56 protein-coding genes and 3 pseudogenes (2 of these 59 cut by a window edge) are annotated in these 55,243 nt (G+C 70.1%); 33 read left to right on the forward strand and 26 right to left on the reverse strand.

What is annotated here, in order from left to right; translation table 11 throughout:
* A protein-coding gene (locus ACH4RG_RS02625; RefSeq protein WP_397918385.1) for a TetR family transcriptional regulator crosses the window boundary here: on the forward strand, positions 1–219 show its end. It extends 423 nt beyond the left edge of the window; only the last 219 of its 642 coding nucleotides appear in the window; its start codon lies off the left edge, out of view; its stop codon occupies positions 217–219.
* A 58-nt stretch (positions 220–277) separates the two neighbouring features.
* On the opposite strand, the gene ACH4RG_RS02630 is transcribed toward ACH4RG_RS02625, so the two are convergent.
* From ACH4RG_RS02630 to ACH4RG_RS02645, 4 genes are all read right to left on the reverse strand, one after another.
* Entirely contained in the window at positions 278–1,552 is a 1,275-nt protein-coding gene (locus tag ACH4RG_RS02630; RefSeq protein ID WP_397918384.1) for a serine hydrolase domain-containing protein, read from the reverse strand.
* 66 nt (positions 1,553–1,618) lie between these two features.
* The gene (locus ACH4RG_RS02635) at positions 1,619–2,572 is read right to left on the reverse strand and encodes an aldo/keto reductase (protein WP_397918383.1); all 954 of its coding nucleotides are present in this window, start codon (positions 2,570–2,572) and stop codon (positions 1,619–1,621) included.
* Between the two features lie 241 nt (positions 2,573–2,813).
* Positions 2,814–3,392: a TetR/AcrR family transcriptional regulator gene (locus tag ACH4RG_RS02640; protein ID WP_397918382.1), complete on the reverse strand. Its 579-nt coding sequence runs from the start codon at positions 3,390–3,392 to the stop codon at positions 2,814–2,816.
* 70 nt (positions 3,393–3,462) lie between these two features.
* Positions 3,463–3,780 carry a hypothetical protein gene (locus ACH4RG_RS02645; RefSeq protein ID WP_398539409.1) on the reverse strand — a complete coding sequence of 106 codons (318 nt, stop codon included), beginning with the start codon at positions 3,778–3,780 and terminating at the stop codon, positions 3,463–3,465.
* Between ACH4RG_RS02645 and ACH4RG_RS02650 the strand changes: the two genes are divergently transcribed.
* Entirely contained in the window at positions 3,696–5,096 is a 1,401-nt protein-coding gene (locus ACH4RG_RS02650; protein ID WP_398538999.1) for an MFS transporter, read from the forward strand. The two genes, ACH4RG_RS02645 and ACH4RG_RS02650, sit on opposite strands and share 85 nt — an antisense overlap.
* On the opposite strand, the gene ACH4RG_RS02655 is transcribed toward ACH4RG_RS02650, so the two are convergent.
* The 3 genes from ACH4RG_RS02655 to ACH4RG_RS02665 all read right to left on the reverse strand — a co-directional run bounded on the left by ACH4RG_RS02655 (position 5,078) and on the right by ACH4RG_RS02665 (position 8,338).
* Complete coding sequence (locus ACH4RG_RS02655) at positions 5,078–6,868, reverse strand: serine/threonine-protein kinase (RefSeq protein ID WP_398539000.1); 1,791 nt, start codon at positions 6,866–6,868, stop codon at positions 5,078–5,080. The two genes, ACH4RG_RS02650 and ACH4RG_RS02655, sit on opposite strands and share 19 nt — an antisense overlap.
* A gap of 347 nt (positions 6,869–7,215) precedes the next feature.
* The gene (locus ACH4RG_RS02660; RefSeq protein ID WP_397918378.1) at positions 7,216–7,740 is read right to left on the reverse strand and encodes a MarR family winged helix-turn-helix transcriptional regulator; all 525 of its coding nucleotides are present in this window, start codon (positions 7,738–7,740) and stop codon (positions 7,216–7,218) included.
* Positions 7,733–8,338: a type 1 glutamine amidotransferase family protein gene (locus tag ACH4RG_RS02665; protein WP_397927482.1), complete on the reverse strand. Its 606-nt coding sequence runs from the start codon at positions 8,336–8,338 to the stop codon at positions 7,733–7,735. Before ACH4RG_RS02665 ends, ACH4RG_RS02660 begins: the two co-directional genes overlap by 8 nt.
* 190 nt (positions 8,339–8,528) lie before the next feature.
* Between ACH4RG_RS02665 and ACH4RG_RS02670 the strand changes: the two genes are divergently transcribed.
* The 3 genes and pseudogenes from ACH4RG_RS02670 (at position 8,529) to ACH4RG_RS02680 (ending at position 11,700) form a co-directional block, all read left to right on the forward strand.
* Positions 8,529–9,911 (forward strand): aspartate aminotransferase family protein, encoded by a 1,383-nt coding sequence (locus ACH4RG_RS02670; RefSeq protein ID WP_398161903.1) that lies wholly within the window; start codon positions 8,529–8,531, stop codon positions 9,909–9,911.
* A gap of 214 nt (positions 9,912–10,125) precedes the next feature.
* Positions 10,126–10,857 (forward strand): annotated as a pseudogene (locus tag ACH4RG_RS02675) (GntR family transcriptional regulator); the annotation flags it as partial.
* 192 nt (positions 10,858–11,049) lie between these two features.
* Positions 11,050–11,700, forward strand: coding sequence for a hypothetical protein (locus tag ACH4RG_RS02680; RefSeq protein WP_397918374.1), 651 nt, complete (start codon positions 11,050–11,052; stop codon positions 11,698–11,700).
* A 180-nt stretch (positions 11,701–11,880) separates the two neighbouring features.
* On the opposite strand, the gene ACH4RG_RS02685 is transcribed toward ACH4RG_RS02680, so the two are convergent.
* The gene (locus tag ACH4RG_RS02685) at positions 11,881–12,681 is read right to left on the reverse strand and encodes an SLATT domain-containing protein (protein WP_397918373.1); all 801 of its coding nucleotides are present in this window, start codon (positions 12,679–12,681) and stop codon (positions 11,881–11,883) included.
* Positions 12,682–13,048: 367 nt separating this feature from the next.
* Here ACH4RG_RS02685 and ACH4RG_RS02690 point away from each other — a divergent pair, with 367 nt between their 5' ends.
* From ACH4RG_RS02690 to ACH4RG_RS02700, 3 genes are all read left to right on the forward strand, one after another.
* Positions 13,049–13,393 (forward strand): YbaB/EbfC family nucleoid-associated protein, encoded by a 345-nt coding sequence (locus ACH4RG_RS02690; RefSeq protein ID WP_397919256.1) that lies wholly within the window; start codon positions 13,049–13,051, stop codon positions 13,391–13,393.
* A 131-nt stretch (positions 13,394–13,524) separates the two neighbouring features.
* A complete protein-coding gene (gene recR / locus ACH4RG_RS02695) occupies positions 13,525–14,124 on the forward strand; it encodes a recombination mediator RecR (protein ID WP_018961762.1) in 600 nt (199 codons plus the stop codon).
* 131 nt (positions 14,125–14,255) lie between these two features.
* Complete coding sequence (locus ACH4RG_RS02700; RefSeq protein WP_397918372.1) at positions 14,256–14,915, forward strand: DUF5063 domain-containing protein; 660 nt, start codon at positions 14,256–14,258, stop codon at positions 14,913–14,915.
* A 33-nt stretch (positions 14,916–14,948) separates the two neighbouring features.
* Here the strand turns inward: ACH4RG_RS02700 and ACH4RG_RS02705 are convergent, their stop codons facing one another.
* The gene (locus ACH4RG_RS02705) at positions 14,949–15,791 is read right to left on the reverse strand and encodes an NAD(P)H-binding protein (protein ID WP_398539001.1); all 843 of its coding nucleotides are present in this window, start codon (positions 15,789–15,791) and stop codon (positions 14,949–14,951) included.
* Positions 15,792–15,971: 180 nt separating this feature from the next.
* On the opposite strand from ACH4RG_RS02705, the gene ACH4RG_RS02710 reads away from it, so the two are divergent.
* A complete protein-coding gene (locus ACH4RG_RS02710) occupies positions 15,972–16,493 on the forward strand; it encodes an SgcJ/EcaC family oxidoreductase (RefSeq protein ID WP_398161895.1) in 522 nt (173 codons plus the stop codon).
* Positions 16,494–16,564: 71 nt separating this feature from the next.
* On the opposite strand, the gene ACH4RG_RS02715 is transcribed toward ACH4RG_RS02710, so the two are convergent.
* Both ACH4RG_RS02715 and ACH4RG_RS02720 read right to left on the reverse strand, forming a co-directional pair.
* Positions 16,565–16,774: a DUF397 domain-containing protein gene (locus ACH4RG_RS02715; protein ID WP_398539002.1), complete on the reverse strand. Its 210-nt coding sequence runs from the start codon at positions 16,772–16,774 to the stop codon at positions 16,565–16,567.
* The gene (locus ACH4RG_RS02720; RefSeq protein WP_398539003.1) at positions 16,771–17,601 is read right to left on the reverse strand and encodes a helix-turn-helix domain-containing protein; all 831 of its coding nucleotides are present in this window, start codon (positions 17,599–17,601) and stop codon (positions 16,771–16,773) included. Before ACH4RG_RS02720 ends, ACH4RG_RS02715 begins: the two co-directional genes overlap by 4 nt.
* Positions 17,602–17,705: 104 nt before the next feature.
* Here ACH4RG_RS02720 and ACH4RG_RS02725 point away from each other — a divergent pair, with 104 nt between their 5' ends.
* From ACH4RG_RS02725 to ACH4RG_RS02740, 4 genes are all read left to right on the forward strand, one after another.
* Positions 17,706–17,966, forward strand: coding sequence for a hypothetical protein (locus ACH4RG_RS02725; protein WP_398161891.1), 261 nt, complete (start codon positions 17,706–17,708; stop codon positions 17,964–17,966).
* Entirely contained in the window at positions 17,963–18,388 is a 426-nt protein-coding gene (locus ACH4RG_RS02730) for a hypothetical protein (protein ID WP_397927488.1), read from the forward strand. Before ACH4RG_RS02725 ends, ACH4RG_RS02730 begins: the two co-directional genes overlap by 4 nt.
* 5 nt (positions 18,389–18,393) lie before the next feature.
* Positions 18,394–18,831: a hypothetical protein gene (locus tag ACH4RG_RS02735; RefSeq protein ID WP_397927489.1), complete on the forward strand. Its 438-nt coding sequence runs from the start codon at positions 18,394–18,396 to the stop codon at positions 18,829–18,831.
* A gap of 86 nt (positions 18,832–18,917) precedes the next feature.
* Positions 18,918–19,355, forward strand: a complete 438-nt coding sequence (locus tag ACH4RG_RS02740; RefSeq protein ID WP_397927490.1) for a GNAT family N-acetyltransferase — start codon at positions 18,918–18,920, stop codon at positions 19,353–19,355.
* A gap of 750 nt (positions 19,356–20,105) precedes the next feature.
* Here ACH4RG_RS02740 and ACH4RG_RS02745 read toward each other — a convergent pair.
* Entirely contained in the window at positions 20,106–20,411 is a 306-nt protein-coding gene (locus ACH4RG_RS02745; protein ID WP_397918363.1) for a DUF6342 family protein, read from the reverse strand.
* 801 nt (positions 20,412–21,212) lie between these two features.
* On the opposite strand from ACH4RG_RS02745, the gene ACH4RG_RS02750 reads away from it, so the two are divergent.
* The 7 genes from ACH4RG_RS02750 to ACH4RG_RS02780 all read left to right on the forward strand — a co-directional run bounded on the left by ACH4RG_RS02750 (position 21,213) and on the right by ACH4RG_RS02780 (position 30,140).
* A complete protein-coding gene (locus ACH4RG_RS02750; RefSeq protein ID WP_398539004.1) occupies positions 21,213–22,211 on the forward strand; it encodes a hypothetical protein in 999 nt (332 codons plus the stop codon).
* A 26-nt stretch (positions 22,212–22,237) separates the two neighbouring features.
* Positions 22,238–22,786 (forward strand): Uma2 family endonuclease, encoded by a 549-nt coding sequence (locus ACH4RG_RS02755; RefSeq protein WP_398539384.1) that lies wholly within the window; start codon positions 22,238–22,240, stop codon positions 22,784–22,786.
* Between the two features lie 174 nt (positions 22,787–22,960).
* Positions 22,961–25,078 carry a LamG-like jellyroll fold domain-containing protein gene (locus ACH4RG_RS02760; protein WP_398539005.1) on the forward strand — a complete coding sequence of 706 codons (2,118 nt, stop codon included), beginning with the start codon at positions 22,961–22,963 and terminating at the stop codon, positions 25,076–25,078.
* 274 nt (positions 25,079–25,352) lie between these two features.
* Positions 25,353–26,624, forward strand: a complete 1,272-nt coding sequence (locus tag ACH4RG_RS02765; RefSeq protein WP_397918360.1) for an aspartate kinase — start codon at positions 25,353–25,355, stop codon at positions 26,622–26,624.
* The gene (locus tag ACH4RG_RS02770; RefSeq protein WP_397918359.1) at positions 26,621–27,694 is read left to right on the forward strand and encodes an aspartate-semialdehyde dehydrogenase; all 1,074 of its coding nucleotides are present in this window, start codon (positions 26,621–26,623) and stop codon (positions 27,692–27,694) included. The genes ACH4RG_RS02765 and ACH4RG_RS02770 overlap by 4 nt, the downstream gene beginning before the upstream one ends.
* Before the next feature lie 362 nt (positions 27,695–28,056).
* A complete protein-coding gene (locus ACH4RG_RS02775; protein ID WP_361874097.1) occupies positions 28,057–28,632 on the forward strand; it encodes a SigE family RNA polymerase sigma factor in 576 nt (191 codons plus the stop codon).
* Complete coding sequence (locus ACH4RG_RS02780; RefSeq protein WP_398539006.1) at positions 28,629–30,140, forward strand: hypothetical protein; 1,512 nt, start codon at positions 28,629–28,631, stop codon at positions 30,138–30,140. The genes ACH4RG_RS02775 and ACH4RG_RS02780 overlap by 4 nt, the downstream gene beginning before the upstream one ends.
* Before the next feature lie 42 nt (positions 30,141–30,182).
* On the opposite strand, the gene ACH4RG_RS02785 is transcribed toward ACH4RG_RS02780, so the two are convergent.
* Positions 30,183–31,040 carry an SURF1 family protein gene (locus ACH4RG_RS02785; RefSeq protein ID WP_398539007.1) on the reverse strand — a complete coding sequence of 286 codons (858 nt, stop codon included), beginning with the start codon at positions 31,038–31,040 and terminating at the stop codon, positions 30,183–30,185.
* A 62-nt stretch (positions 31,041–31,102) separates the two neighbouring features.
* Positions 31,103–32,935 carry a prolyl oligopeptidase family serine peptidase gene (locus tag ACH4RG_RS02790; RefSeq protein ID WP_397918356.1) on the reverse strand — a complete coding sequence of 611 codons (1,833 nt, stop codon included), beginning with the start codon at positions 32,933–32,935 and terminating at the stop codon, positions 31,103–31,105.
* Between the two features lie 465 nt (positions 32,936–33,400).
* Between ACH4RG_RS02790 and ACH4RG_RS02795 the strand changes: the two genes are divergently transcribed.
* The 6 genes from ACH4RG_RS02795 (at position 33,401) to ACH4RG_RS02820 (ending at position 37,946) form a co-directional block, all read left to right on the forward strand.
* Positions 33,401–33,814 (forward strand): hypothetical protein, encoded by a 414-nt coding sequence (locus ACH4RG_RS02795; RefSeq protein ID WP_398539008.1) that lies wholly within the window; start codon positions 33,401–33,403, stop codon positions 33,812–33,814.
* A 62-nt stretch (positions 33,815–33,876) separates the two neighbouring features.
* On the forward strand, positions 33,877–35,166 hold the full coding sequence (locus ACH4RG_RS02800; protein ID WP_398161875.1) for a magnesium transporter: 1,290 nt from the start codon (positions 33,877–33,879) through the stop codon (positions 35,164–35,166).
* Positions 35,163–35,750, forward strand: a complete 588-nt coding sequence (locus ACH4RG_RS02805) for a hypothetical protein (RefSeq protein ID WP_398539009.1) — start codon at positions 35,163–35,165, stop codon at positions 35,748–35,750. Before ACH4RG_RS02800 ends, ACH4RG_RS02805 begins: the two co-directional genes overlap by 4 nt.
* The gene (locus ACH4RG_RS02810; protein WP_397918352.1) at positions 35,747–36,496 is read left to right on the forward strand and encodes an ATP-binding cassette domain-containing protein; all 750 of its coding nucleotides are present in this window, start codon (positions 35,747–35,749) and stop codon (positions 36,494–36,496) included. The genes ACH4RG_RS02805 and ACH4RG_RS02810 overlap by 4 nt, the downstream gene beginning before the upstream one ends.
* A 40-nt stretch (positions 36,497–36,536) precedes the next feature.
* Complete coding sequence (locus ACH4RG_RS02815) at positions 36,537–37,376, forward strand: class I SAM-dependent methyltransferase (RefSeq protein ID WP_397918351.1); 840 nt, start codon at positions 36,537–36,539, stop codon at positions 37,374–37,376.
* A gap of 186 nt (positions 37,377–37,562) precedes the next feature.
* Positions 37,563–37,946, forward strand: a complete 384-nt coding sequence (locus ACH4RG_RS02820) for a nuclear transport factor 2 family protein (protein WP_397919252.1) — start codon at positions 37,563–37,565, stop codon at positions 37,944–37,946.
* 136 nt (positions 37,947–38,082) lie between these two features.
* Here ACH4RG_RS02820 and ACH4RG_RS02825 read toward each other — a convergent pair whose 3' ends face one another.
* Complete coding sequence (locus ACH4RG_RS02825) at positions 38,083–38,889, reverse strand: SGNH/GDSL hydrolase family protein (RefSeq protein ID WP_397918350.1); 807 nt, start codon at positions 38,887–38,889, stop codon at positions 38,083–38,085.
* 417 nt (positions 38,890–39,306) lie between these two features.
* Here ACH4RG_RS02825 and ACH4RG_RS02830 point away from each other — a divergent pair, with 417 nt between their 5' ends.
* Together ACH4RG_RS02830 and ACH4RG_RS02835 are read left to right on the forward strand one after the other, a co-directional pair.
* The gene (locus ACH4RG_RS02830) at positions 39,307–39,471 is read left to right on the forward strand and encodes a hypothetical protein (RefSeq protein WP_397927501.1); all 165 of its coding nucleotides are present in this window, start codon (positions 39,307–39,309) and stop codon (positions 39,469–39,471) included.
* A gap of 26 nt (positions 39,472–39,497) precedes the next feature.
* Positions 39,498–40,727: a damage-control phosphatase ARMT1 family protein gene (locus ACH4RG_RS02835; RefSeq protein WP_398539010.1), complete on the forward strand. Its 1,230-nt coding sequence runs from the start codon at positions 39,498–39,500 to the stop codon at positions 40,725–40,727.
* 121 nt (positions 40,728–40,848) lie between these two features.
* On the opposite strand, the gene ACH4RG_RS02840 is transcribed toward ACH4RG_RS02835, so the two are convergent.
* Positions 40,849–41,010, reverse strand: a complete 162-nt coding sequence (locus tag ACH4RG_RS02840; protein ID WP_397918348.1) for a hypothetical protein — start codon at positions 41,008–41,010, stop codon at positions 40,849–40,851.
* An 18-nt stretch (positions 41,011–41,028) separates the two neighbouring features.
* Between ACH4RG_RS02840 and ACH4RG_RS02845 the strand changes: the two genes are divergently transcribed.
* The 3 genes from ACH4RG_RS02845 to metG all read left to right on the forward strand — a co-directional run bounded on the left by ACH4RG_RS02845 (position 41,029) and on the right by metG (position 44,851).
* Positions 41,029–41,295: a hypothetical protein gene (locus ACH4RG_RS02845; RefSeq protein ID WP_397918347.1), complete on the forward strand. Its 267-nt coding sequence runs from the start codon at positions 41,029–41,031 to the stop codon at positions 41,293–41,295.
* A gap of 211 nt (positions 41,296–41,506) precedes the next feature.
* Positions 41,507–42,580, forward strand: a complete 1,074-nt coding sequence (locus tag ACH4RG_RS02850; protein WP_397918346.1) for a hypothetical protein — start codon at positions 41,507–41,509, stop codon at positions 42,578–42,580.
* Positions 42,581–43,129: 549 nt separating this feature from the next.
* Positions 43,130–44,851, forward strand: a complete 1,722-nt coding sequence (metG, locus tag ACH4RG_RS02855) for a methionine--tRNA ligase (RefSeq protein ID WP_398539011.1) — start codon at positions 43,130–43,132, stop codon at positions 44,849–44,851.
* Positions 44,852–44,893: 42 nt separating this feature from the next.
* Here metG and ACH4RG_RS02860 read toward each other — a convergent pair whose 3' ends face one another.
* From ACH4RG_RS02860 to ACH4RG_RS02870, 3 genes and pseudogenes are all read right to left on the reverse strand, one after another.
* Complete coding sequence (locus ACH4RG_RS02860; RefSeq protein ID WP_398539012.1) at positions 44,894–46,294, reverse strand: DNA-binding protein; 1,401 nt, start codon at positions 46,292–46,294, stop codon at positions 44,894–44,896.
* A 319-nt stretch (positions 46,295–46,613) separates the two neighbouring features.
* Positions 46,614–46,970, reverse strand: a complete 357-nt coding sequence (locus ACH4RG_RS02865) for a hypothetical protein (protein WP_398539013.1) — start codon at positions 46,968–46,970, stop codon at positions 46,614–46,616.
* A gap of 18 nt (positions 46,971–46,988) precedes the next feature.
* Positions 46,989–47,277 (reverse strand): annotated as a pseudogene (locus ACH4RG_RS02870) (IS5/IS1182 family transposase); the annotation flags it as partial.
* A gap of 197 nt (positions 47,278–47,474) precedes the next feature.
* Between ACH4RG_RS02870 and ACH4RG_RS02875 the strand changes: the two are divergent.
* Positions 47,475–48,710 carry an STAS-like domain-containing protein gene (locus ACH4RG_RS02875; RefSeq protein ID WP_398539014.1) on the forward strand — a complete coding sequence of 412 codons (1,236 nt, stop codon included), beginning with the start codon at positions 47,475–47,477 and terminating at the stop codon, positions 48,708–48,710.
* A gap of 115 nt (positions 48,711–48,825) precedes the next feature.
* Positions 48,826–49,023 (forward strand): annotated as a pseudogene (locus ACH4RG_RS02880) (IS5/IS1182 family transposase); the annotation flags it as partial.
* Between the two features lie 225 nt (positions 49,024–49,248).
* Here ACH4RG_RS02880 and ACH4RG_RS02885 read toward each other — a convergent pair.
* The 7 genes from ACH4RG_RS02885 to ACH4RG_RS02915 all read right to left on the reverse strand — a co-directional run.
* Positions 49,249–50,832, reverse strand: coding sequence for a restriction endonuclease (locus ACH4RG_RS02885; protein ID WP_398539015.1), 1,584 nt, complete (start codon positions 50,830–50,832; stop codon positions 49,249–49,251).
* A gap of 403 nt (positions 50,833–51,235) precedes the next feature.
* On the reverse strand, positions 51,236–52,096 hold the full coding sequence (locus ACH4RG_RS02890; RefSeq protein ID WP_398539016.1) for an abortive infection family protein: 861 nt from the start codon (positions 52,094–52,096) through the stop codon (positions 51,236–51,238).
* 96 nt (positions 52,097–52,192) lie between these two features.
* Positions 52,193–52,996: an aminoglycoside phosphotransferase gene (locus ACH4RG_RS02895; RefSeq protein WP_398539017.1), complete on the reverse strand. Its 804-nt coding sequence runs from the start codon at positions 52,994–52,996 to the stop codon at positions 52,193–52,195.
* A 117-nt stretch (positions 52,997–53,113) separates the two neighbouring features.
* Complete coding sequence (locus tag ACH4RG_RS02900; RefSeq protein ID WP_069735528.1) at positions 53,114–53,326, reverse strand: hypothetical protein; 213 nt, start codon at positions 53,324–53,326, stop codon at positions 53,114–53,116.
* Positions 53,323–54,228, reverse strand: a complete 906-nt coding sequence (locus ACH4RG_RS02905) for a radical SAM protein (protein ID WP_398539018.1) — start codon at positions 54,226–54,228, stop codon at positions 53,323–53,325. The genes ACH4RG_RS02900 and ACH4RG_RS02905 overlap by 4 nt, the downstream gene beginning before the upstream one ends.
* A gap of 251 nt (positions 54,229–54,479) precedes the next feature.
* Positions 54,480–54,932, reverse strand: coding sequence for an ATP-binding protein (locus ACH4RG_RS02910; RefSeq protein WP_398539019.1), 453 nt, complete (start codon positions 54,930–54,932; stop codon positions 54,480–54,482).
* Positions 54,933–54,940: 8 nt separating this feature from the next.
* Positions 54,941–55,243, reverse strand: the 3' portion of a protein-coding gene (locus tag ACH4RG_RS02915) for a hypothetical protein (RefSeq protein ID WP_398539020.1). Its footprint extends 123 nt past the window's final position; only the last 303 of its 426 coding nucleotides appear in the window; the start codon falls outside the window, past its right edge; its stop codon occupies positions 54,941–54,943.

The following is a 55,243-nucleotide window of genomic DNA, read 5'->3' on the forward strand; positions in this document are numbered from 1 at the left end:
GTGTCCCCGGAGGACGCGGTGGCCCTGCTGGCGCATCTCGCGGAGGGCGCGATGGCCGCACACGGCGCGACCCGGGACCCGGCGGCCTGGGACTCGGTCTGGGATTCCGTCTGGAACGTCGTCCTGCACGGCCTCGCCGCCGAGCGGGCCGGTCAGGCGGGGAGCACGGGGCAGACGGGCCGGATGGACCTGACGGGCGTGCCGACGTCGCGGACCTGACGGGAACGAGGGCCGGAACCAGCCGTCAGGCGGGATCCGGCCCCCGTGCCGTCAGGTCTCAGGCGGTCGTCCGCAGCGACCTCGCCACCGCGTCCGCCACCTCGTCCAGGACCTGCCCGCCGGGGCCCGCCGTCAGCCGGTTGCGGACCAGGGCGGCGCCGACGCCCGCCCCCGGCCAGGCCTGGTAGGCGACTCCGCCGGGACCCTGGTGGCCGAAGGCGCCGGAGCGGACGTCCGGGTGGAGGCCCTCGTCGAGGAGTTGGAGGCCGCCCTCGCCGTACGCGCTGACCCCGCCGAGCAGCGGATCCAGGCCCTCGGCCCAGAAGCTCCGTGCCTGGTCCAGTGTGCGGCGCGACAACAGCAGCGGCTCCTCGCCCGGGGCCCGTACGGCGTCCGCCGCCAGGATGCCCTGGAGCCGGGCGAGCCCGCGGGCCGATGCGTACGCCCCCAGCGAGGGGATGACCGCGTACCGCCGTCGGCTCTCGTTCCACACCCCGGCGTCCGCGGGGAACGGTGCCGGGTTGTTCCACACCCGCCCGGAGAGGTCCGTCCCGCAGTCGCCCGCCGCGCCGCGCCGCGTCCCTCCGTGCCTTCCGCCCTCCGGCACCGGGAAGCGGGCGCGGAAACCGGCGTCGTACGAGATCCGGGCGGCGAAAGGCAGTTGGTCGGGCACGAGCCCGAAATGGATGTCGAGACCGAGCGGCCCCGCGATCTCCTCCAGGAAGAACAGGTCGAGATCGCGGCCGTCGACCCGGCGGATCACCTCGGCGGCGATCCACCCGGCGGTCCACGGCCCGTGCAGCACACCGCCCGCCCGCGGGTCCCCCTCCGGGCTGTCCTGTTCGAGCAGCGCGGCCATCATCTGCGGGTTCTCGACATCGCGCTGGTCGAGGTCGGCCGCCACGCCCGGCAGCCGGGCGGTGAACGTCAGCACGTCCCGCAGCGTCACCGCGCCCTTGCCGCGCATCGCGAACTCGGGCCAGTAGTCGGCGACGGGCCGGTCCAGCGCGAGTGCGCCCATGTCGGCGAGCAGCAGGACCGCCGTGGCCAGGATCCCGTGGGAACCCGTCAGCACCGGCTGGAGGGTGTCGCCGGTCCACGGAGTCCCGCTGACCGGGTCCCCGGTCCCGTGCCACAGGTCGACGACCGTTTCACCGTCCCGTACGACCGCCAGCGCGGCCCCCTGGGAACCGGCCGGCCCCGCGTCCCGGCAGGCGCGTTCGAAGGAATGGCGCACGGAGGCGAACCCGGGCGCCGTGGTTCCGTGGACGGCGGCCGTCGTCGGACGGGGTCTGGATCGCGGGAGGACCTGCCGTACCAGAGAGGTCGTCATGTCAAGAACTCCAGAAGTGGTGGGGAGCCAGGGGCGGGGGCGGGCGGTGCGGGGGCCGGACTCGGCTCACACCTCGGGGGCGCCCGCCGGGTAGGGCAGGAACTCCAGGTCGGTCAGGTCCTGTTCGGTCAGCCGGATCCGGTCGCCGCCGAGGTTCTCCGCGAGGTGGTACGGCACCGTCGTGCCGGGCAGCGCCACCACGTGCTCGCCGAGCCGGAGCAGCCACGCCAGGGCGACCTGCGCGGAGGTGGCCTCGTGCCGGGCGGCCACCTGGGCGACCGCTCGCGTGAGGGCGTAGTTGTGGCGGATGGCGCGCGGGGCGAAGCGGGGCTGGGTCCGCCGCCAGTCGTCCGGGGCCAGGTCGTCGGAGCGTGACAGCGCGCCGGTCAGCAGACCGCGGCCGAGCGGGGCGCCGGCCAGCAGCGCGATCCGGCGCTCCACCGCGTACGGCACGACGTCGTCGAGACCGCAGCGGGTGAAGAGCGACACCTCGGCGGCCATCGCCGCCGCCTCGTGCACGGTTTCGGCGGCGCGGGCCTCCTGGACGGTGACGACGGGCAGCCCCAGCATGCGGATCTTCCCCGCCCAGACCTGCTCGGCCAGCGCACCCCAGCTCTCCTCCAGCGGCACGACCGGATCGACGCGGCGCAGCAGGTAGAGGTCGATGTGGTCCACGTGCAGCCGGCGCAGGCTCTCGTCGACCGCGTCCCGCAGCGCCTGCGGGCCGCCATCGGGTCGCAGCGCACCGTCGGCGTCGCCGAGCAGGCCGCCGCCGGTGCACAGCACCACCTCGTCCCGGCGCCCGCGGATGGCCTCACCGATCAGCCGCTCGTTGTCCCCGGCCGCGTAGGCGCCGGCCGTCTCGACGAGGTTGACCCCGAGGTCCACCGCCTCCTGGACCAGCGACACGGCCTTGCTCCGGTCCCTGAGGGCCGGGGCGTAGCGGTACGAGAGTCCCATCGCGCCCAGTCCCAGCCGTCCGACGACCGGCCCGTCCCGGCCCAGTGTTGTGGTTCGCATCCTGCGAGAACCCCCTTCTCCAGAGAGGAAAGCGACCACCTCATAGCAACAGCCCGCGCTGTCGAAGCACAGCATCCCGTTCCTACTTGCCGACCTCTGGACGACTTCGGGATGTTCACCACCGACCGGGCGCGGCAGAGTCGGCCCGGAAGCCGGGCGTCGTCCGCGGAAGCCGGGCGTCGTCCGCGGTAACCGAGCGTCGTATGGTGCCGCACGACGTGCCACGAACCACGAACGGAGCTCAGTCGCGTTTCCCGGGCCCCTGGTCGCCGGCGTGGCCCGGCGCCGTGATGCGCGCGATCGCCTCGACCGTCAGGGCGCGCTCGTGGGGCTCGGTCTCCAGGGCGCGGTGGATCGACAGGCCCTCGATGAGCGCGTCGAGCTGGCGGGCGGTGGCCGGGTCGAAGTGCCATTCCAGGGCGCGGCGGCTGCGGCCCATCCAGGCGCGGGTGAGCTCGCGGTAGGCGGGCCGGCGTGCGGCGAGGGTGTAGAGCTCGTGGGTGAGGATCAGCTCGCGCTGGTTGCCGCCGGAGAGGTGGTGGACGAGATCGGCGACGGCCCCGCGTGCCTCGTCGGGGGTGCTCGCGGCGCCGAGGCGTTCCTCGAAGACGGCGACGATCGTGCCGGAGAAACGCGTGAACGCCTCGTGCAGCAGCTCGTCCATGCCGGAGAAGTGGTACGTCATCGAGCCCAGCGGAACGCCCGCGCGGGCGGCCACCTTACGGTGCGAGACACCCGCGACGCCCTCGTCGACGATGAGGTCCAGCACGGCGTCGATGATGCGGTCCCGCCGGTCGGGGTCGGTGCGCCCTGTCGCCACGCGGGGCCTCCTCGGTGGGCTCGGTCCTCCTCGCAGCATAGAGCGCGGGGGCGGGGAGCCTGTCGGCCGATCAGTTCGCCCGACGAGGCGGCAGCTGCTCCTCGCCGTTGACCTGGCGGTGGCGGACCGGCCGGGCGGTCCGCCACCCGGCCGGCGTCGCGCCACGCCTGCTGCCAGGCGGCTGACGCCAGTCAGCGAGCGGCTTCGCGGTGTCGAGGGTGTCGGGGCGCACCCGTCCCAGGACGCGCCGTTGATCGGCCAGTACCTCTTCGAGCGAGGCGACGGCCCCGGCCCCCACGGGCGGTGGAACGGCGAAATCGGGGATGGAGGACGGCTGTCCCCTCCCCTCGGGCCGCGCACCGATGGGAGTGTACGGTCGTACGCTCATGCACCCGCACGTCCGACGCTTCCCGTAACCCACCGATCTGCCGAGGCCCGACTCCCATGAAGAACACGCCGGTCATGGACGCCACCACCCGCCGCTGGCGCGCGGCGCTCTTCCTCTTCATGCTCGCCACCGGGGTGAGCATGGCGTCCTGGGTCGCCCGCACCCCGGCGGTCCGGGACGCGCTGGACGTGACGACCGGATCGATGGGTCTCGTGCTGTTCGGGCTCTCCGTCGGGTCGATGGCCGGGGTGCTGGTCTCCGGCGGGCTGGTGCGCGGACACGGCGGGCGGCTGGTGATCGCCGTCGGGGCGGGGCTGCTCGTGGCCGGGCTGCTGGTGATCGCCGGGGGTGCGGCGCTGGAGGCGTCGGCTGGGGTGTTCTGCGGACTCGCGCTGTTCGGGGCCGGTTTGGGCCTGGCGGAGGTGGCGTTCAACATCGAGGGCGCGGCCGTCGAACGGACCCTGGGCCGCCCCGTCCTGCCGGTGCTGCACGGCTGCTTCAGCCTGGGGACCGTGGTCGGCGCGCTGGTCGGGATGGGGCTGACGGCGGTCCGGTTCCCGGTCGGCTGGCACCTGGCGGCGATAGCCGTCGCCGTCGCGGCGGCCGGGGCGTGGACCGTACGGGCGGTGCCTGCGGGCACGGGGCAGGAGGAGGCGGAGGCCGGTGACGGGCAGCGGACCGGAGGGGTGCGCGCGCAGCTGGTGGTCTGGCGGGACCGGCGGCTGGTGCTGATCGGTTTGATCGTGCTGGCCATGGCCTTCGCCGAGGGTTCCGCCAACGACTGGCTGCCGCTGCTGATGGTGGACGGTCACGGGACGAGTGCGACGGCCGGTTCGTTGACGTTCATGCTGTTCGCCGTCGCGATGACGACGGGCCGGTTCACGGGCGGGCCCCTGCTGGTGCGCTACGGCCCGGCGGCCGTGGTCCGGGCGAGCGCCGTGGTGGCGGCGGTCGGCGTGGCCCTGGTGATCTTCTCCGACGACGCGCTGCTCGCCGGGGCGGCGGTGGTGCTGTGGGGCCTCGGCGCGTCGCTGGGGTTCCCGGTCACGATCTCGGCGGCGGGCGAGGGCGTGCGGAACGCTTCGGCCCGGGTCGCGGCGGTCTCGACGGCGGGCTACGCGGCGTTTCTGGTCGGCCCGCCCTCGCTGGGCTTCCTGGCCGACCACGTGGGGCTGCGGAACGCGATGGTGGTGGTGCTCGTGCTGCTGGGCGGTGCGGCGCTGATCACCCGGGCGCTGCGGACACCGTCCTCCGGGGCGGGCGTGGAGCCGCCCGGTGCGCGGGTCCCCGGAGCCTCTCAGTCCGACCTGGTGTAGATCAGGCTCTCGCCCGTCCCGGCCGTGGACCGGCGCAGGTCCCCGTCCGGGAGCAGGGTCAGTTCGGTGGGCTTGCCGGGCGTGCAGGAGGAGGCCGGACGGCCGGAGGACACCGTGGACGGCCCGATACGGACCGGGCCGTCCCCGGTGGGCCGGTCGGCGAGGGGGGCGGCGAACTCGCAGCGGTACGAGGATCCGGAGGCGAGGGGCCCCTCAGCGGTCAGGACGAGGACCTGGTCGCCCACGTTCCCCTGCCGGATGGTCAACGTCCGTGAGGAAGCGCCCTGTTCGCCGGGTATGGAGCCGGTCCAGGTCCCCAGGAAGTCCTCCGGGACGGCACCCCTCTGGCTTCCCTGCTGCCCGCCCCCGGTTTCGGCGGAGCCCGAGGGGCCGGGGGACGCGGTCGTCCCCGGGGCGGCGCCGTTCATGAACGCGTACACCGATCCGCCCGCCCCGATCGCCACGACCACGGCGACGGCGACCAGCGCGGCGGTGGCCCCGGCGGAGCGGCGCTCCCGGGCGGGCGGGGGAGCCGTGGGCGCGAAGTAGGCCGGGGGGAGGGACTGTTCGGCGGTACGGCCGGGGGCCGGCCACGGGGCGGCGGGGGTGCCGTACGGCGGGTGGTGGGGAGCGTACGGGTGGGGCCCGGGCGGTATCGGGGCGACGGGCGGCCGTGCGGGGCTCCCGGCCGTCTCCGGGCTCGCCGGGGCGGCCTGGGGGTGCTGGGGGGTGCGGGGGTGCTGCGGATGCTGGACGCCCAGGGCGCCTGGAGGGCTGTGCGGAGCTTGCCGACCGCGTGGGTCGTCCGGCCGGTCCGGCCCGTCCGGGCCCTCCGGGTCCTCCGCGTCGAGCAACCCCACGGCATGGCGGCCGAGCTGGGCGATCAGGGTGGCGGGCAGCCAGGGTTCGTCCGCCTGCGCCTCCGCCTCGCCGAGGCGGGCCAGGATCTCGCCGGTGCCGGGGCGGGCCGCCGGGTCCTTCGCCAGGCAGTCGCGGATGATGCCGGCCAGGTCCTCCGGAACCCCGGTCAGTTCCGGTTCCTCCTGGGCTATCCGGAACATCAGGGCGTGGACCCCGCCGCTCTCCGTCGTCCCGAACGGCAGTCGGCCCGAAGCGGCGTACGCGAGGACGGACCCGAGACAGAACACGTCGCACGCGGTGGTCACGCGCTCGCCGCGCACCTGTTCGGGGGCCATGAAGCCGGGGGAGCCGACCAGAGCCCCGGTGCGGGTCAGTTCGCCGTCGGGCACGGACTCCAGGGCACGGGCGATCCCGAAGTCGATGACCCGGGGGCCGTCGATGGTCATCAGGACGTTGGAGGGCTTCAGGTCCCGGTGGATGAGCCCGGCCTCATGGATGTGCTGGAGCGCGTGGGCGAGCCCGGAGCCGAGGAAGCGTACGGAACGCGACGGCAGCGGCCCGTACGCCCCCGAATCCGTGACCGGGGCGCCGGGGCGGCCCGAGACGATGCGATGGAGGGAGGGCCCGGCGACGTAACCGGTGGCGACCCAGGGGACGGGGGCCTCGGTGTCGGAGTCCAGCACCGGTGCCGTCCAGGCCCCGCCGACGCGGTGTGCGGCACGGACCTCCTGGCGGAAGCGGGCCCGGAATTCGGGCTGCTCGGCGAGCTCGCGGCGGACGAGCTTGAGGGCGACGGTGCGGCCTCGGTCGGAGCGGGCGAGGAAGACCTGGCCCATGCCGCCCTCGCCCAGGCGGCCCAGGAGGCGGTACGCACCGACGCGGTGCGGGTCGTCGAACCCGAGCTTGTCCATGGTGCGCTTCCTCCCCCGTGCGGCCCGCACGAGATTATCGCCGTCCCCGATGCGCCTCCTGCCTCCCGCCTAGGACACGGCACCCCGTCTCTCTGGTTCCCCCCGCCCCCAGGACGGGCCGGCACGCTCCAGCCTCGGCCCAGCACACTTCAGCCCGTCCGGCGCTTTGAGGAGGGACGCGTGGCCCGGGACGGGGGCCCCGCGCTCTTCAGCCCGTCCGGCGCTCGAGGACAGAGACGGAACCCTTGATCGGCCAGGGGCGACGCACGCAACAACGCCGGTGCCCGCAGGAACCCACCCGGCGGCGCCGAGGTCCGACCGAGGTCCGATACGGCACGGTTCCGTCCTCAAGCGCCGGACGGACTCGGGGCGACTGGCCCCGGACCGGATTGCCCGGGCCCGGCCGGCTCCGCAGCGGTCAGGTTCTCCACCGCCCCCGACAACCGCTCCAGCACCCGCACCGTCTCCGCCAGCCCCTCCACCCCCAGCTCCCCCGCGAGCCGCGCGGCGAACTCCGCGTGCGGCGGGTTGATCCGGGACACCGCCTCCCGCCCCGCCTCCGTCACCCGCAACAGCTTCGCCCGACGATGGGCCGGGTTCTCCGCGTACTCCGCGAGCCCCCGCCCGACCAGCAGATCCGCGATCCGCTGCACACTCTGCCGGGTGATCCCCATCGCCCGCGCGATCCCCGCCACCGGCAACGGCTCCACCAGCACCGCCCCCAGCACCTGCCACCACGCCGCCGTGAGACCGCCCGGCCGCGCCAACTCGTCGGCCACCGACAGGAACTGCCCGTTCAGCCGGAACACCGTCAGCGCCGCACGGCTCAGCAACTCCTGCTCGGACGGGACGCGCCCCGCCCCCTCACTCACCCTGCAACACCTCGTACGCGCTCGCGTCCGAGTCGTGGAACAGCCGGTACCACGCGTCCAGCTTCTCCGGCCCGTACACCCCGAGCAGCGCGAAGACCTCGCGCGCGAACGCCACCGGCTCCGTCGGCCCGGCCGTGATCAGCCCGCCGTCCGTGACCGCGTCCGCTTCCACGTACCGCGAGCCGCCCGCGTACCCCGTCGCCGCCAGGTAGAAGGAGACCGCACTCGTGTGCGCGCGGCTGTCCAGCAGCCCCTCCCGGGCCAGCCCGGCCGTCGCCCCGCAGATCGCCGCGACCGGGACCCCCGCGTCCAGGAAACCCCGGGCGGCCCGCGCGAACGGGGCCAGCCCGTCGCCCGAGTCCCACGTGTCCGCACCGGTCAGGATGAGCAACGCGCTGTCCTGCGACCGCAGTTCGTCCAGCGACAGGTCGGGCTGGACGCGTAGGCCGCCCATGGTCGTCACCGGCTCCGGGGAAGGCCCCACGGTCCGCACGATGTAGCCGTTCCGCGCGAGATGGGCGGTGGTGTACCCGGTCTCCCAGTCGGCGAAGGTGTCGTAGACGGCGAGATGCACGGTTCCGGTGCTGCTGCTGGGCATGATGGCCTCCTAGGCTCAATGACAGAAGGCTGTCATGTTGGCAGCATGCTGTCAATGCGGCAGGGGTGGACTCGCGCGGAGACCCTGACCCGGGCCGGACCGGCCGGACCCGACACCCTGCCGACCCATCCGCCCCAGGCCGTACAAGGTGGCCATGGAGGCGGCCCCCACCAGCGCCTACGCTCGCCGCATGACCCCTCATGCCCCTCATGCCCCGTCCGCCGACCCCGCGGCCGGTGCGGCCGTGAAGGCCGCGGACCGCGCGCACGTGTTCCACTCCTGGTCCGCCCAGGGCCTCATCGACCCGCTCGCCGTCGCCGGCGCCGAGGGGTCCTACTTCTGGGACTACGACGGCAACCGCTACCTGGACTTCACCAGCGGGCTCGTCTACACCAACATCGGCTACCAGCACCCCACCGTGATCGCCGCGATCCAGGAGCAGGCGGGCAAGCTCGCCACCTTCGCGCCCGCGTTCGCGATCGAGGCACGCTCCGAGGCCGCACGCCTCATCGCCGAGCGCACCCCGGGCGACCTGGACAAGATCTTCTTCACCAACGGCGGGGCCGAGGCCGTCGAGAACGCCATCCGCATGGCCCGGCTGCACACCGGCCGCACGAAGGTGCTGTCCGCCTACCGCTCGTACCACGGGGCCACCTCCACCGCGATCAACCTCACCGGGGACCCGCGCCGCTGGCCCTCCGACAACGGCTCGGCGGGCGTCGTCCGCTTCTGGGCCCCGTTCCTCTACCGCTCCCCGTTCCACGCGGCGAACGAGGCCGAGGAGTGCGCCCGCGCCCTCCAACACCTGGAGGACACCCTCGCCTTCGAGGGCCCGGCCACCATCGCCGCGATCATCCTGGAGACCATCCCGGGCACGGCGGGCATCATGACCCCGCCGCCGGGCTATCTGGCGGGCGTCCGCGAGATCTGCGACCGGTACGGGATCGTCTTCGTGCTCGACGAGGTGATGGCCGGATTCGGCCGCACCGGCGCCTGGTTCGCCGCCGACCACTTCGACGTCGTGCCGGACCTGCTGACCTTCGCCAAGGGCGTCAACTCCGGTTACGTACCGCTGGGCGGCGTCGCCATCAACGCCGAGATCGCCGCGACCTTCGAGACCCGCCCCTACCCCGGCGGCCTCACCTACTCCGGGCACCCGCTGGCCTGCGCCGCCGCCGTCGCCACCATCGGCGTGATGGAGGACGAGAAGGTGGTCGAGCACGCGGCCCGGATCGGCGAGCGGGTCCTCGGCCCCGGCCTGCGCGAACTCGCCGAGCGCCACCCCTCGGTGGGCGAGGTGCGCGGCCTCGGCGCGTTCTGGGCGCTGGAACTGGTCCGCGACCGGGAGACCCGCGAGCCGCTCGTCCCGTACAACGCCTCGGGCGAGGCCAACGCCCCCATGGCGGCCTTCGGCGCCGCGGCGAAGAAGCAGGGGCTGTGGCCGTTCATCAACATGAACCGGACCCATGCCGTCCCCGCCTGCAACGTCTCCGAGGCCGAGGCCAAGGAAGGGCTGGCGGCCCTGGACGTCGCTCTCTCCGTCGCCGACGCGTACACGGTGCAGGGGGCGTAACGCCCCCGGACCGCACGCCGGGTAACCGGACTGCACGGTTCTGTACGTGATCGACCTTGCGCCCATCCCGCCGTGCCCGGAATCGGGCACGGCGGTGCCCTGGCTTAAGGTGACCCGAACCAGAATGACCCCCGCCGGAAACGGTCGGCGCCGAAAACGGTCGGTGTACGGGGGTCGAGGGCGGGCAGGGGCAGATGGACGGATGGGGGCCGGTATGAGTCCGAGCGGAGGTGTGACGCGCAACACCCTGCGCCAGCAGATCGCCGACGCGCTGCGTGACGAGGTGCTGGCAGGGCGTCTTCCGCCGGGCCGGGAGTTCACCGTCAAGCAGATCGCCGAGCAGTACGGGGTCTCCGCGACGCCCGTCCGTGAGGCGCTCTTCGACCTCTCCGCACAGGGGCTCCTCGCCTCGGACCAGCACCGGGGCTTCCAGGTGCGTGAGTTCACCGTCTCCGACTACCGCGCGATGGCCGAGGCCCGCGCCCTCGTCGTCGAGGGCCTCTTCCGCAACCCCGCCGAGCGGGTCGCGGTCCGGCCCGAGGGGCTCGCCTCCATCCGCCGTCGGGCGGCGGAGGCGGTCCGCGCGGCGAAGGGCGGCGACCTCGACGTGCTGATCGGGTACGACCTGCGGTTCTGGCGGGAGCTGGGGCAGTTCGTCCTCAACCCGTACGTCTCCGACTTCCTCACCCGGCTCCGCGTCCAGGCCTGGGTGTTCGCCGTACACCGGCTGCGCCGTGACGGCATGGACGAGGGCGTGCTCTGGTTCGGTCACGAGGACCTGGTCGAGGCCATCGCCCGGGGCGGCCACGAGCAGGTCCACGCCGCCCTGCACTCCTACTACGCGCACGCGCTCGCCTGGGCGGACCGGCTGGAGGCGCGGGCAGCCGGGGGAGACGCCCCCGGACCGTCGGCCCCTGCGGAGTCCCGGGAGTCCCGGGAGTCCCGGGAGTCCGGGGAGTCCCGGGAGTCCGGGGAGTCCCGGGAGTCCGGGGAGTCCGGGAAGTCCCGGGAGTCCGGGAAGTCCCGGGAGTTCCCGGGCACTCCGAGGACCTCGAAGACCCTGGGGCACTGTGCGTGAGGTTCGCCCCGCATTACGCTGTCCCGACGATCGCCCGCACCCGTTGGAGAGCGAGACTTCGTGGCCTGTGACCTGTGGCTGGTCCCCCTCGTCGACGTGCTGTGCCACAGCGCCGACAATCCGTTCGCCGAAGAGATCGCCGTCTACGACAAGGCGCTGAACGACGCCGGGCTGCCGCCCGTCCCCGTCTACGCCTACATGCCGGGCCTCAACGGGGAAGTCGCCCCCGTGGCCGGCTTCGACTACGACGCCCTGCACTTCCTGCGCCGCGCCTATCTGCTCCAGCTGAGCGGCTTGGCCGTCACGCCCGTCGCGGGTCTCGACGGCGACTACGAGCAGCTCCTCGAAATGTTCGAGCAGGCCGCGCAGCAGTCTCATCTGGTGTGGCACTACGACCACGCCGGGGCGTACGTCCCGGTGGACTTCCCGGCCCCCCTGGCCGACGACGCGCTCCTGGCGGGCGGCGGCCCGCTGGGCTCCGCGCACGGTCTGCTGCGCGAGCTGCAGTTCGTCGCCCCGTCCATCGGCATCGACCCGGCCAACCCGCCGGCCGCCCCGCGACCGCCCTCCGGCCCCACGGCCCTGGAGGAACCGGCGGACCCGATCCCCTACGACGACAGCCCGTTCGCCCGGGAACGCCATGTCTGGCTCGGCCTCCACGCGGCGGCGACCCGCAGCCTGGCCCAGGGCTCAATGATCATCTTCAGCTAGGCCCTGTCCAGCACCCACGGACGGGGGACGCCGCGTTCCAGTCCCCTCCGCTTCCGTCGGCGGACCGGACGCCCCATTCAGCTCGTCCGGCGATCGAGGACCGGGGGTCCGGGGGCAGCGCCCCGAAGCCTGCACCGCGCCCCGGCCCCGGCCCCAGCCCCGGCCCTCGCCGCGGACTCGTCACCGCGGCGGCGACTCCGGCGGCCGCTGCCGCGGCATGTTCGGCCGCGCCGCCACCGAAGGCATGGAGAACCGCCCCGGCGCCGCCCCCGACTCGCCGCGCCCCCCGGCGCTGCCCGTAGCCAGGGCCTGCATGCCCATCGGCGCGGGCCCCGCCCGGAACTCCACCATCCAGTCCGCCGTCTCCGACCGCACCAGCTCGGTGACGTCCTCGGAGAACCTCCGCAGCACCCCCAGGCACCGGTCGGCCGCCTCGCTGGCCGTGCCCTCGGTCGGCCCGAGCATCTCCCGTACGCACTCCGAGGCCCAGTCGTACTGGAGCACCTGGAGCCGCCGCTGTACGGCCTGGGCCGTGGCGAGGTTCCTTATCCACCCGGAGGTGAGACCGAAGTACCGGTCGCAGGCCATGCAGGCGGTCCCCAGCAGCAGGGACAGATAGCCCCAGCCCGCCGAGCCGCTCAGGGCGCCGGTCAGGTCGAGCAGTGGCAGGGCGGCCCCGGCGACCACCCCGGCGGCGGTGCCCATCCGCAGGGCCCTGGCGGCCCGGCGCTTCCGGATCCGGTCGTTGAGATACCACTCGGCGGTGTCCAGCGCCCCGGCCTCGACCCAGCGGTAGAGCTCGTCGAGCCGCTCGGCCGGCTCGCCCCAGTCGCCGAGGGGGAAGGGGCGCCCGGTCAGATCACGCCCGGCGGGGCGTCCCCTGCCCGGACCGGAAGCGGAATGCTCTGCTCCGTTTTCACCGGATCCCGCATCGGACTCCTTGCGGGGCGGCCCCTCGGGCTGCATCTCCGGCTGACTCACCGGGGCACTCCTCTGCACTCTGACGGACGGGACGGACGCGTAGGGCTTCCCGGCACCGGACCCGACCGGCCCGGAGAGGGCGGGGCGGCCCGCGCGACCGACGACCCCCGCGAGGTAACTCTGCGTCACCGCACATGCACGCTCGTGTGTCGATGTGCATGCCCTTCCTACCGCCGAATGGTGGGCCGTGGGGTCGAAATCGCGGGATTCCCGCCTGTGCGCGGCCGCTGGTCAGGTATAGGAGCGCTTACGCCGCTTCCTGAATCTCACCCGAAAGAGTTGGTCCCTGGCGGGTGGAGCGCGGTGACCGGGGAGCACGTAGGCTCGGCGTACCGAAACATTTGTCGTCGAAATGCCAGGAGTGACCGTGATTCCCGGTGGTGGTCAGCCCAATATGCAGCAGTTGCTCCAGCAGGCCCAGCAGATGCAGCAGGATCTCGCAGCGGCCCAGGAGGAACTGGCCAGGACCGAGGTCGACGGACAGGCGGGCGGTGGTCTCGTGAAGGCCACCGTGACCGGCTCCGGCGAGCTCCGCGCCCTGGTGATCGACCCGAAGGCGGTGGACCCGGAGGACACCGAGACGCTCGCCGACCTCGTCGTCGCGGCCGTCCAGGCGGCCAACGAGAACGCGCAGACGCTCCAGCAGGAGAAGCTCGGCCCGCTGGCCCAGGGCCTGGGCGGCGGGGGCGGCATCCCCGGCCTGCCGTTCTGACCGGGCCGGGCCGACCGGGCCAACCGCTCTGACCGTTCTGACCGGACCGGACGGAGCCGGGCCCGCGAGGCCTACTGGTACCGACCCGTACCCACTACGGTACGGAGCAGAAAGCAAAGAAAGGCGTTCCGTTGTACGAAGGCGTTGTTCAGGACCTCATCGACGAACTGGGCAGGCTGCCCGGCGTCGGTCCCAAGAGCGCGCAGCGGATCGCCTTCCACATCCTCCAGGCCGAGCCCACGGACGTACGACGGCTCGCGCACTCCCTCCTGGAGGTCAAGGACAAGGTCCGGTTCTGCGAGGTGTGCGGCAATGTCGCGCAGCAGGAGCAGTGCGGCATCTGCCGGGACGCGCGCCGCGACCGGAGCGTCATCTGTGTGGTCGAGGAGCCCAAGGACGTCGTGGCGATCGAGCGGACGCGTGAGTTCCGGGGCCGCTACCACGTCCTGGGCGGGGCGATCAGCCCCATCGAGGGCGTCGGCCCGGACGACCTGCGTATCCGCGAGCTGCTGGCGCGGCTCGCGGACGGCTCCATCACGGAGCTGATCCTCGCGACCGACCCCAACCTGGAGGGCGAGGCCACCGCGACGTACCTGGCGCGGATGGTCAAGCCGATGGGCCTCAGGGTGACCCGGCTGGCCAGCGGCCTGCCGGTCGGTGGCGACCTGGAGTACGCCGACGAGGTCACCCTGGGCCGTGCCTTCGAGGGGAGGCGGCTGCTGGATGTCTGACACCACCGGCGTACGCCCTCGTCACGCACCGCAGTCCGCTCCGCTGCCCGCTTCGTTTTCGTTCTCCACTTCCTTGTCCCCTTCGTCGTCCGCTTCACCGTCTGTGACCGCGCCCACGGGAGGTCCCCTCGATGTCTGACGCCACGCTGAACTCCGTCACGCAGGACCCGGGCGACTTCGCCGTCCAGATCGCGGACCAGATCAAGACGTTCATCGTCGCGGTCACCGAGGTGTCCAAGGTCGACGAGCCGGAAGAGGCCGTACCGGTTCTGCTCCTCCAGGTCTCGCAGCTCCTGCTCGCGGGCGGCCGGCTCGGCGCGTACGAGGACGTCCTGCCCGACGAGAGGTACGAACCGGACCTCGGCCCCGAGCCGGACGCGGACGGCCTGCGCGAGCGGTTCGCGGCGCTGCTGGAGCCGATCGACGTCTACTCCGAGGTCTTCGACCCGTACGAGCCCCGCAAGGCCCCGGTCCCGCACCGGATCTCCGACGACCTGGCCGACCTGGTCACCGACCTCGGCCACGGCCTCGCGCACTACGACGCCGAGCGCACCGCCGAGGCGCTGTGGTGGTGGCAGTTCTCGTACTTCTCCAACTGGGGCTCCACCGCCTCCGCCACCCTCCGCGCCCTCCAGTCCCTGGTCGCCCACATCCGCCTCGGCCAGCCCCTGGAGGAGCTGGACGGCCTGGACACCGACCAGGACCCGGGCGAGGAGGACCTCGCCGAGGAGGCGGGCCGCGTGATGCTGGAGGAGATCGCGGGACCGCTGGGCCTGCGCCCGGTGAAGTAGCCGAAGCCGGCGGGCCCCCGGACGCGCGGGCCCTCACCGGAACGCGTCGGCGTTCTCCTCGGCCCAGCGGCGGTAGGGGCGGGCGGGCGAGCCGGTGACCCGGGCCACGGTGTCGTGGACGGCCAGCAGCGCGTCGTTGACGTCGCCGCCCATCAGGTCGAGGACGCTGTCCGCGACCTCGGTCCCCATCATCGCGGCCATCGGCGGGTAGGCCTCCTCCCGGGCGATTCCGACGCAGGCCACCTTCCGGCCCAGGGCCCGCCCCAGCTCGTCGGCCTGCCGCCGCGGGCTGATCAGCTCCGGCCCGGTGAGCGGGTAGGTCCGCCCCCGGTGACCCGGTCCGGTCAGTGCCGCACGGGCCACCGAGGCGATGTCGGCGGGGTGGACGGTCGGCAGCCCGACGTCCGCGTACGGCACGCGCACCACGGACTCGTCGCGTACGGACCGCGCCCACCAGAGGGTGTTGGAGGCGAACTGCGTCGGCCGCAGGACGGTCCACTCCATCCCGCTCTCCCGCAGCCGGCGTTCGACGGTGAGATTCGCCCGCGCCGGGCCGAGGTGCGGATGGGTCATGACGGTGATGGAGGAGACCAGCACCACGTGCTCCACCCCCGCGTCCCGGGCGGCGTCGAGCACTCCGGCGTCGTCGCCGACGCCCGAGATCAGGAACAGGGAACGCACGCCTCCCAGAGCGGACTCCAGCGACTCGGCCCGCCCCAGGTCGCCCTCCGCGACCTCGACCCCGTCGGGCATCGAGGCCCCGGCCCGCGCCGCGTCCCGGGTCAGCGCCCGGACGCCGGTCCTGTGCCCGTCCACGGACAACTGCCGCACCAGCTCGCTGCCGACGTTCCCGGTCGCACCGGTCACCAAAATCATCGCTGAGCGCTCCTCTGTCCGGTCATGGCCTGCTCGATGACGGAAACGCTAGAACCTCAACCAGCCTTGATATCAAGCCGGTTGGCGGGTCCCTCCGCCACTTGACCTCAACCGCGCTCGAGGGCCGAGGCTTCTGCTGAACGGCCGACACGACGGCCACGCCCCGCAAGGAGATTCCTCATGAGCGCCAAGGCCCCCGCCAGCACGCCCACCGTCATCGGAGTGCCCGCCCCGCAGGAGGACGTGGACGCCATCGTCGCGTTCGTCGCCGGCGTGCAGCACGCCCAGCAGAACGCGCTGCCCGACGCCTTCCTCGACGGCTTCCGCGAGGACGCCGTCTGGACCACGGCCCACGGCAAGCGGCTGACCGGACTGCCGGAGATCAGCGCCTTCACCCGCAAGGTGCTGCCCCCGCAGGCGGACTCCCCGGTGACCGCCACGTACACGGTCGACCTGATCCTCTTCATCCGCCCCGACATCGCCGCCGTCAAGATCCGCCAGCGCCCGGCCACCCGGGACGGAGGCCGGTTCCTGGACGAGGTATTCCACGGCCAGGAGGACCCCTCGGAGCTGATGGCCGCCCACCCGGAGGCCGTCCCGGGCACCCCGACGTACGTACTCGCCAAGGACGACGGGATCTGGCGTATCGCCGCCGCGCAGAACACCCAGGTCCTCGACGTGGAGACGCTGACGGCGGGCTGAACGGCACCCGGTGCGTGCATGGCGAAGCCCCACCGTGCTGCGGGCACGGTGGGGCTGTCTGCTCGGGTGGCTCAGGCGGTGCCGAAGTCCCCGGCCCGGACGCCCGCGACGAACGCGGTGAACGCGGTGGCGGGGATGGTCAGGGCCGGGCCGCCGGCGTTCTTGGAGTCGCGGACGGGGACGATGCCGTGCGGGGTGGCGAGGTTGGTGGCGACCTCGACGCACTGGCCGCCGTTGCCGCTGTACGAGGACGTGAACCAACGGGGGGTTTCGGTCGTCACTGGATGCCCTTTCGTAACTTTCTGATCATGGCTACGGAAGCCGCTTGCGACAGCGCCTCTGCCTGGAGTTGATGGTAGGCCGTCAACAGGGGGAGGACGAGTGCGTTGTTGCGTTCCAGATACCCGTGCTGGGCGGACTCGGCGTACGACATCAGCGAGCGGTCGGGCATGGTCAGGATGGTGATCGGCAGGGTGAACGGCCGACGCTCCCCCATCTGGAACGGGGCGACCTGGAGCACGGTGTTCGGCTGCTCGGCGAAGGCCAGCAGCCGGTCGAGTTGAGCTGCTATGACTGCCGGGCCGCCCATCGGCCGGAGAAGGCATCCCTCGTCCAGGACCGCGAACAGCAAGGGGGCCGGGGTACGTACGAGCGCGGCCTGTCGCTGCGCCACCAACGCCACCCGTTCGTCGGCCTGTTCCGGCGTGATGGCTTCCCGGCGTACGGCGTCCGCCTCCAGCGTCGCCGCGTACGCCGGTGTCTGGAGAAGTCCCGGGATGACGCCGACTTCGTACAGCCTGATCTCCGCCGCGCGCTCCTCGTGCTTCACGTACGCCGGGAATCCCTCCAGCAGTGCCGTGTACCTGACGGCCCGGCTCTGACGCTGTAGGCGGTCGCCTGTGCCGAGCGCCCTGTCAGCCTTTGCCGCAAAGGCGTCGGTTGGAGACCGTCTGCCAGTTTCCACGGCGGAAATATGCGCCCCCGAGCACCTCATGAGGGCGCCGAGCTCGTCCTGTGTCAAGCCGCGCTCGTCCCGCAAGCTGCGGAGAAGTGCTCCGAACGCGGCATTCGCCGACCGCTCGGGATCCAGTTCCTTCCGGTTCACCATGCGACACCTAACTTGCCTGTCAGTTTGCGTAAGTTGAAGACATCTCGACCGTAGGCCACGCTGAATCGCCCCGGTAGTCAATTGGCTACGGAGAGGAGCGATAGGTGTATGGCGAGAACGCTTGTCCGAATGCGCAGGAGCCTCCCGACCTTCCGGCCCTCGGAACGCTTGTGGTGGACTCCGGTCGTGGTGACCGGGTGGGGGAGTTCCGTGGGGTGGCCGGCCCTTACTGGTCGTTGCGGCCGGTGGGTGGCGGGGCGGAGTGGGAGGCGGAGCCTCACCGGGTCCGGCCGGCGCTCCTGATGGAGCAGCTTCGGGTCAGGACGGCGCGGCTGAATGCCCGCAGCCGGGGCGAGGTGCTGTGAACGCGTTCCAGGCGCGCGGGTGTTGGTATGTCGCCGAGAGTCGCGGCGGTGACGCGGCGAGGAGTGTCCGGCTGGGCGGGGTTCTTGCGCCGACGCGGCGGCTGGCGCTGCGTTGGCTGGTGCGGCAGGCCCGGCGTTTCGCGGACGCGCTCGATCCGGACCCGTACGCGCCCTGGGTCCCGGCCCGTGCGCTGTACCCGGTCCCGGCCGGGGGTCGGCGTGACGCGCCGGCCGAACTCCGGTCCTGGGCGGGCAGTTTCCGTGAGCACGACTATGCGCTGGGGCGGCTTGCGGAGGGGCTGCCGTACGAGTTCGTCGCCCGGGACGCGGCTGCCTGGTACGGGCTCGTCATGCGCCCCCTGGCCCCCGCCCCCGCTCCCGCGCGTGCCTCTGTCCCTCTCTGTTCTCTCCGGCAAGGATGAGCGTCATGTTGCAGTGCACCGCCTTCAGTGAACTTCCCGAGATGGGTGCGCGGGTCGCGCTCATGGGCCTGGCGGACGGGCCGGGGCAGGCGTCGGAAGCGCCCGATCTGGACGAGTTCCTGCTCTGTGAGCTCGGCGAGCACGAGGAGGGGGTCGAGCACGCGGCCCAGCTCTGGTCGGCCTCGGCTCCGGCCGGGCGGGATCTGTGGATGTTCTGGAGCGACGGCGACGGGCGGCGGAAGTTCCGTTTCGCGGAGCTGCTGCCGTGCCCGGCCGTCATCCACCGCCTGTCCGTCAAGGACGGAGACGCCTGCGTGCTGTACGACCGGCACCCCGCCGCACACTCCTGGGACGTGACGGATCCGCTCGCCGACCTGATGGCGGAGCGCATCCGGGAGGACGTACGACGCGACCGCGACGGAGGCGGCGGGGTGGCGACCTGAGGCCCCTGTCGACGCCCTCCGCGAGGACGCCATATCCGGGCACTTGTCCTCGGATAGCGCCGGAGGCTATCGATAGGCTCTCGCCCATGAGTGTCGGAGTGGAAGTCGTTCAGCAGCCCAGCCCGGAAGTTGTGGATGCGTTCGGCCGCCTGTTGCCGCAACTGTCGGCGACTGCGAAGCCTCTGGACCATGAGGCTGTTGGACGGTTGGTGCGGTGCGACTCCAACGTCGTGCTGGTGGCGCGGGTAGCGGGTGAGATCGTCGGGACGCTGACGCTGCTGCTGTTCCCCCTTCCGTCTGGGCTTCGGGCTCGGGTGGAGGATGTGGTTGTCGACCGGTCGGCACGCGGCCAGGGAGTGGCAGGGGCACTGACTCGGCATGCTTTGGGGCTGGCTCGGGATGCGGGAGCACGGACAGTGGACCTCACGTCCCGTCCGGACCGTGAGGCGGCGAACCGGTTGTACGAGCGGCTGGGTTTCACGGCCAGGGAGTCCACGGTCTTTCGGTTCTCCATGGGGGACTGACCGGCCATCCCTGTGGACGGGGACGCCAGTCGACTTGTCGGACGCGGGTGAAGTCATCACGATCGGCTGCGTTTCGAAGGATGAGGGTCTCGGTGCCAACGCCCGACGTTGTGTTCACCGAGGTCCGCGTCGCCGCGTTCGTCGACGGCTGATACTGGCACGGCTGCATCGAGCACCACCACTTCCCCGCTACCGGTGCGTGCCCGACCTCGGTTGATGCCGGGGCGGGGCACCTTTGTCGTTGAGGTGCGGCCGTTGCGCTGCGGCGACCAGCTCACGCGCCCGTTCGTTGAAGTCGGCCACCGGGCGACGCGTCCCGCACGGCTCCATACGTCGAGTTGAGTCGGCTTCGGAGTCGACCACCACCGACGAGTGATGGTGGTCGTGCACTGCGTCCGGCCCAGGTCCGCCAGGTTCGAGCCGGTGGCGTAATTACGGGGCGTCAGGCACTGATGTCTCGCGTGCACCTTCCTGTCTTGCTAGCCGGGCCCGGGTTGTCTGGCAGTACCAACCCGTCCCGGCGTTTTCCCGGCTGCTTGCCGCTCGGCTCGACGTCCACCGAGCCGAACTGGCCCCAGCTTCGGCCGGATTGCTGCGACAACCCGGTGGTGAAGGTCTCTCACCTCACTCGATTCCATGGCGCCTCGTGGCGCACCCACCCGCTACGACAAAACCCCCGAGAGCTACCTCGCCGGACTCCACCTCGCCGCCATCTTCATCTGGTCAGCAAGGTGATCCGAGAGAAGCTGCCTAGTAGCCGAGGTTCTTCTGCTCGGTGATCAGGCGGCCGGCGATGTGCAGGTTCCCGTCGGAGTCGAGCACGGCGATGATCTTCTTTGTGGAGCCGTGGTGGGTCGTGAAGTAGATCTTGTCCGCCTCCTGCGAAGTGGAGTGGTTCGTGTTCACGGACAGCTCGATGCTCACCGGCGAGCTGATGAGCACGTCCTTCTTCGGCGCAGTCGGGTAGGTCTGGTTCTGCCGCAGCTTGACGCGGCCGTGGGTGTCCCCGGTCCCCTCGTCCCAGTCAGATGCCAAGCCGAGGTCGATGTCAGGCATGCGATTTCCCCTCCGGTTGCTGTGGACGAACTTGCGGCCGGGTGCCACAGGGCTTCCCGAGCCGAGCCCAGAACCTACGCATTTTGTTCACATGACGGCTTTACATCGCGGGACTATGTCCGATTTTCGTCATGCTTTGTCGTGAAGTCGCCTCAAAGTGCTGGAGGTGAAAAAAGCCCGAAAAGAGCCGTGCGTGACGGTTCTCGCGGGGTAACGGATAGATCGACTCCCTCAGCCTGGCGGACCAGCTGATCCGAAGGAAACGGCCTAGCCGAGTCGCAACACCACGCGGCCGACAACAAGCACCCGGCGGCCGACGCGACGGCTGCCGGGCAGGGGCAGTGCCAACAGCTATGGAGGAACTGACGACGTATGCGCGACCTATCGGTTGCCTCTCCATCCGGCAGTGCGGTCCCCGGGGAGCTGTAGGGGAGCGCAGGCCCCATCGGACGCGGATCACGGGCAACGCCGTGAAACGCACGTCTCCGCAGGTCCGCCCGAGGCTCAAGCCCCGAGCCGCGAGTACCGGGCTTCGAGCTCTCTCTGTAGGGATGGGTGGTTGGGTTCAACCCACCCTCCCTCCCTCCCTCCCCGCACTCTGATCAGGTTTCGAACCACCCTGCGGGCTGCGCGAATTCGACCAGAAGTGACGGTTGGTGACTGGGTTGCGCCGGAGCGTACGCACGCTCTAGGTTCGCGATGAGCAACCCACTATCCGTAAAACGGACAACCCCGGTGGTGCTACCAACACCGACCGGGGTCTGACCGTAAGAGATCGAAGCCCCTAGAAAGGCGATCCCCATGGCTGCCGCCAACCTTAGTGCCGTCCTGCGCGCACCCGCCGCCCACCCCATGGCGAAAGCCGGGTACGGAAAGCGGCACGCCCCCGATCAAGCCCCGCCCCGCGCTACCGACTTCACCGGTCTGGAGCCGCGTGAGGCGGCCATCGCCTCGTACATCGACCGGCTACCCGAAGGCGCGGCGATCGGCTACAAGGTCCTTGCCGAGGAGCTGCCGGACTTCGGGCAGCAGGCGTGCCGCAGCGCGCTCGACCGGCTGACCCGGGCCGGGCATCTGCGGCGCATCAGGGTCCATGTCACCGTGGCCGACGGCCAGATGCGCTGGGTGACGCGTACGTACTTCTCCCGGACCGCCCGCGACGCCGCCTGGTGGGCCGCCCACGTGCGGTTCGTCCGGGGCCTGGACGCGCCGGGCCAGCCTCCGGCCCCAGCTGCCGGGCAGGCGGTCGGGGAGCCGGAGCCGGAGCCCGAGCCCGGCGTCCGGGCCCCGCGCTCCGAGGCGTACGACGTCCTCGCCGGGCTCGGCCGCCGCGAGCCCCGGCTCCAGCTCTCCGAGGGTGACTGCGTGCAGCTGGAACACCTGGTCGGGGAGTGGCTGGCGCGCGGCGTCGGCCGCGAACAGATCACCCAGGCCCTGACCTCGGGCCTGCCGGCGTCCGTGCACTCCGCCGGACCCCTCCTCCGTAAACGACTGGAGACCAAGATGCCGCCCAGCCCCGCACCCCGGCCGGAGAACGACCACCCGAGCGAGCAGATCGTGGGCATGGTGATGATGTGCCTCTTCTGCGACGAGGACGAGACGACGACCACGCTGGACCACGGCGTGTGCCCGGACTGCCGCGCCCAGGTCGCCCGCGACGAGGCGGCCGGCCTGACCGGCGACGTCCCCGACACCTTCCTGGCCCGCCCGCGCGCCGAGGTCGACGTCGCCGCCCGCATGGCCGAACTCCGCTCGGCCACTGTCCGCCCGGTCCTCCCGGCCCCGAGGTCGCGCAGGTGAACGGGCGCGCGCCGGGTGAGCCCGAGATGTCCGTGGAGGAGTTCGAGGAGCTGTCCCGTCGCGCGCCGGAGCTGGTGCGTCTGGAGTTCATCGGCGGGAAGGTGCGGGCGAAGCCTCCGGCCGACGGAACGCACGGACAGATCGTGATGTGGCTGGTGAAGCGGTGCCTGGAGCACCGGGCGGACCTGTGGCTCTACCCGGCCTGTGGCCTCGCCGTCGAGACGTACCGCAAGGGCCGCGCCCGCCCCGACGGCGTCCTCGCGCCCGACGAACACTTCGCCGGGGCGGGGGAGTGGGCGGCCCCCACCGGCGTACTGATGACCGTGGAGGTCACCTCCCGCGACGCCGACACCAACCGGCGTGACCGGGTCGAGAAGCCCGACGGCTACGCGGCGGCCGGCATTCCGGTCTACCTGCTCGTCGACCGCGAGGGGTGCTCGGTCACCGTCTTCACCGAGCCGGAGAAGGGCGCGTACCGCTCCGTCACCACCCGGCCCTTCGGCGCGCTCGTCGAGCTGCCCGAGCCGGTCGGCTTCACGCTCGACACCGAGAAGTTCAAGGAGTACACCGACTGAAGGTGTGCATCGTGGCCGCGCAGAACCCCAGGTCTTCGACGTGGAGACGCTGACGGCGGGCTGAGCCGGTCGTTCCGCGTGCGGATATTACGGTGGCGGTGTCGCGTCCGGTTGTTAACCTCGCTCAGCTCTTGATCTCCGATCTTCAAGGGCAGAACCGGGGAGGGAACGCGCATGGCAGGACGTACGGGACAGGGACGAGCGAGACGGGCGGCCGTAGCGGCCGTGATCGCCGCCGGGACGGTGCTGGCGACGCCGGGCACCGTACTTGCGGCGGGTGCCGGGCTCCCACCGAAGCAGCCGCGGATCGCCGATCTGGCGACGGAGAACTCGGCGTGCGTATCCGGCGAGAAACGGCCGTACGTGGGGTCCGTGCCGCGGCTGACGGCGCGGCTGTACGGGCCCGGCGGCGGGCAGCCCGGTGAAGCGAGCAAGGTCCGGGGCGAGTTCGAGGCGTGGTGGCAGGGCGAGGGCGGCGTCGAGGAGCGCGTGACCACGACCACCAGCACGCTGCTCGACACCGCTCCGTTCAGCTGGCAGCTGCCGGACACCATCCCCGCCGAGACCGTCGTGTCCTGGCGGGTGCGGGCCGTCAACGACGCGGGTGTCTCCGCCTGGAGCAGCGAAGGGCCGGGCGCGCCCTGCGAGTTCGTGTACGACCGCACCCTCCCCGACGTCCCGGTCGTCACCTCCTCCGACTATCCGGACGACAACACGTGGACGCCCGGCGCCGGGGTCCGGGGGACCTTCCGCTTCACGGCGCAGGCCGGGGACATCGTCGGATTCGCCTACTCCTTCAACGGTGAGCTGCCGCGCATGGCCGACGTCCGGCCCGATGGTTCGGCCGAGATCAGCTTCGTGCCGGAGAAGTCCGGCCGCCAGGTCCTCTCCGTGCAGGCGCAGGACCGCGCGGGCAACCGTGGCCCGCGCACCGACTACTCCTTCCTGACCGGGGAGGGGCCCGCGCCCGTGGCCCGGTGGAAGCTCGCCGACGCGACGGGTTCCCGTTCGGCCGCCGCCGAGAACGGCACCGCGGCCCGTGCCGGTGCGGGGGTCGCGTTCGGCGCGCCCGCGCCCTCCGGCACCCCGCTCACCGCCACCGCCTCGCTCGACGGATCGGGTCACGGCTTCCTGACCCCGGGCGCCCCGGTCGTCGTCGACACCGCGAAGGACTTCGCGGTGGGCGGCTGGGTGCGGCCGGCGCGCGTCGACGGCACCCGTACGGTCCTCTCGCAGGACGCGGGCACGGGGCGCGCGTTCACCCTGGGGCTGACCCAGTCGGGCCCCGGGCCCGCCTGGTCCTTCTCCGTCGGCGGGGCGCGGGTCACGGGCGGGCTGCCCGAGGCCGGCGACTGGGCGTACGTGCTCGGCCAGTACGACGCCGGAACCGGCACGGCCCGGCTCTACGTGAACGGCCGCGCGGCCGGCGAGGAGACGGCCGCCGTCCCCGTGGCGGGCGAGGGCGACTTCCAGATCGGCCGGGCGCGCGGGGCGCAGGGCTACCGGGACCGCTGGCAGGGCGAGATCGGTGACGTACGGGCGTACGACCGGATCGTGGTGCCGGAGGAGCTGACGGCCCTGGCCACCCGTGCCGCGCGGCGGGTCGGCCACTGGGCGCTGGACACCGCGCCCGACGGCCTCGCCCCGGAGACGGGCGGGGGCGCACCCGTGAAGCTGGGTGCGGGCGCCTCGATCTTCCGCCTCGACCACCCCTGTGACGTCTTCGACCCGGACTGCGTCCAGGACTGGCCGCTGGAGGGCGACGGGCACCTCCGCCTCGACGGCGTCTCGGGCCACGCGGCCACGGACGCGCCCGTCGTCGACACCACCGGGAGCTACACCGTCAGCGCCCGCGTCCGGCTCACCGACGACGCCCCGGCGGGGCCGATGACGGCGATCTCCCAGGGCGGGGAGCACGGCGACGCGTTCAAGGTGCGCTTCGACCCGGAGAACTCCAGCTGGGACCTGGTGCTGGCGCACGCCGACGAACCGGGTGCGCCGGAGACCGTGCTCCGCCGGATCGAGCAGCCCGACGGGGACATCGGAGTGGGCTACCGGGTGACCGTCGTCCACGACGCCTCGCGGAACCAGGTGTCCTTCTACCTCGACGGGGTGAAGTACGCGGAGGGCGGTACGGCCGACTTCGACGCCGCCTGGAAGAGCACCGGCGGGCTCCAGCTAGGCCGGGGCCGCACCGCCGACGGCTGGGGCGAGCACCTGAAGGGCGTCGTGGACAGCGTGTACGCCTACGAGGGTGTGCTGTCCGAGGACGAGATCCGACGGCTGCCGTAAGCCGCGGCCCGACGCGCCCGTCGGACGGACGAGGGGGCTCGCCCCTCATCCGTCCGACGGGTCCCGACTCGCGCATTCCCTGCGGACGGTGTGGGCTGGGACACAAACGGGAGTGCCGAGGGGCTGGGCGGGCAACAGCCCCGTACGAGCGGTTCGGAGCGACACGCCGTACCGGGTGGTGAGCGGGACATCTCATCATCCGATATGAGCGGGTCTATTCCGGGCTGCTCGTTAGACTGAGCCGACCGCAGTAATGACTGAGCGAGGAGCGCACGTGGGCCTTGTCGTGCAGAAGTACGGAGGCTCCTCCGTAGCCGATGCCGAGGGCATCAAGCGGGTCGCCAAGCGAATCGTCGACGCCAAGAAGAACGGCAACCAGGTGGTTGTCGTGGTGTCCGCGATGGGCGACACGACGGACGAGTTGATAGACCTCGCCGAGCAGGTGTCTCCGATGCCTACCGGCCGTGAATTCGACATGCTGCTGACCGCCGGTGAGCGGATCTCCATGGCCCTGCTGGCGATGGCGATCAAGAACCTGGGCCACGAGGCCCAGTCGTTCACGGGCAGCCAGGCCGGTGTCATCACCGACTCGGTCCACAACAAAGCGCGCATCATCGACGTCACGCCGGGCCGCATCCGGACCTCGATCGACGAGGGCAACATCGCCATCGTCGCCGGGTTCCAGGGCGTGAGCCAGGAGGGCAAGAACATCACGACCCTCGGCCGCGGCGGGTCGGACACGACCGCCGTCGCGCTGGCCGCCGCGCTGGACGCCGAGGTCTGCGAGATCTACACCGACGTCGACGGCGTCTTCACCGCGGACCCCCGGGTCGTGAAGAAGGCGAAGAAGATCGACTGGATCTCCTTCGAGGACATGCTGGAGCTGGCCGCGTCCGGCTCCAAGGTGCTGCTGCACCGCTGCGTCGAGTACGCACGCCGTTACAACATCCCGATCCACGTCCGCTCGTCCTTCTCCGGACTGCGCGGCACCTGGGTCAGCAACGAGCCGCAAGGGGACCAGCAGGTGGAGCACGCGATCATCTCCGGAGTCGCCCATGACGTCTCGGAGGCCAAGGTCACCGTCGTCGGCGTCCCGGACAAGCCCGGCGAGGCGGCGGCGATCTTCCGCGCCATCGCGAACGCCGAGGTCAACATCGACATGGTGGTGCAGAACGTCTCCGCCGCGTCGACCGGCCTGACGGACATCTCCTTCACCCTGCCCAAGGCCGAGGGCCGCAAGGCCATCGACGCCCTGGAGCGGACCAGGAGCTCCATCGGCTTCGACTCGCTCCGCTACGACGACCAGATCGCGAAGATCTCCCTGGTCGGCGCCGGGATGAAGACCAACCCGGGCGTCACCGCCGGATTCTTCGAGGCCCTGGCCGACGCGGGCGTGAACATCGAGCTGATCTCGACATCCGAGATCCGCATCTCGGTGGTCACCCGCGCCGACGACGTCAACGAGGCCGTGCGCGCCGTGCACTCCGCCTTCGGTCTCGACAGCGACTCCGACGAGGCCGTCGTCTACGGAGGCACCGGCCGATGACCGGACGCCGCCCTTCGCTTGCGGTCGTCGGCGCGACCGGGGCGATCGGCGGTGTCATGCTCCGGATCCTCTCGCAGCACGCGGACGTCTGGGGCGAGGTCAGACTCGTCGCCTCACCGCGCTCGGCCGGCCGCAAGCTGGCCGTGCGCGGTGAGGAGATCGAGGTCCTCGCGCTCGCCGAGGACGTGTTCGACGGCATCGACGTGGCTGTCTTCCTGGTGCCGGACGAGGTGTCCGCCCGGTGGGCCCCGATCGCCGCCGCCAAGGGCGTCGTCGCCATCGACGACTCGGCCGCCTTCCGGCTCGACGACGATGTGCCGCTGGTCGTCCCGGAGATCAACCCCCATGCCGCCCGGCTCCGGCCGCGCGGCATCGTCGCGTCCCCGAGCTGCACCACGCTGTCGCTGATCGTCGCGATCGGCGCCCTGCACGCCGAGTTCGGACTGCGCGAGCTGATCGTCTCCTCCTACCAGGCCGTCAGCGGCGCGGGCCGGGACGGCGTCGCCGCCCTGCGCGAGCAGCTGGCGCTGGTGGCCGGCACGGAACTGGGCACCCGGCCCGGGGACGTACGCCGGGCCCTGGGGGACAGCGCGGAGGCGGCGAGGAGCCCGTTCGCCGCACCCGTCGCCCTGAACGTCGTGCCCTGGGCGGGTACGGACGCCGGCGACGGCTGGTCCTCCGAGGAGATCGCCATCCGCGAGGAGTGCCGCAAGGTGCTGGGCATGCCGGACCTGAGGACCACCGCGACCTGTGTGTACGTTCCCGTGATCGCCACGCACTCGATGTCCGTCCACGCCCGCTTCGAGAACGAGGTCGCCGTGGGCAAGGCGCACGAGATCCTGGCGACCGCCCCCGGCGTGGTCCTCTTCGACAGCCCGGCGTCCGGAGATTTCCCCACTCCGTCCGACGTGGTGGGCACCGACCCCACCTGGGTGGGGCGCGTCCGGCGTTCGATGGACGACCCACATGCCCTGGAAATGTTCCTTTGCGGTGACAATCTCCGAAAAGGTGCGGCTTTGAACGTGGCGCAGATCGCCGAATCGGTCGCCGCCGAATTCCCCCGGGCGTGATCGAACCTGTTTTGTAGGATCTGTGAACGCCCTATGAGCAATTTGCTGGTCTGAACCTCTTGAGCTGGGACGTTGTCGTATCCGACGATGATCTCCCGGCCATCTGCAACCGCATCTTGGTCGGGCTGCGTCTATGCGGTCACTTCTTGCGTGGCCAGACGCTATGACGGGGCATTTGGGGAAGAGCAGGTACGTATGAGGGCATGTCGCACAGCGTCGAACGTGACGCCGTACGCGTACAACCCTGACGGGGGGCAGCGTGTCCAACAGGCGTGGCAGCAGAGGTTCTCGACATCACAGTGGTGGGCCCGTTGCGAGGCGCGTCGACGCGTCCGCTCCGGCGGCCCCGTGCGCCCGGCGGCATGCCGGTGATCGCGCCCATGCCCGCCGCGCGCCCGGCGCAGCTTCCCTCGCAGCGCGGGGATGCTGAAGAGACGGTGGCAGCGGGAACCACGGTCGACCATCTCACCGAGACCTATCGCGCCCACTACCGCTCCCTGCTCGGCCTCGCCGCCCTGCTGCTGGACGACACCGCTTCCTGCGAGGACGTGGTGCAGGAGGCGTTCATCCGCGTGCACTCCGCGCGGAGCCGGGTCCGCGAACCGGAGAAGACCCTCGCCTATCTCCGGCAGACGGTCGTCAACCTCTCGCGCTCCGCACTGCGTCGCCGCATCCTCGGGCTGAAGCTGCTCTCCAAGCCGATGCCGGACATGGCGAGCGCGGAGGAGGGCGCCTACGACCAGTTGGAGCGGGACGCGCTGATCAAGGCCATGAAGGGGCTCCAGCGACGCCAGCGCGAAGTGCTGGTGCTGCGCTACTTCGCGGACATGACGGAGGCCCAGGTCGCCGAGACGCTGGGTGTCTCGCTGGGCTCGGTCAAGGCGTACGGTTCCCGGGGTATCGCGGCGCTGCGCGTCGTGATGGAGGCCCAGGCATGAGCGGGCCCGAGCAGCGCGACGAGCACAGGCACGAGAATGACCCGACGGGAAACGGAATTGTGAACCACGGGCCGGAGAAGACTCCGCACACCGATCCGGAGCGCCCGCACGACGGGCGCACGGGGCCCGAGCCGGGCGAGGCCCCGGAACCGACGCCACCCGCGCGGGCGGACAACGAGGCCGCCGAGGACCCCGACGAGCAGGACCCGGGGACGGCGGAAGCCGCGGCGGACGCGAGTACGGGGCGTGCCGCGGCCGCCGACACCGCCGCCGGCGGTACGAGCGAGACCTCCGCCGACTGTGCGAGCGAGGCCCCCGCGGACGGTGCGAGCGAGACCCCCGCGGACGGTGCGAGCGAGACCCCCGCGGACGGTGCGAGCGAGACCCCCGCCTCGGGCAAGGCCGCCCCTCGCAAGGCCTCCGGGGCGCCGGGCGACGACGACCTCGTCGGCACGCTGACCGACCTCTTCGCACGTGACCGGGGCGGCGCCGCCCCCGCCTCCGAAGAGCTGGACGAGGTGGCCCTGCGCCGCATGCTGCACGGTGCGGTGCGGGAGCTGTCCCCCTCCGAGGGGACCCTCGACCACCTCCACCGCGCCGTCCCCGCCCGCCGGGCGAGGCGACGGCAGGCCGTCGTCGGGGCGGCTGCGGCGGCCCTGCTGATCGGCACCGCCGTCCCCGCCTTCGTCCATGTCGCGACCTCGGACGGCCCGTCCCACGCCCGCCCCGCCATCGCCGGACACGGCGAGCAGGCCCAGGGCGGCAACGGGGACGAGACCGGCCCCGAGGCCCCCGGCCGGCGGACCGTGGAGCCCACCGAGCGGGAGAGCGAGGGCAGCGCGGGCGAGGCCGACCCGGGCCCCAGCCCCACCGAGGGCGAGGGCAGTGACCCCGGCGGCACGGCGACGGGCGAGACCACCGACTCCCCGAGCGCGGACTTCGCCTCCCTGCCGGTCTGCGACCCGAGCCAGCTGGGCGTCGCGTCCGCGGGCACCGACGCACCGGGAGCCGACGGCACCGTCTACGGCAGCTTCAAGATCGCCAACGTGTCCGGCACCGACTGCACGGTCAGCAGCAACGGCACGGTGGGCTTCACCGCGATGGGCGCGGCCGACCCGCTCAAGATCGGCGTGGTCCAGCATGCCGCGGGCGACGCGGCCCCCGGGCTGCCCGACCCCTCGCAGGAGCCGGGCACGGTGCTGCTGAAGCCGGCCATGGCGTACGAGGTGCGGTTCGCCTGGGTGCCGGCCGACACCTGTCCGGCCGTGGGTCCGTCGCCGAGCCCGACCCCGTCGACGGACGGGGCCGGAGGATCGGTCGGCGAGGGGGGCACCGATCAGCCCTCGGGCGTCGGCACGCAGGCACTGAACGAGGACGGCGAGGGCGCGGCGGAGGGCAGCGTGGCCGTGACGCACACCCCGGAGACGGGAGCGCCCACCGCGGAGACGGAGATCCCCAACGCCTGCTCGGGCACCATCTACCGTACGGGCGTGCTCGCCACGTCGTAGTCCGGCGACGTCGGCCTGTCGTCGTGGTCCGGCGCCGGGGCCCTACGGGGCCGCCGGGGCTTTCCGAGCCGCCTCGGAGGCCTCAGGGACTGCCGGGTCCCGCGGTTCTTCCGGGGCCGTGGCGGGGTCCTCCGGGACGAGGCCGAGCGCGATGTCGCGCAGGGCCTCGGCCTCGCGGCGCACCAGCCGGAACCACATGAAGAGCACGAAGCCGGCGAAGACGAACCACTCGCCCGTGTACCCCAGGTTCTGGAAGGCCTTCAGATCGAGGCCGCTGCCCTCGGGGGCCGCCGCGGGCACCGGCTTCATCGCACCGCCCGTACCGCCCGCCTCGGCCTGGGGAAGCGTCACCCAGGCGTCGTACACGTCGTACGGCACGAGGTTCACCAGGGTCGCGGCGCTGATCATGCCGACCTGGCCCCCGGGCAGCCCGCCCCGGGCGTTGACCCCGTCGCTGCGCGAGTTCTCGGAGGCCTGGAGGTCGCCGGTCACCGTGACCTCGCCCTCCGGCGCGGCGGGCACCCGGGCGCCGGTCGCGGAACCGGGCAGCCAGCCCCGTACCACCGGCAGGGCCTTGCCGGTGTCCGTACGCAGCAGGTTCAGGACGTAGAAGCCGCGGCGGTCGTCCAGCTCGCGGCCGGGCACCAGGAACTGGTCGGCGTACGTGCCGGTGGCGACGGCCGGGCGGCCGGACGTCACCTTGTCGACGGGCAGCAACTCGTCCAGGGGTTTCGCGGCCCGGGTGCTGGGATCGGGCTGCTTCTCCGCCTGTTCGTGCGACTGCACGCGGTCCTCGAAGCGGCCGAGCTGCCAGGTGCCCATGAACACGCAGAACGGGATGGCCAGCACGACGAAGAGGTTGATCCCCCACCATCGCGGGGTCAGCAGGAACCGGTACACCCCTCAAAGGTACGGTTCCCCGCCCCGGGCTCCCGGGGCGGGGTCCGCCATTTATCCGGCTCTTACGCCGCTTCCGGCCCCGGGGCGCCGACCACGGCGCCTCCCCCCAGGTGCTTCAGCGCGAACTCCAACTCCAGCCGCACCTGCTTGATCCGCTCCTCCACCACCAGCGAGCCGTGTCCGGCGTCGTACCGGTACACCTCGTGGACCGCGCCGCGCGCCGCCAGCCGGTCCACGTAGTTCTCCACCTGACGGATGGGGCAGCGCGGATCGTTGACGCCCGCGGAGATGTAGAGGGGAGCGCGCACCGCGTCGACGTACGTCAGCGGGGACGAGGCCTCGAAGCGCTCGGGAACCTCCTCCGGCGTGCCGCCCAGCAGCGTGCGGTCCATCGCCTTCAGGGCCTCCATCTCGTCGTGGTACGCCGTGACGTAGTCCGCGACCGGCACCGCGGCCAGGCCCAGCGACCAGGAGTCGGGCTGGGTGCCGAGCCCGAGCAGGGTCAGATAGCCGCCCCAGGACCCGCCCGCCAGGACCAGGCGCTCCGGGTCCGCGAGCCCGGAGGCCACCGCCCACTCCCGTACGGCAGCGATGTCCTCCAGCTCGATCAGCCCTACCCGGTGCTTCAGCGCGTCCGTCCAGGCGCGGCCGTAGCCGGTGGAGCCCCGGTAGTTGACCCGGACGACCGCGAAGCCGTGGTCCACCCAGGCGGCGGGGCCGGAGGCGAAGGCGTCGCTGTCGTGCCAGGTCGGCCCGCCGTGGATCTCGAAGATCGTGGGGAAGGGGCCGTCGCCGGTGGCGGGCTTCTGCACGAGGGCGTGGATACGGCCGCCCGGCCCCTCCACCCAGGCGTCCTCGACGGGCACCGACGGCGGGGCCTTCGCGCCCGGCGGGTCCAGGACCACCGCACCGCTCGTCGACCGCACCACGGGCGGCAGCTCGGCCGAGGACCACAGGTACTCCACCGTGCCGTCCGGGCGGGCCGTGGCGCCCGACACGGTGCCCGCGGGGGTCTCCACGCGCACGGGAGCCGGGGCCCCGGGCTCGTACCGCCAGAGCTCGCTGCGGGCCTCGAAGCCGTGCTCGACGAGCAGCGCCGAGCCGTCCGGATACCACTCGGCCCCCACGTCGCCCGGCAGGTCGACCGGCAGCGCGGTCTCCGTGCCCGCGACCGGGTCCCAGATCATCGGCTCCCAGCGGCCCCGGCGCTGATGGCCGACGAGGAGGCGGGTGTCACCGGCGACCGGGGCGAAGCCCAGCACGGCGAGGCCCAGTTCCTTCGTGCCGCCCTCGGTGTCGTCCAGCTCGGCCACCGTGGAGCCGTCGGGGCGCACCACGCGCAGCGCCGAGTGCATCGCGTCGCCGTGCTCGGTGTGCTCCAGGGCGATCAGGGTCCCGTCGTGGGAGAGGTCCCCGACCCCCGCGGACTCCCGGTGCCGGTAGATCTCCACGGGCTCGGCGCCCGGCGTCCGCACCAGGTGGATCGTCGTGCCGTCCTCGTCGGTCGAGCGGCCGATCACCGCCGAACCGTCCCGCCCGATGGCCAGGCCCGCCGGGTAGGAGGGAGCGAGGCCGGGGGCGGCCGGCTCGTCCTCCCCGCCGTCGAACGGCTGGCGCATCCACACCCCGAACTCGTCACCGTCGGTGTCGCTGAACCACCAGACGGCCTCGCCGTCCGGCGTCAGCACGCCGTCCGTCGTGCCGTTCGGCCGGTCCGTCACCTGGCGCTGCCGCCCGCTCGCCCGGTCCCACGCGTACAGCTCGTAGGTCCCGGTGGCGTTGGAGACGAACAGCGCGCGGTCGGGGGCGTCCTCGGCCCAGTCGGGCAGGGAGACGCGAGGCGCACGGAACCGCATCTCCCAGTCGGGCACAGCTGCTGCTGCATCAGTGGTCATCCCCTCATCCAACCCGATCCGGGGGCCGGGCCCGTAACCGGATTCGAAAGACGTGAAGCCGACGCGAAGTCGACCAGAAGTCGTTGTCGTGCGCCCTGTCGTGCGCCCTGTCGTGCGCCCTGTCGTGCGCCCGAATTCGTCACCGGGCCGCATGCTCGGACCGAATGGAAAGTGCAGTGATATTTCCGGATGCTCGCGCATTTCGCTGTGCATGAATTCACTGGGAGTCGAGAGGGTCGATGGAGTCGATCGCGCGCGACAGGAATCTGGAATTACCTGTTCCGTTTGTCGTTCCTGTGGACGGCGTGATTGTCGGACCAAGATCGGACGATACGGGCACACGCTGCCCCTCCGGCTCCGCACTGCGCTGACCAGTGCTAACGTCCATCGACTTTTCGGTTTTCCGTTCGAGGGGGCCTCGGTGACCGGGAGTCGAGGGAGGGTATTTCCGTGGTAGGTGGTCGTATGCGCAAGGCCGGTTTCGTCGCCGGAGCCGCAGCGGTTCTCCTGTTCGCCACGCACACCAGTGCCTGGGCCAACTGGACCGCCCATAACTGGGTGGGAAAGCAGGGCAAGATGTCCCAGCAATGGGTCGACGAGTCGTGCAACGCAATCGACTTCACCGGTTGCGGTGAGGTGTACGGCCGAAAGAGCGTCGATGTGGAGCTGTGGCAGCAGATCGGCTGGGGGAAGGACAAGAGGCACGACACCTCCAAGTTCACCACCCGCTTCGAGGGTTCGGGCTCCAAGAGCACGGCCACGCAGTCGGGGCTGCCCAAGGACAGCTACTACCTCGAAATCGGCGACATCGGTTCGGGATGCGTCTCCTGCGCCGTCGTCGTTGGCAAGGTCAACGTCGACACCACCAAGGCCGACTGATCCCGCCGGGCCTCCGCGTGTCCCGCGCGGAGGCCCGGCTTCGCGCTCCACGACGAGGCCCCATGCGCATCACCGCTTCTCTCCGCACGCACCCCGCCGTGCTGGCCACCCCTTTCATCGGGGTCTTCTTCGCCTACGTCTTCCTGACGAGCACCCGGCGCATCGGTCAGCTCATCGACCTGCCCTGGGCCGCACAGGCGGCTTCGTACGCGCTGCACGCCCCCGTGCCGATGGCGGCCGCGGCCGCGGCGGGTCTGACCGCCGTGGAAGCGACCCGGCTCAAGGCCCTGGGCACGTGGCAGTTGGGCGCCGTCCAGCCCACGTGGCGCATCGCGCTGCACTCCGTCCTCGTCACCGTGGTGTGCCTCTCGACGCTCACCGCCGGCGTCATGGCGGGCGGGCTGTGGGTGGTCGGAGTCCTTCCCGATCCCTACGCGTTGCAGATCATGGGCATCGTGGTGGTGCTGATCGCCGCCCACGCCGTCATCGGGTTCGTCGTCGGCAGGCACCTGCACGCGCTGTACTCCGCACCCCTGGTGGCGGTGGTGGCTTTCGTGGGCATCACCTTTCCGCTGGGCACGGACAGCTACTGGGCGCACCACGTCACCGGGGCGATCGACTGGGTGGGCTTCGGCGAGGCGTACTCACCGGCGATGACACTGGCCGCCCTCCTGCCCACGGTCTGCCTCGCACTCGCCTGCGTCGCGCTGGCGGCCCTCCGCCGCGATCCCGTCCGCTATGCCGCCCTGTCCCTGGTCCTGGCCGTCGGCGGCCTGCTCGGCGCCTACGGCATCACGGCGGACTGGCGCTCGATGCCTCCGGCCTCCCGGGGGCTGGCCCCGGTCGTCTGCGAAGGGGAAGCGCCCGAGGTCTGCCTGCCGGAGGCCGGAGCCGAGCACATCGGTGAGATCCAGGTCGAAATCCGCCGTATGGCCGACCAGTTGGCGGCCAAGGGTGTCATCGACCGGAAGCCCGACCGCATCACCGACGTCTCCGTGGCGGACGACCGGCGGACCGACACCGGGGGAGAGCGCTGGACACTCGCCCTCGCACCGGGCACCGCGGACCAGGCACTCGGGGAGAACATCGCCATCGCCGTGGTCGGAGCGCCCTGCGCCGAGCCCGACTGGAACGTGCTGCACTACAACACCCTCTGGGCGGCCCGCGCGATAGGGGTCGAGAACCAGTACCTGGCATGGCTGTCACGGGAGACCCAGGGGTTCAGCCAGGGCCAGACCAAGGAGCGGCTCCTGGCCGGGACGGCCGGCGTGGCCGAGCTGTCCGCGCGGGAGCAGCGGGCCTGGTACGCGGAGAAGCTCCGGTCCGCCTGCCGGGCCGGCGGCCCGGCATGATCTGGTGGCTGCGCCAACGGGGCGCTTTCGGACTGCTGCCCGGCGTGCTGCTCGCCTTCGCCATGGGCATCGGTCTGACCAGCGGTGTGTCCGTCGTCTTCCCCTCGTTCCTGGGGAACTACGCGATGATGACGGAGCTCAGCACCTTCGTCGCCGTCCTCCCCGGCATCGCGGTGATCGCCTGCCTGGAGCGGCGGATGCCCTCCGTGGAACGCTCCGCCGTCCGGCGTCTCGACGCGCGGGACACCGTCCTCGTGGCCGGCTTCGCGCTCCTCGTGACCGCGGTGGCCGCAGGCCTGTCCCTCGTGGGGTCGGACGCCATGCTGGTGGCCGCGCGCAACAATCTGCTCTTCTGCGGACTCGCGCTGGGGGCCTGGCCGTCGCTGGGCCACCGCGCGACGCTGGTTCCCGTCTTCTGGATGATCCAGTCCATGTTCCTCGGCGGCCGCGACCGTGACGACCCCTACCCCTGGGTGATCGTCACCGAGGCAGCTCATGTCACCCACGCCACCGTGGGAGCCTCCGCCGTTTTCCTGGCCGGACTTCTCTCCCTCGTCTGCTTCGCACCAAGGACCGACCGATGACCCTGCTGCTCGACCGCGTCACCTTCCGCTACCGCCGCTGGGAACGTCCCGTCCTCTCCGGCTTCAGCTACGAGGTCCCCGACGAGGGCCTGACGATCCTGCTCGGCCCCAACGGAGCGGGCAAGTCGACCACGATGTCCCTCCTGGCGGGAACGGTGCAGCCCCAGGGCGGCAAGGTCCGGCTCAAGGACTCCACTCTCACCTCCGCCGCCCGCGCGTACCGCCGGCATGTGGCGTGGCTGCCGCAGAAGGTACCGACGTCACGGCAGCTGACCGCCCGCGAGTACGTGGCGTACGTGGCCTGGCTGAAGGGCGAGGACCGTACGGGAGCCTGGGAGCGCGCGGGGAGGGCCCTCGACCGGGTGGGCCTCGCCGAGCAGAGCGGCCGGAAGACGGCCAAGCTCTCCGGAGGCCAGCTCCGCCGGGTCGGCATCGCGTGCGCGCTGGCCCATGACGCACAGGTGGTCCTCCTCGACGAGCCCACCGCCGGACTCGACCCGCACCAGCGCACCGTCTTCCGAAACGTGCTGCGCACGGTCGCCGACCGCATTCCGGTCTTGATGTCCACCCACGACGTCGCCGACCTGGCCGACGAGGCGAACACCGTCTCCCTCATGGACCGCGGCCGGGTCCTCCACCACGGAGCGACCCGGAGCTTCCTGGACCAGGCGCGGTCCGACGCCGCTCCTGGCCGGCGGGCCGAGTCCGCGTACTCCGTCCTCATGGGCCTGGAGGGCACCGAATAACCACTCGCACGCCTCCCGGCCCGCGGATAGCTTTCCGGTCATGTACTCCCCGACTCCGGACGACTGGCACGACACCAACCGCGCGCGCTGGGACGAACGCGTGCCGATCCACGTGGCGAGCGACTTCTACGAGCTGGACGCGTTCCTGGCGGGCAAGGACGTGCTGCGCGCCTTCGAACTGGCCGAGGTCGGCGACGTCACCGGGAAGAGCCTGCTGCACCTCCAGTGCCACTTCGGCATGGACACCCTCTCCTGGGCGCGGCACGGCGCCGCACAGGTCGTGGGCCTCGATTTCTCCGAGCCCGCCGTCGAGACCGCCCGGGGCCTGGCGAGATCGCTGGAACTGGGCCCGGACCGGGCGTTGTTCGTCGCGGCCGACGTGTACGACGCACCGGGGGCCGTCCCCGATTCCGGGTACGACATCGTCTACACGGGCATCGGCGCGCTGGGCTGGCTGCCCGACCTCGACCGCTGGGCCGACACCGCCGCCTCGCTGGTCGCGCCCGGCGGATTCCTCTACCTCGCGGAGTTCCATCCGCTGACCGACTCGATGGACGAGACCGGTTCGGTCGTCACCGACGACTACTTCAGTCGCGACGCCTGGGTGGACGAGACGCCCGGCACGTACGCCGACCTCGACGCGCCGACCGTGCACAACCGCAGCGTCGAGTGGCAGCACCCGGTGGGGCGGGTGGTCACGGCGCTCGCCGCGGCCGGCCTGCGGATCGAGTTCCTCCACGAGCACGACTCCACCCTCGTCCAGCGGTTCGGCACCCTGGAGCGCCACGCGGACGGCCACTACCGCTTCCCGGCGGGCCGGCCGAGGATCCCGCTGATGTACTCGATCAAGGCGTCGCGGCCCGCGGAGCACCAGGGGTGAACGGGAGGCCGACGCCGCCCCTCCGGGTTTCTCCGGCCGCTGTCAGTGGTGGGGTACACACTCGTTTCCATGACCGACACGACAGGTGGAACGGCGGGCGGAGCCACGCCCGGTACTGCTTTCGGCAGCACGTCCGGCACTGCTCCGGGCGCGGCCTCCGGGACGACGACGGCCGCGCTGCGCGGGGTGGTCGAGGCGTACTGGTCGTCGGCCGAGGCGCGTGACTGGGCCGGGTTCGGGGAGACCCTCGCCGAGGACGTGGTGTACGAGCTGCCGCAGAGCCGTGAGCGGATCCACGGCAAGGACCGGTACCTCCGGTTCAACGAGGAGTATCCGGGCGACTGGCACGCGCGGGTCGAGCGGATCGTCGTCGACGCGGAGGGCCGGCAGGCCGCCGCCCGGACCGGGTTCACGGTGACGGGGGACCAGCCGGGGGAGGGGCCACAGGAGATGGACGCCATCCACTTCTTCACCTTCGACGAGAAGGGGCTGATCACCGGGGTGACGGACTTCTGGCCCGAGTCGTACGAGCCTCCGGCCGGCCGCGAGCATCTGGTCGAGCGCTACTGAGAACGGCGGCCCACCGATCCCCCGGTGAACCGCCGTTCCGTACGAGGAGCTGCCCGCGGAGCCGCAGCGGAGCCGCGCACCGAGTCACGCTGCCGAGCTGTCCCGCCGAGCTGCCCCGCCGAACTACACAGCCGAACTACATCGCCGAGCGGAGGGCGGGCAGATAGCCGCCCGACTGCCCCGCGGCCTTGGGGTGATACGAGTTGTGGATCGGGACCGTGACGCTGTGGAGCCAGGCGTCTCCGGAGCACAGCTCGTGCCCGGTGAATTCGTCCACCACGCTGGAGAAGGTGAACCCTGCGTCGGCGGACCGCTTGGCGAGGACGTCGTTCAGCACGTCCGAGGCGTTGTTGATCGCGGTCCGCTCGGCCTCGGAGAGTCCGGCGACGCAGCTGCCGGACAGTTGGTAGAAGCGCGGATAGCCGAGAACCACGACCTGAGCCTGCGGGGCGCGGGCCCGGATGCCGTCGTAGAGGGCGTCGAGGCTGCCGGGCAGGGAGCTGTTCATCTGCGAGACGGCGTTGTTCACGCTGGTGATGCAGGTGGCCTCGCCGGCCAGCACGCAGTCCTGCATGACGTCGGCGAACCCGACGTCATTGCCGCCGGCGGTGACGCTGACGAGCGAGGTGGACGCGTTGAGCACGCCGAGCTGGGTGCCGGCCACGGATGAGGTGGTCGCTCCCGAGCAGGCGACGAAGTCGAACGAGGCGGGGGAGTTCGCCGCCTGCCACAGATACGGGTAGGCGTTGGTGCTGCGCCGGCAGTCGCCGCTGTCGGAGAGGTAGCTTCCGGCACCGACGCCGGAGGAGTAGGAGTCGCCGAGCGCGACGTAGCCGCCCGCGGCGGCCGAGTCGGTCGCGGAGGCTGGTCCCGCGACGCCGAGCGCGGCCACGGCGGCGAGCGCGAGAGTGACGACGGATGCTCGAATTCTACGTACTGACATGGCTGCCGACCCTTCGAAGTGTGGGGGGGGGTGAGGGGGTGGGAGGACGAGCTGTGGGGGGCAGGAGGGGGTGGGGGGAGCGATGCAGTTTCTAGCAGCTCGCGGTACCCGCCGGTAATGCCCGCGCGAGAAGTCGTCTGATATGCCCGAATGATCGTTCGGTGGCCTGAGCTCCGCGCGTAGATAAACCCTCAACTCGGTGCCGGAAGAGGCAAGTTCGAGGAAATCCTGTGCGTCCTGGAGAGGTCGGACGGGACGCGACGCGCGGTACGCAAGGGCCCGGTCCGGGCGTCACCGCACCGGCGAATTCATCCGGACGGGTGAGGACAGGGCGGCCGAAGGCACCGCGTCCCAGCCTTCGGAGCCGACTGAGGCCGATGAGCCGCATGGCTGTGCCGCACGGCTGTGCCGCACGGCGTGGCCGCCTCGAAGAGACCCACCCTCGTACAGTGGCTGGCGGCCTCCACCATCCGGCCGAACCAGCTGGATCACCATGGCTCGGTGCCGTTGGTCCTGCCGCTGCGCACACTCACCGGAGCTGGCTCCATGGAGGTGGTGCGCATGCGCCACGACGCGACGTGACCGTTCGACCGAAGGGCTTGGACCCCATGAACGAGAAGACTTCCCACGCCTCGGGCGAAGCGACGGCCCACTCCTCCAGGTCGGCCGTAGCGTCGAATGCTCCGGTCATCCTGAGCAACGAATCCGGTTCGTTCGCCTGGAGTGTGCTCGCCAAGCGCCACCCCGCCCTCATCCAGCAGGTGCGAGACGCCTTCCCGTACGGCCGGCGCCAGCACGAGGCCCTCGACGCCCTCCTGGAAGAGATCACCGACGGCGTTGTCGAACCGCTCGCCCCCGCGGAACGCGACCACGAGCGCTGGGCGGCCTCGGGACAGGAGCACTTCGGCCGTTCCTGGTACGACGCTCCGTTCCTGTGGGCGGAGAGCTACTTCTACCGCAGGCTCCTCGGGGCGGTCGGGTACTTCGGCTCCGGCCCATGGCAGGGAGTCGATCCGTTCGCGCCGTTCAAGAAGGCCGAACTGGGAGGTAGCGCGGTGGAAGAGGAGCTGCGCGCCCTGGACGCGCTCGCGAACGTGGCGGCCGAGGAGCGGGCCACGGCCCTGCTCCACGCCTCGCTCTGGGGCAACCGCGCGGACCTCGGCTTCCGCGTCGCGGCCGGGGAGCCGGAGGCCGGAGACACCACCGCCCCCGCGTTGGTCGCCGACGACAGCGGCCTGCTGTGGCAGCTCCTGCCCGTCGGGTCCGGCTCCACGGTCGCCGTGGTGGCGGACAACGCGGGTCGAGAGCTGATCCCCGACCTGATCCTCATCGACCACTTCCTCGAACACCGACGGGCCGACCGGGTCGTGCTGCACGTGAAGCCCTCCCCCTACTACGTCTCCGACGCGATGACGGCCGACGTCGTCGACTGCCTCCGTCGCCTCATCGAGGCGCCCGGCGAAGCCGGCCGGATCGGCGGCCGACTGTGGAAGGCCATGGGTGCGGGACACCTGGAAATCCGCACCCACCCGTTCTTCTGCGCCCCGCAGCCGTACGGGGAGATGCCGGAGGACCTGCGCGGCGAGTTCGAGAGCGCCGCGCTCACCCTTCTGAAGGGCGACCTCAACTACCGTCGTCTGGTGGCCGACCGATGGTGGGACGCCACGGCGTCCTTCGCCGATCTCACCTCGTACTTCCCGGGCGCCGTCGCTGCGCTCCGGACTCTGAAATCCGACGTCGTCGTCGGCCTGGAGGAGAGCACGCTGGACGCTCTCGAGCGGTCCGGGGACGCCTGGCGCACCAGTGGCACGCACGCATTGATTCAGGTGCGGCGGTAAGGAGGGCGAGCCGTACGCCCGGGCGGCCCTCTTCCGGGCCACCAGGACCCCGGACGCGCCGACCCCGCAAGCCGCTGAGGGGGCGCGCGTAGCCTCGACCGTGACCCGACCACCGTGGTTTTCAGGGTCGTGTCCACGGCGTCCGCGAGCCGCCGCCGGTGGTGCCGGAGCGATTCACCGCCACGCGCATCGACCCGGACGCGTACGCGGAGCCGACGAGCAGGACGCCGAACGCGACCAGCGCGAGTTGACCGACGGTCACGCTGTACAAGCCGACTGCCAACGGGCTGGAGTTGACGACGTGAGCGATGTCGCCATGCCAGTTGAACGCGACGAGTGTGCCGATGCCGGTGCTGATCACGAAGGTCAGAAACAGTGCGAGACGGGTCGACCGGACGGTCCACACCTTGATGCATTCGACGGCCGGTTCGAGGAGCTGGTAGAGATCGCCTGGGCGACTCAAGGCGAGATCGTGCACTACGTGCTGTTCGTGCTGGACGGGCTTTTCGAGCCTGTACAGGCTTACCTTGCCGTGGCACTGCTGCAAAGGTTCAGCCCGCAGGCATGAAATCTGCTCGCATACGTACCATGATCCGTCTGCTGACGATGATCGGAGCGGTCGACGAACGGGGTGGACGGGGGGTGATGCCCGCCCCCGCCAGGCCCGGTGGATCCGTTCTCCCCTCGGACTTGGAACCACCGGGCCTTCGCCGTATCGGCGTCATGAAGGTTACGGCGTCGGTGAGTCGAGGGTCCGGGCTCTGAATAGGATCGCTCCTGTGACAGTCAAACTGATAGGCAAAGGACCACTGCGCGGCTACCTCCTGGAGGAGGTGCTGGCCTGGTTGCTGCGATCCAGCGGCTTCGAGGTGCTCACGGCCAATGACGACAAGGACAAAGAGCCTTGGAAGGTCCTTAAAGAGGACAAGAATGGCTTGCTGGTCCGTGGGCGCGGGGCGTGGCACCAGGTCGACGCGCTGGGGCAGTTTCGGTACGTGCCGCCGTTCTCGCTGCCTGTCCGCCTGTTCGTCGAGGCGAAGTATCTGACCTCGACGCGCGTAGGTCTGCCGACCGTGCGCAACGGTCACGGCGTGATTCACGACGTGAACGAAGGCGAGACCACTACTCTTACCGCTGCGGGTACGGGCCGGCCGAGGACGCGGTACCGCTACAACTACGCGATCTTTTCCACGTCCGGCTTCACCAAGGAAGCCCAGGACTACGCGCTGGCCCATCAGATATCCCTGATCGATCTCTCCGCTCCGGACTTCGCCGTACTGCGGAACCTGGTCCGGATCGCGGCCGACACAATTCACGCAGCGCTCGAAGCCGCGCCCGCGGGCGAGCGGCCGAAGGTGCACCAGATACGCGCGTACCTGCGCGGCCCACTGCTGGATATGTACGCCGAGGACGCATACCTGCCCGATCAATTCCGCGGGCCGCTCGACGGACTCGCGCATGCGCTGCACAGCCGGTCCACATTGGGGCTTGTGCTGGCCTTTCCCGCAGCGCCGTTCGTTCTGGGGCTGGCGTCGAATGACCTGTACGGGTTCGTGAATTATGCGAGAGAACACCCCACGCACGCCGTGCGTGTGCGGCGACTGGATCAGTCGGCTTCGCACCCCGTCTGGGAACTGCGCTCCGCCGAGCACCCGGACATATACGCGTTGAGGTTCAGCCTGCCGGAACGGGTGGAATCCTGGATTGTCGAACAGGACGAAGGAATGCCCTCACGAACCCGGTATGTGAAAAGAAGCATGCTCTCGACCATGACCCTGTACTGGATGGATGGGGAGCACGCGCAGACATTCCAACTGCGCTACGAGCCCGGCGAACTACGCTTGGCGGGCTGATCGCTCGACGCTGTGCCGGCCGCCGGCCGCCGGCGGAGTAGGTGAGCAGCTGGCTCCGCCCGGCGCGAGCCCATGCCGGCGCTGGACGCGAATACGGGCGGAGGAGGCCAACTGGCCGAGGCGAAGTCTGAGTGGCGCGAGGCGCCCGGACTTCCCGGTCGCAGGGGTGGAATCCGGGCCGGACCGCCCGGCCCTGCTGGAAGTTGCTTCTCGGATCATGCGGACCGCCTCTTGGGCCTCGGGCGATGAGGGGATGCGTAACCAGGGACATACGGGCCTAATATGGGGACCGCCTTGGCCGTTCGAGACTCGCTTGGCCGCCTGTCTCGGACGGCCGAGCGCCTTTCCGTGCGAGCCCGGCCGACGGTAAACGACTCGGCGGAGTGGCACCCGGGTGCCATACGATTGCGGCGGCTTGCAGCTCCGGCGCCGTCACCATGCGTGACACGGTCGAGCGCCCCTGCGCGGTCACGCCTGCTGCCCCCTCCCGACTTCGGCCCGCCGTGGCACCGCCGCCGGCGCCAAACGTACGAAATGGAGCATCCAAGGATGGCTCGACACCTGGTAACCAGCGCGCTTCCGTACATCAACGGGATCAAGCACCTGGGCAACATGGTCGGGTCGATGCTTCCGGCGGATGTGTACTCCCGGTACCTCCGCCAGCGTGGTCACGACGTCCTGTACATCTGCGCGACCGACGAGCACGGGACGCCGGCCGAGTTGGCGGCCAAGGCGGCCGGGGTGTCGGTGGCGGAGTTCTGCGCGCAGGCCCACGACGCGCAGAAGGCCGTGTACGACGGTTTCCAGCTGGCCTTCGACTACTTCGGCCGCAGCTCTTCGCACCAGAACGTCGAGATCACGCAGCACTTCGCGCGGAAGCTGTGGGACAACGGCTTCATCGAGGAGCGGGCGATCAGCCAGGTGTTCTCGCCGGTCGACGGCCGTTTCCTCCCCGACCGTTACGTCGAGGGGACCTGTCCGCACTGCGGTTACGACAAGGCGCGTGGCGACCAGTGCGAGAACTGCACGCGCGTCCTGGACCCGACCGACCTGCTGGACCCGCGCTCGGCGATCAGCGGCTCCACGGAACTGGAGGTCCGCGAGACCAAGCACCTGTTCCTCCTCCAGTCGAAGCTCCAGCACGAGGTCGAGGCGTGGGTGGCCCGGCACGAGGCCGACTGGCCGCAGCTGTCCTCCTCCATCGCCCGCAAGTGGCTGACCGAGGGCCTGCACGACCGGGCGATCACCCGCGACCTGGACTGGGGCGTTCCGGTCCCGGCGGACACCTGGCCGGAGCTGGCGGCCGAGGGCAAGGTCTTCTACGTCTGGTTCGACGCCCCGATCGAGTACGTCGGAGCGACGAAGGAGTGGGCGGACGCCGCCCCGGACGGTGAGAGGCGCGACTGGAAGTCCTGGTGGTACGAGGCCGACGACACGGTCCGCTACACGCAGTTCATGGCCAAGGACAACGTCCCGTTCCACACGGTGATGTTCCCCGCCACCGAGCTGGGCGTGCGCGAACCGTGGAAGAAGGTCGACGTCGTCAAGGGCTTCAACTGGCTGACGTACTACGGCGGCAAGTTCTCCACCTCCCAGAAGCGCGGCATCTTCACCGACGCCGCGCTGGAGACGCTTCCGGCGGACTACTGGCGCTACTTCCTGATCGCCAACGCCCCCGAGTCGGACGACTCCTCCTTCACCTGGGAGCACTTCGCCGCCACGGTCAACAAGGACCTGGCCGACACCCTCGGCAACTTCGTCAACCGCGTGCTCTCCTTCTCCCGCAAGCGCTTCGGCGACGAGGTTCCCGCAGGCGCGGCGGCCGGCGAGGCGGAGACGAAGCTCGGCGAGGAGATCGCGCGGCTGCTGGCCGAGTACGAGGAGCACATGGACGCTCTCCAGTACCGCAAGGCCGGCGCCGCGCTGCGCGCCCTGTGGTCGGCGGGCAACTCCTACCTGGAGGAGAAGGCCCCTTGGCTGGAGATCAAGACCGACCCGGAGGGCGCGGCCCTGACCCTGCGCACCGCGATGAACCTCATCCACCTCTACGCGATCGTCTCCGAACCCTTCATCCCGGCCTCGGCGGCCGCCATGCGGGGCGCCTTCACCCTGACCGCCGACACCGCGACCTGGATGACGGCCGAAGAGGCGAAGTCCCTGGCCTCGGTCCCGGCCGGCACCCCGTTCACGGTCCCGCCGGTGCTCTTCGCGAAGATCACGGAGGAGGACCTGGAGTCCTACCGGGAGCGCTTCGGGGGCGCGGGGGCCTGATGCAGGCCCCGATCACGGCGGGCTGAGGGCCTCATAGGGCTCTCAGCCGTCGAGGAGTTGCCGGAGCTCGTCCTCGCGCAGGCGCTGGTCCGGGTCGGCGGTGCCTCCGTCGAAGTGCACGCCTTCCCCGGCCAGCACGGACAGGGCACTGTCCGTGCGCGAGGGATCAGGCCATCGGAAGCCGGGGCTGACCTTCCCTGCGGCCGTGAGGACGCGCCAGGGGTTGGGGCATCGGCCGCAGGTACTGAGGTGCTGGCCTATGGGGACGGCGTGGCTCCCGACCACCGCCGCCAGGTCCCCGTAGGTGGTCCACCGTCCGCTCGGGACTCCGCGCAGCAGAGTGTGCAGCCCGGTCCAGTCCTTGCGGGTGCCGCTGAGCTGCCTGGCCAGAGCGGTGAGGTCGGATCCTGCCAGCGTGGCCCATGCTTCGGGGTCGATGTCGGCGGGCACCTGGGTGGTGTCCACGTCCCACCACGTCGTTCCCTGTATGCCGTCCACGCTGCGTCCGGTCACGCTCGTGAAGATGTGGTTGGCCAGCCCGGTAGGGGAGTAGGAGGCTCCGTCCGCGTCCCAGACCAGTGGCTTGGCGGTGTCATTGGTCCAGGTGGCGGCTGCCCGGCCGGTGTCCTGCGCCACCCACGCCCGGATCTCGGCGCGGATCGCTCCCGTCACGCCGTGGCGCGGTGTCATCAGCAGTCTGGTCCCATCGGGCAGCAGACCCGCACCGGTGAGCACATGGACCGCGTTGCGTGAACGCGAGCGCTCCTGCAACTTCTTGGCAGCCGCCTCGCCTTCGACCCGGGCCGGGGCGAGCGTGAACTCCTCGACCTCCGGGGTCGGGTAGACCTTGGTGAACCCGGCGACGAGGTGTCCTTCCACCCGCCACAGGCCGACCTGGACGAGGTCGATGTCGATGCCCATCTCCGACAGCCAGACCACGGAGTGGGTGACCTGCTTGGGGAAGTCGGCGGCGATGATCACCTGCCGGGGCCGCTGGAGCAGCTCCGGGCTCCACTCCCCGTCCACGTGATCGAGCAGCCGTTGCCCGCACGCGTCGATGCCGAGGTCCTGCCCCCTGCGCGACAGGAAGTCGCGGTGCGCCTGGGCCAGGGTTCCGAGGTCGAACCGGGACACCAGAGCGGCGTACGTGATCGCCTGGAGGTGCACGTCCCGGTCGGCCGCCCCCCGCTTCAGCTCGACCACGACGAGGCGCCCGGTCGCGTCCAGCCCGAGCACGTCCAGCCGGTCGCGGGCCGGCACTCCGTCGGTGTCGGCCCACCGGTCGTACTCCGCGGTGATCACGAGCACTGACTCCCCGAGCACCTGGGGATGGGCGATCACCCACTCCTGGAGATGCTGCCGCTCCAGCAGGCTCTCGGCGGCGAGCCCGGTGCGCGATATCGGCGTGGCCGTCCGGCCGTCGACAGTGAACAGATGATCCACGGTGCCCCCTCGTGCGCCCAGCGCGGTGCGTCGGACGCCCAGAGCGTACGCGGACGGGACCGCCCCCGGGAGCTGTCTCGCCGAATCATCGAAACGCCGAACCACTTCGGGAGCCGATGGGAGCGGGGTTCCGAGATCGGCTCCCAAACGGCTCCCAAGACGCCCGCGGAAACCACTCAGGGGCCTGATCCACTAAGTGGATCAGGCCCCTGACCTGGTGTTTCAGCTGTCGGGGTGGCGGGATTTGAACCCACGACCTCTTCGTCCCGAATGAGGGTCGGGCGAGATCCTGAGCGGCCAAGATGGGTATCAGTGCTGGTCAGGGCCTTGGTCCTGAATGCTTTCGCGTGGTCTCGGCGAGCTTCCAGATGAAGATCATCTCCCAGATTTCTCCCACGCTGGGCGGCGATGACGCCTGGGCAGCGATCGTGTGCAACGTTGCGTGAGCAAGTTCGCGCCAGGTGCGGGGATCCTTGACGTGCTTCAGCAGCGCGGTTGCCCTCCGGGGAAGACTGTCGACCTGGATGCAGCAGTCATCATGGGGCGTGGGAGGAACTGGGCGAAGCCCGGAGTCGATGGAGCTGCCTGCAGAGGCCACCAGCTTGATCGCGTCCTGTTTGAACTCTTCCGGATACCGAGCTGTACCCACCGCGCGCACCTCCACGTCGGATCGCACGATCCGATGCTATGAAGATGTCTCGTCGAGCAGTACGTACTCTGGTTCGTGCTCGCGAAGCACCTTGAGCAGGCCAGGCGCGCACGGCTGGGAGGTCAATCACCGTGACGGTGTAGGCGTTGGCGGTGCCGACCGTATTTCCAAGCCGGCCGCCACCTGGGTCAGGGTGTCTGTTGTGCTTGCGCAGGTACACGAGACAGACGAGCGCGCGTTGGTGCGGCGGGAGCTTGCAGCGGCGGTCACCCTCGCGGGTGACGATGAGCCTAGTGACCCACTCGACCAACACGTGGGGCAGGTCGAGTGGGATACAAGACCCAGGAGGCACCTGTGCTGATGAGCTGAGACTTCGAACACCTTCCTCAACGGCACGGGTGCCTCGTGCGTTGCGTCCTCGTCGCCGTCACTCCATTAGTGATCGCCCTGAAAACACTCAATGACTCTGCTCGCAACACTCACCAGTGCCATACTTACTACGCCGTCTAGAGGCAGAGACAGTGGGGGAAAATGACCGAGGAACCGAAGTCTACGTACACGCTACACAAGCTCGCCGGGCGCTATGACGTTAGTGATTTCCTGTCTGCAATCAAGAAGTCGCACGACTCCGGCGCAAGCAGTTTTGTGATTGATGCGAGCGACACGGGAGCGATTTATCCGGCGGGGGCCGCACCTACGACGGCAATCATTGATCACTTTAGATCAGAGGGAATGGATGTAAAATTCACGAACATCCCAGCAGGATCCTTCATTGAACGCGTAAGGATTCGAAACCCGTTCGTTGCTAGCAAACAAAACTTGAACGAACCCGGCTCCCGACTCAATACCGTGTGGGCCTACACCGAAGACTCGGTATTCGATTTGACGAACTGCGTAATGGAGGAGCTCGCCGAACGCATCGAGTTTGGTAATGGAGTTTACGCCGCTTTGAATTGGTGCCTATTCGAAGTGCTCGACAATGTATTCCAGCATTCCAGTAATGAAGTCGGCTTCTTCATGGCTCAAATCCTGAAGGCGAGCAACAGGCTCCTCCTGTGTGTAGCGGATGCTGGAATTGGCGTGCACCGCTCTTTCTATGTGGGGGGAAAGTACCGCCCGCCCACCGCGTTCGACGCCATCACCCTCGCAGTGCGCCAGGGGGTAAGCAGCACCGGGGACAAGCGAGGGAACGGCCTATACGGACTTAAAGGGGTTATCGAGGCTAACGGAGGGAAGTTGGAAATCAGATCCGGTCGAGGATATCTTCAGATCTCCCCGAATGGCGCAGATGGCGGCGAAACGAGGGGTCTGGTCGTAAACTCAAACGCGCATTGTACGGTTGTGGACTTCGAACTAAAGGTCGGGGCGCCGGTAAACCTAGGTGAAGTGCTGGGCGTGCCAATGCAGGACCTACGGCTTGAGTCTATCGAGAATGAATACGGCGAACATACAATCCACCTTATCGATCATGCGCAGGGGACTGGGACCAGGGCTGCAGCAGAACGGCTTCGCAATTTCCTCATGAGCTACATCAACGATGGTGCGCAGTATCTAATCCTGGATTTTACAGGCGTACCCATGGTGAGTTCCAGCTTTGCCGACGAAACCATCGGAAAGCTAGCTGAGAGGTTTGGCCCGGTGGGATTTGCGCAAAAATTCCGCTTGATCAATATGAATCCAGACGTTCACATGCTCCTAGATCGTGCGATTGCCCTGCGGATCTCGGCTCAATATTACCGAGACGACAGGGTTCCGAATCGCAAATAGGGACTGTCATCCCTCGCGGCACGCGTTGTCGTAGCCGTATTTCCTCATCCGTTCCATGAATGCTGTCGTGCGGTTGCGCGGAGCACGATCGAATAGGGCCGTCGTGCCTGCAATAGGGCTCAAAGGGCCACCGGGTGGTGAACTCGCTTTGGCCCAGCGCGCCGTCAACCGAGCCTTGGCTGCGGCGAGAGAGCCAGTCGTACGCGGCATGGCACCGCTGTATTCCTGGCAGATTTTCCGCAGATCCCGGGTCAGCCCTAACCGCATGACCGTCATCACCAAGGCTGTCCTCACACTGGAAAGGCCACGCTGAAAACGCTCACTGTCAGGCGCGTACGCTCTTCGTCCGGATAAGGTATGGGTAGACAGCCTTGGCGTGTACGAGGGCTCGACGCGCGGCATTTCGCGCGTCGAACTACGCATAGGTGTTGCCCCTGATGTGTAGTGCTGCTTGCAGGACGAAGCCTCTGGGAGCTGATGCCAAATACGGCATGTGACGCCTGAACCGTTGATAGCTGGCCGTGCCGAGGTGTCTGGTTTACGTCGGTCGGCGCTTCGGTGGGACGGGCCCTGGGATCACGTCAAGGTTCAAGTGCTCTTTGAACAGGTGGACCAGGTTGGCGCCGTCGAGCAGTTCAAGTCGTCCATGCTCATTGGCGAATGCCTCGCTGGCCCGCCCGAACCACGATGTCGTCACTAGGATTCCCTTCGCCGCCCGTTTGTGTTCCACGACGCCGGCCAAGGCCGAGACGGTTTCGAACGGCACCACGTTCTTGGTGCGCTTCGCCTGGATGATGCACAAGCCCCTCATCACCGGGTCGGTGTTCATCGCGATGGCGTCGACACCCTCGTCCTTGGAGGGCTGAGTGTTCACGCTGTCCAGACCGATAGCCTCGAACAGCTGCCGAATGAGGTGCTCGAACTCCGTGGGCGTCAGGTCCATGAGGACAGGGCGGCTGTCCAACCCTGCCACGACGTCCAAGCTGTCCATGAGGCGGAACTTGCTGAGGTCAAACGTGACCAGAGGCCGCACGGGCTCCAATTCATAAGGGTTGGGCGAGATCAGTGAGCGGAGCCGCTTCAGGCAGGCGCGGGGGTCTACCTGGGTCAGGACTAGCTGCGCGAATTCCTCGCGATCCGTCTGGAGAGTGATCAGGCAGGGATGGACCTCGCGCCCTGTGGCCCGGTCAATGGTTGTCACATGCCCGTTGAGAGCGATGGACTTGACGGCGCCCTCCGTGTCGGCGGCGAACAGTTCGTGCACCGTGCGCAGCGCGGTTTGGGCAAGGACGGAGGCGTAGAGCTCCTTGCGCTCCTTGTCGGGTCGTGGCACGGGATTGATCTCGTCGCGGGACTTCACGTAGCGGTACGCGCGGGCCGTGGGAACGACGTCCTCAAGCGGGAGGTCGATCTCGACGAGCAGGTCGCCGGTGTCTGCCTGATACGAAACTCGGTGCGCCTTAGGGAAACCATGTGGGTACTTAGAGGCGGCAAGTGCCTGGTCGATGAACCACTCCACGGCTTCGACGTCCCGCTCGCGATAGGCAACCCGGCGTTCTTCGATACGGACGTTCCACTCCTCAACCCGCGCGGCCTCCTGCTCATTCTGCTCCGCATGTCTGGCGCGGAGCTTGTCCAGCTTCTCGACGCGCTTCTTTTCTTCCCTCGCATGGTCACGCAACGCCTTGTCGAACCGCTCGCGGGCCGATTCGACGTCGGCGTCGTATCCCTTGCGCCCGAAGCCCAGCGCACCGAAGAGACCGCGAGGTGGCTCCGGTTCGTACTCCTCCCACCGGGGCTGCGGGGCAGCCTTGGACCGGCCCTTGGGAGGGCTGAACACCGTCGGCGTGAAATCCTGCTTGAGCCGGTCGAACGTCAGAGGGCTACCGTCTAGCACAGCCGTTCGCAGATGATTCGCCAATTGCTCGACGTCGCTCTCGAGCACGTAGGTGCGATCGACAGCGTCCTGTGCGCGCGCTGCCTCATACGCCAGCTTCTCCTCGCGTGCCCTGCGCTTGGCCGCGGCCTCGGCGGCCTTCCGCGCCTTGTCGGCCTCCCTTGCCTGCCGTGCGCGTTCCCTAGCGTAGGGATCGTTCCCGCCGACCCCACTTCTGCCTGCCACTGCGCCCCCAGGTCAGTGCATGATCCTTCTGTCGAACCTCCGCAGTATCGCCTATCCATACGGCTGCGTCAGGAGGCCCCAAAAAGTTCGGCGGCTCTGTCGCAGAGACTGGCCAGATGGCGGCCGTGCTCCAATTGGTGCCGGTGGCTCATCGGCGTGGTGGCAGTGGTCTGTACTCACCTACTCGCCGGAGCAACGCGCCTGACACACCGGCTCGCCTCTCAAGCGAGCTGCCGCATCTCCCATCGGTCGACCGCCGGACCGAACTCGGTCATCGTTACGGGTGGGCCCACGCCTGACTGGTCTGGCGGTACTCCTTGACCGGGACCGGGGCGACACAGTTCCTCGTACAGCCGGTGTAGAGCAGGCCGTCAAGGTGGCGGTATCTGTGGGAATGAAGCGTTTAGACCTTGGCCCTGCGCCACGGTGCGGTGGGGTCCGACAGGGTGTCGAGGATCAGCTCGCACCAGGTGACGGCAGCGTTGACCGTGAGTCGGGCGTGGCGTACTCCAAGGCCGGACGGTGCGCTCACCTGGCCGTGACCGCTGCCGAAACCCTGGTTGCGCAGTTCGGCGACTCCGACGGCGATGTTCACTGAGCCCGAAAGGATCTTTTTCACGGCCTTGCTGCCGTCTGGTCCGTCAGGCGCCGAGCTGGCGTCAAGCCTCAACGCCTTCTGGACAGTGCTGATCAAGGCGGGAAGGGCGGCGTTCTTGTCGACCTCGATGCCGAGTTCGTTGAGAGCCGTCTTTGCAGTCGCCTCGATGAGCTGCTTGGCTGCGCCAATGGCACCGTGGGGATCTGTGGTGAGGTCTCTACGGATACGCTCCAACTCGATCGTGATGCCTGAGGCGTCGCTCAGGCCACTCAGATCACGGACCAGCACCGGCGGGTTAGACCAAGAGATCCTGCCCTCCTGATCGAGAGCGAAGCCGTCCCGTTCCAGGCGCACCCTGATGTCGTCCAACCACTTGGGTGTGCCCTGATCGCCGGGGTCGCGGTACGCGCGAATGAAGTCCTCGAAGACCAGGAGCGCACGCCGCACCTGGTTAGAGTCTGACCAGTCGACACCTTCCGCGTAGAGCATGAACTCGGTTCGACGCTGGCCCGAGTCCTGATACTTCAGCTCGTCAGGGGGGATGGGAGCGAACCCGTGGTCCTCCCACAGCTCGGCCACGATGCGGATGGTCAGGTCCGTGGCAAGAGAACGAAAGGCGTTGCGGGTCGCGGGGCTCACCAGATCCCGCCGCGCGGTAACGGTCATAGTCTGAAGATAAGAGCAGGCGCTGGCGCTCGTCTCGGTCTTTTCGCAGTGGGACGTTTATCGCTGACGAACGTCGACCCTCTACTGTTGCTGGGCCTATGCCTCTCTGAGGAGTGCGAGCCTGAACGCAGCGGCCCGCTTGGCCATCCTCTGCTTCCAGGGCGTTGGGTCCCCCTCGGCGATCTCCTGCCACAGCGCGGCAGATGCGGAACCGAATGCCGCCAACGCCTCCGGGTCGGTGTTCCGCCACGACGGGAAGCGGCCTGCGAACGCGATCGCGTTCTCCGCCGGGTGGCCGGCGTCCATGAGCCTCAGTGCCAAGGTGCCTGGATCGATCCACGCCGCACCGCGCGTTGGCCATGCCCAGTCGATGAGGCGAGCACGCCCGTCGGCGATCAGGACGTTGTGCGGTGCGAAATCGGTGTGCAGCAGGGTGTTGCCGCTGAAGTGCTGGAGCGTTCCAGGCGGAGCGTAGCCCGCCCAGCGGTCCATCGCGTCCTTGATCTCGACGTCGGCCGGAGCGGTGGTCCGTTGCAGTTCGGTGAGCGCGGCTTCTACGAGCACCAAGTCGGCGGAGCCGGAGCTGTAGTCGGCGTGGCGACCGCTGAGGACCTCGTATCCGAGAAGGCTCCATCCACCGACTTCCAGGTGCCAGTACAGGCGGGGACAGGGCGTGGGCAGGTGGGGGGCGATCTCCGCCTCGCGGCGCTGTGCTGCGACCTGCGCATGATCACTCGCGATGCCCTTCACGAAAACGCTGCCGCTCTCGGTCTCCAGGACGGAGGCGACGCCGGAGTTCATGCCGCCGGTCATGGTCACCGCCTGATGCACGGGGCCGGTCTTGTCAGTGACAGCTTGGCGGACGTCGGCTGGGAGCTGATCGAAGGGAATGCGAGACATGGACACGCGCGGTTCCTCATGGGGCTCGGAGACAAGGGAGTGCCGCCCCGGCCAGGGTACGGCCGGGGCGGCACTCAAGGGGCGCAACGGGCGGCACGTGGGCCCACCCGCGGTGGGTCAGTAGGGCTGGTCGTCACCGGCCGAGCAGCTGCACTCGGCGCCCTCGGCGGCCTCGTCCAGGTCGGTGATGATCTGGACCTCGTCGTCGCGGATGGCCCCGGCCGGCAGTGGCACGGGCAGGGTGCCGGTTGCACCATCGGTGGGGCGCCGTCCGATGGTGAGCAGCATCGGTTCGCGCGGCGGGGTGAGGGTTGTGGTGGGTGGAGTCATGATCCGTAGCCTCCGTGTTGGCAGTAGAGCTCTCGTCGGTCCCCCGCATCCTGGTAGAGCTTGGCCAGCGGCCGGCAGGTACGGCAGGTGCCGACCTTCGTGCAGCCGGAGCATCCACCGGTGCGGAGCTGTAGGGACTCGGCGATGGCGCCGAGCCGGGTGAGGGCGGCGACGCCCTCGGTCACGAGGTTCACGCTCGGGTCGCGGCCGACCTTGCAGACAGACGCGATGCCGTGCGGGTTGACGTGGAAGAACGTCCGGCCGGCATTGCAGCCGGTGAAGACGCTCCGGGCCTTGATGTGGCCCTTGGCCTGCGTCGCCAGCGGGTTCGCTTCACCGTCGATCGTCGGCGACATGTTCGTGAAGACCTGGTGTGGGAAGCTGTAGCGTTCACACAGAGCCACCATCGCGTCGACCTCATGGGCGTTGTCGTCCGACACGATCACGTTCAGCCGGACCGGCAGCCGGTCCTGGTGGGCCGCGTCCAGACCCTGGATGAACCGGCCGAACGCGCCGCGGTTGCGAGTGACCTTGTGGTACGTGTCCGCGGTCGCGCCGTAGACGCTGAGCGTGAGCCGGTAAGGGCGATGGCGTGCGAACAGCCCGCGGATCGGCGGCTTGCGCAGGGACGAACCGTTCGAGGAGACCTGCACCATCATCCCGAGCTGGTGGGCGTACTCGTAGGCCGCGCCGAACTCGCGGTCGATCAGTGCCTCGCCGCCCGTGATCTGCAGCCAGAGCACGCCCGCGTCGCGCATCGTCCGCAGGAGCTGCTGTTTGCCCGCCCAGTCCAGGCCCTCGAAGCGCTTCTCGCCGAGGTAGCAGAACTCGCAGTCGTAGTCGCAGCCGAGGTTGATTTCCCAGGACGCCTTCGCGTACCCGTACGGCGATCGCTCGCGCACGAGGACGAAATCGCCGACCGGTCCGTCAGGCAGCTCGGTGCCCCACGCCTGCCGCGCGGCATCAACGAGCCAAGTCGGCAGAGGGCCTCCGACGTGGCTCGCGGCGCGCAGCTCCTCGTAGCGAATCCCAGGAATGCGCACTCCGACCGCTCGGCCTGGCTGAAGAAGGAGGTGCTGGGCGAGGAACGGGCTGGCCACGAGACGCGTGCTTGACGCGGCAGGCGCCGCCCGATCCGGTGTGCCGGTTACGGTCATCGGACCTCCAGAGGGCTGTCGTCGTGGTTTGGGACGGGAGGGCTGATCGCCTGTGCGGCGTCGTCCGCGGTCTTGAAGCAGGACCAGATGATCTTCCCGAGCGGCGTACAGTCCCTCACTCCCCACTCGTCGGACAGCGCGGCCACCAACGTCAGGCCCCTCCCGGAGATGTCTGTGGCGGTCGGCTCGCGTACGACGGGCTGCTGGCGACGGCTGTCGTGCACTTCCAGGCGTACGCAGTTGTCGTCGATGTCGAGCCGGACGAGGAAGCCGTGCCCGCGGGCGGTGCCGTGGAGAACGGCGTTCGTGGCGAGTTCGGAGACGCACAGGCGGATGTCCTCGGTGCGGCTCGTCAGGCCCCAGCCGTCCAGCGCTCTGGTGGCGAACTCCCGTGCTTTGCGTACGGACTGGCGGCGGGCCTCGAAGAACTGCTGAAGCGACTCGGGCATGGGGTGCCTCATGACTCCGTGCTCAGGAGGAGTGGCGCGGGGAAGCGGCGGTGGACGGTCTGCTGACGAGGTACCTGGCCAGGCCCGATGCGGGGGCGGCGGGCCAGCAGCAGGCGGGCGCCGGCGGCCTCGATAAGGCGGGTGCGTTCGGCGGCGAGGTGCTTCGGCCCCAGATGAGACAGGGCGGGGGCGATGACGCCGTAGACGTCAGGAAGGGCCAACGCGTCCAGCAGGCCGGTGAACGCGGTGGAGCTCGGTTCGGTCGTCGCGAGCTTGTCCTTGAAGACGCCGGAGAGCTGCAGCTCATGGAT

Source organism: Streptomyces sp. NPDC021019, assembly GCF_044333295.1.
Taxonomy (GTDB): Bacteria; Actinomycetota; Actinomycetes; order Streptomycetales; family Streptomycetaceae; genus Streptomyces.

Bases quoted from the DNA above. Each gene is read 5' to 3' on its own strand.
- ACH4RG_RS02630 (WP_397918384.1), bottom strand. From the start codon at position 1,552: ATGACGACCTCTCTGGTACGGCAGGTCCTCCCGCGATCCAGACCCCGT.
- ACH4RG_RS02635 (WP_397918383.1), bottom strand. From the start codon at position 2,572: ATGCGAACCACAACACTGGGCCGGGACGGGCCGGTCGTCGGACGGCTG.
- ACH4RG_RS02645 (WP_398539409.1), bottom strand. From the start codon at position 3,780: ATGAGCGTACGACCGTACACTCCCATCGGTGCGCGGCCCGAGGGGAGG.
- ACH4RG_RS02655 (WP_398539000.1), bottom strand. From the start codon at position 6,868: ATGGACAAGCTCGGGTTCGACGACCCGCACCGCGTCGGTGCGTACCGC.
- ACH4RG_RS02665 (WP_397927482.1), bottom strand. From the start codon at position 8,338: ATGCCCAGCAGCAGCACCGGAACCGTGCATCTCGCCGTCTACGACACC.
- ACH4RG_RS02670 (WP_398161903.1), top strand. From the start codon at position 8,529: ATGACCCCTCATGCCCCTCATGCCCCGTCCGCCGACCCCGCGGCCGGT.
- ACH4RG_RS02700 (WP_397918372.1), top strand. From the start codon at position 14,256: ATGTCTGACGCCACGCTGAACTCCGTCACGCAGGACCCGGGCGACTTC.
- ACH4RG_RS02705 (WP_398539001.1), bottom strand. From the start codon at position 15,791: ATGATTTTGGTGACCGGTGCGACCGGGAACGTCGGCAGCGAGCTGGTG.
- ACH4RG_RS02710 (WP_398161895.1), top strand. From the start codon at position 15,972: ATGAGCGCCAAGGCCCCCGCCAGCACGCCCACCGTCATCGGAGTGCCC.
- ACH4RG_RS02720 (WP_398539003.1), bottom strand. From the start codon at position 17,601: ATGGTGAACCGGAAGGAACTGGATCCCGAGCGGTCGGCGAATGCCGCG.
- ACH4RG_RS02735 (WP_397927489.1), top strand. From the start codon at position 18,394: ATGTTGCAGTGCACCGCCTTCAGTGAACTTCCCGAGATGGGTGCGCGG.
- ACH4RG_RS02740 (WP_397927490.1), top strand. From the start codon at position 18,918: ATGAGTGTCGGAGTGGAAGTCGTTCAGCAGCCCAGCCCGGAAGTTGTG.
- ACH4RG_RS02745 (WP_397918363.1), bottom strand. From the start codon at position 20,411: ATGCCTGACATCGACCTCGGCTTGGCATCTGACTGGGACGAGGGGACC.
- ACH4RG_RS02750 (WP_398539004.1), top strand. From the start codon at position 21,213: ATGGCTGCCGCCAACCTTAGTGCCGTCCTGCGCGCACCCGCCGCCCAC.
- ACH4RG_RS02755 (WP_398539384.1), top strand. From the start codon at position 22,238: ATGTCCGTGGAGGAGTTCGAGGAGCTGTCCCGTCGCGCGCCGGAGCTG.
- ACH4RG_RS02760 (WP_398539005.1), top strand. From the start codon at position 22,961: ATGGCAGGACGTACGGGACAGGGACGAGCGAGACGGGCGGCCGTAGCG.
- ACH4RG_RS02770 (WP_397918359.1), top strand. From the start codon at position 26,621: ATGACCGGACGCCGCCCTTCGCTTGCGGTCGTCGGCGCGACCGGGGCG.
- ACH4RG_RS02775 (WP_361874097.1), top strand. From the start codon at position 28,057: ATGCCGGTGATCGCGCCCATGCCCGCCGCGCGCCCGGCGCAGCTTCCC.
- ACH4RG_RS02780 (WP_398539006.1), top strand. From the start codon at position 28,629: ATGAGCGGGCCCGAGCAGCGCGACGAGCACAGGCACGAGAATGACCCG.
- ACH4RG_RS02790 (WP_397918356.1), bottom strand. From the start codon at position 32,935: ATGACCACTGATGCAGCAGCAGCTGTGCCCGACTGGGAGATGCGGTTC.
- ACH4RG_RS02795 (WP_398539008.1), top strand. From the start codon at position 33,401: ATGCGCAAGGCCGGTTTCGTCGCCGGAGCCGCAGCGGTTCTCCTGTTC.
- ACH4RG_RS02800 (WP_398161875.1), top strand. From the start codon at position 33,877: ATGCGCATCACCGCTTCTCTCCGCACGCACCCCGCCGTGCTGGCCACC.
- ACH4RG_RS02805 (WP_398539009.1), top strand. From the start codon at position 35,163: ATGATCTGGTGGCTGCGCCAACGGGGCGCTTTCGGACTGCTGCCCGGC.
- ACH4RG_RS02810 (WP_397918352.1), top strand. From the start codon at position 35,747: ATGACCCTGCTGCTCGACCGCGTCACCTTCCGCTACCGCCGCTGGGAA.
- ACH4RG_RS02815 (WP_397918351.1), top strand. From the start codon at position 36,537: ATGTACTCCCCGACTCCGGACGACTGGCACGACACCAACCGCGCGCGC.
- ACH4RG_RS02825 (WP_397918350.1), bottom strand. From the start codon at position 38,889: ATGTCAGTACGTAGAATTCGAGCATCCGTCGTCACTCTCGCGCTCGCC.
- ACH4RG_RS02835 (WP_398539010.1), top strand. From the start codon at position 39,498: ATGAACGAGAAGACTTCCCACGCCTCGGGCGAAGCGACGGCCCACTCC.
- metG (WP_398539011.1), top strand. From the start codon at position 43,130: ATGGCTCGACACCTGGTAACCAGCGCGCTTCCGTACATCAACGGGATC.
- ACH4RG_RS02875 (WP_398539014.1), top strand. From the start codon at position 47,475: ATGACCGAGGAACCGAAGTCTACGTACACGCTACACAAGCTCGCCGGG.
- ACH4RG_RS02890 (WP_398539016.1), bottom strand. From the start codon at position 52,096: ATGACCGTTACCGCGCGGCGGGATCTGGTGAGCCCCGCGACCCGCAAC.
- ACH4RG_RS02895 (WP_398539017.1), bottom strand. From the start codon at position 52,996: ATGTCTCGCATTCCCTTCGATCAGCTCCCAGCCGACGTCCGCCAAGCT.
- ACH4RG_RS02900 (WP_069735528.1), bottom strand. From the start codon at position 53,326: ATGACTCCACCCACCACAACCCTCACCCCGCCGCGCGAACCGATGCTG.
- ACH4RG_RS02910 (WP_398539019.1), bottom strand. From the start codon at position 54,932: ATGCCCGAGTCGCTTCAGCAGTTCTTCGAGGCCCGCCGCCAGTCCGTA.